Consider the following 57,671-nt stretch of genomic DNA (forward strand, 5'->3'; position numbering starts at 1 on the left):
CCCGTCGCCGAATCCCTGCGGCTTGCCCGGCTGCATGGCGACCTTGTCGAACTGCATCCGCGCGACGTTCTTGACCACCTCGTAGGCACCCTCGCTGACGCCGCCCGAGGTGATCACGACATCCGCACCCAGGGTCGCAGACCCTGTCAGCGCGGCTCGCAGGCCGTCGCCGTCGTCGCTCACCGACGTCGTCAGCACCACCTCGGCACCGTTCTCGCGGCACAGTCCCTGCAGCAGCGTGCTGTTCGACTCCGGGATCTGCCCGCGCTCCAGCGGCTCACCGGGCGGACGCAGCTCGTCGCCGGTGGAGATCACCGCCACGCGCGGCACGCGGGAGACCACGACCTCCTGCACACCGGCAGCGGCTGCGGCCGCCAGCTGCCTGCCTCCCAGCTCGGCTCCGGCGGGCAGGATCTCGTCGCCGGCATGGCACTCCTCGGCCTGCGGGCGGATGTGCGCGCCACGGGCGCGGGGAGCAGCGATCACCCGGATGCTGCCGAGCGAATCGGCCAGGCCCTCGGCGGTGTCCTCGAAGGGCACGATCGCGTCGGCGTCGCGCGGCACGGGAGCGCCGGTCATGATCCGCACCGCCTGTCCTGGCCCGAACGCCGGATCGGCCGGGCTGCCGGCCGGCATGTCGGCGACGACGTCAAGGGTCACGGGAGAGTCGGCGGACGCTTCCGCGACGTCGGCGAACCGCACGGCGAAGCCGTCCATCGCCGAGTTGTCGAACAGCGGCAGGTCCACGGCCGAACGCACCGGCTCGCGCAGGATGCGCCCGAGCGCTCCCTGAAGCGGCAGATGCACGGCATCCAGCGGGTGCACAGCGGCGAGGATGCGCTCACGATGCTCTTCGACGGTGATCATGCCGACTGCCTCCTGCTGTTGTATCCGTCCATCCCGCCGCGCAGCACCACGGCATCGACACCCGCCGTGCGCAGCGCCCGCGCCGCCCGGCGCGCGCGGCCACCCACCTGGCACACCACGACCACCTCACGGCCGGACAGTTCCCCCACCGCCGCATCGATGTCGCCGAGCAGCGCGGCCAGCGGCCGGTGCTGCGCCCCCGGCAGGGTGCCTGAGGCGATCTCATCGGCCTCGCGCACATCGATCACGACGGCGCCCTCGCCGGGATCGTCGACCTCGGGCGCGCTCGGCGGCGCGGGACGCGAAGGAGCGACACCGGATGCAGGGAGATCGGATGCCGTGACACCGGATGCTGGGCTCGTGCGCGCTGCGCGCAGCGGTGCCTCGCGCACCGTCCCCGCAAGCGCATCGATCATCGCGATCCGTCCCAGCAGCGGCTGACCGATCCCGGTGATCAGCTTGAGCGCCTCGGATGCCATCAGCGAACCCGCCTGCAGGCAGAGCGGACCGAACACGCCCACCGCCGAGCACGCCGGTGCCTCGCTGCCCGGTGGGTACAGGTCGTTCAGCTGCACGGCATCCGTTCCCTCGGGAGGTGCCGACCAGAACACCGTCACCAGTCCGGCGAACTCCTGCACCGTGCCCCACACCAGCGGAACGGCCAGCCGCTCGCAGGCCGCCGCGACGATCTCACGGCTCTCGAAGGAATCCGTGCCGTCGAGCACCAGGTCCACACCCGAGATCAGCTCGGCGGCGTTGTCGTGCGTGAGCCGGGTGCCCACGACCCGCACCTCGGTCTCGGACATCTCGGCGGCCACCCGTACGACGCTGTCGGTCTTGGGCCGCCCGACGTCCTGCAGACGGTGGATCACCTGCCGCTGCAGGTTCGACAGCTCGATGTCGTCGTCGTCGAACACGACGATCCGTCCGACCCCTGCGGATGCCAGCGCCAGCACCGCCGGCGAGCCCAGCCCGCCGGCACCGATGATGCCCACCGTCGCAGCCGCGATGCGCCGCTGGCCGTCGGGGCCGAGCCCCACCAGGCGCTGGTGTCGTGCCGTGCGCGCTGCTCCCTGCTGCTGAGCGCGTCAACGGGTTCGACCAGCGGGGGAGCGACATACCCAACAGGGTAGCCCTTGAGCCACACGGCAGGGCGTCCGCATGTGCGGAGAAAATCACCGCAGTGTTCCGCATCAGCGGTGATAGCCTGCCGTCATGTCCGCAAGCTACAAGATCGCGCAGGCCGCCGACCTGCTCGGCGTCAGCGACGACACCGTGCGGCGATGGGTCGATCAGGGCGTGCTGCCGGTCACCGATGCCAGCCCCGCCGAGATCCCCGGCGAGGCGCTCGCGCAGCACGCCATCGCCCTGGCGAGATCCGCCGACGACGCCACCGGGGTGCGCTCCAGCGCGCGCAACCGGTTCACCGGCCTGGTCACGAACGTGATCATGGACACCGTCGCCGCGCAGGTGGAGATCCAGGCGGGACCGCACCGGGTGGTGTCCCTGATGACCGCCGAGGCCGTGCGCGACCTGGGCCTGGAAGTCGGTTCGCTCGCGGTCGCCGTGGTCAAGGCCACCACCGTCATCGTCGAAGCGCCGACGCACTGACCGCCGCCCTCTCGCCATGCCTGCCACACCCATCTCTCGGATCAAGGAGCACCCATGCGTCGGACGATGACGATCGCGGCCGGCGGGGCTGCACTCGCCCTGCTGCTGAGCGGGTGCTCCGGTGCGCCGCAGGACGCCGCGCCGTCACCGGCACACACCGACACGCTCAGCGGAGACCTCGCGATCTCGGCAGCCGCATCGCTGAAGGGCGCGTTCGATGAGGCGATCGAGCAGTTCTCGTCTCAGCATCCCGCGGTGACGGTCACCGCCACCTACGACGGATCCAGCACCCTGGCCACCCAGATCAACGGCGGCGCTCGCGTGGACGTCTTCGCCTCGGCCGATGAGGCCAACATGACCAAGGTCACGAGCCCCGGCCTCGCCGTCGACCCGGTGCTGTTCGCCCACAACACCCTGGTGGTGGTGGTGCCGAAGGGGAACCCGGCCGGCATCGAGACGCTCGCCGATCTGGCCGATCCCGACGCGAAGGTCGTGCTGTGTGCACCCGAGGTGCCGTGCGGCGGCGCCTCGCAGAGACTGCTCGACGGGCAGGGCGTGAAGCTCACCCCGGTCAGCCAGGAACAGAACGTGACCGCCGTGCTCACCAAGGTGCGCAGCGACGAGGCCGACGCCGGCCTGGTGTACAAGACCGATGCCGCCACCACCGACGAGGTCGAGTCATTCACCCCCGACGGCGCCGACCAGGTGGTCAACTCGTACCCGATCGTGGTGCTCGAGGATGCGCCGAACCCCGACGCGGCGCAGGCCTTCGTCGACTTCATCACAGGAACCGCCGGGCAGCAGATCCTGGCGATGTTCGGATTCGACGGCCCGTGACCCGACGCGGCTACGCACCGAGAGTGCTGGCGGTCCCCGCCCTGGTGGGGATCGTCTTCCTCGTGCTGCCGCTGGCCGCACTGGTCGGCCGGGTGCAGTGGCCCACCCTCTGGCAGGACGTCACCTCGCCCGAGGCGCTGAACGCGCTGCGGCTGTCGCTGATCACCGGACTCGTCGCCACGTCCATCTGCTTGCTGATCGGCATCCCGCTCGCCCTGTTCATCGCCCGGGCAGCACCGCGCACCGCCGCTCTGCTGCGCGCGGTCGTCACCGTCCCCCTCGTGCTGCCGCCGATGGTCGGCGGTCTCTCGCTCCTGTTCCTGTTCGGCCGCTCCGGCTGGCTGGGCTGGACCGGCTGGCAGGTGCCGTTCACGACCGTCGCCGTCGTGCTCGCGCAGACCTTCGTGGCGCTCCCGTTCCTGGTGCTGGCATTGGAGGGCGCCATCCGCACCTCGGGCATCGACTACGAGCGCACCGCGGCAGGGCTGGGCGCGGGCTCGTGGACGATCCTGTGGCGGGTCACCCTTCCGCTCGCGGCTCCCGGCCTGCTCTCGGGGACCGTGCTGTGCTTCGCGCGCGCCGCCGGCGAGTTCGGCGCCACCGCGCTGTTCGCCGGCAACGCTCCCGGCGTCACGCAGACCATGCCACTGGCGATCTACACGGCATTCAACGGCGCGGGCGTCAGCCAGGGCAGCGCGATCGCCCTGTCGCTGATGCTGCTGGTCACCTCGGTCGCCGTGCTGCTGCTGGTGCGCGGCTGGCGGCCCGGCGGCGGCGTCGCGGTTCAGGAGGAGCTGCGATGAGCGGTGCGGTGCTGGACGCGCAGGTGCGGGTCGACCGCGGCGGCTTCGCGCTGGATGCGCGGCTGCGGGCGGCATCCGGAGAGATCGTCGCCGTGATGGGACCATCGGGGGCAGGCAAATCGACGCTGCTTGGCGCGATCGCGGGCTTCACGACCCTCACCGGCGGCACCGTGCGGCTGGATGACACGACGGTGCAGGATGCCGGATCCGTCGACGTGCCCGCACGCGAACGCGGCGTGATCCTGCTCGGGCAGCAGCCCCGGCTCTTCCCGCACCTGAGCGCGCGCGACAACATCGCCTTCGGCCCGCGGGCGCGTCGCGTCGCGAAGGCGAAGGCGCGGGCGGATGCGGACACCTGGCTCGAGCGCATCGGCCTGGCGGGGATGGGCGACCGTCACCCGGAGAGGCTGTCCGGCGGGCAGCAGCAGCGCGTCGCCCTCGCGCGGGCCCTGGCCACCTCACCCCGTGTGCTGCTGCTGGACGAGCCGCTGACCTCCCTCGACCCGGAGACCGCCGACGGCATCCGCTCCCTGCTGCGCGACGCGCTCGCCGAGACGAGGATCACCACCGTGCTCGCAACGCACGACGCGACCGACGCGATCGCCCTCGCCGGGCGGCTCCTCGTGCTCGAACACGGGCGCGTCACCGACGAAGGGAGCCCCGCCGCGGTGCTCGGAGCGCCCGCGACGTCGTTCATCGCCGCCGTCGCGCTGAACGCGTCCGCGAGCGGAGACCCGTGGGAGGCGAAGGTGGAGCGCGTGCAGACGGATGCCGACGGCATCCGCGTCCACGCACGCATCGCCGACGGCACTCCGATCGAACTGGGATTCCCGTCCGGGACGCCGATGGCGGCAGGCTCGACGATCAGCATCCGTCCGCCGGCATCCTGACTCCCTGCGTTCCGCACCGGAGCGGGGGCATCACCGGGGAGTACGGTGGCAGACAGACCGTGGAAGAGGCGAAGGCGCACACCCGGGAGGATGCCATGGGCAGGATCACCAGCCGCAAGAAGGTCGTTCACATCGCGGCGGCGGGTCATGCCGGGAGCCGGGCGGTGCGCCGGCTCGACTCCCTCGCCGTCGAGGAGCCCCTGGAGATCAGGGTCGCCGGCGAGCCGCTGACGGTCACCATGCGCACCCCGGGGCACGACGTCGAGCTGGCCGCCGGATTCCTGGTCTCGGAGGGCGTGATCATCCATCGTGAGCAGTTCGCCTCGGCGATCCACTGCGGCGGCCCCGGGACGGGAGGCGCCGCCGCGACCCCCGGCGCCTACGCGCTGGGCGCCTCGGCCGTCGACGGCGGCAACACCTACAACGTGCTCGATGTCACCCTGGCTCCGGGCACGCCGTTGCCCGACCCGGCCCGGGCCCGGCACTCGTACACCACCAGTGCATGCGGCGTGTGCGGTGCCGCCTCCATCGAGCAGGTGTCCACCACCTCCGCGTTCGATGTGTCCGAAGACCCGCTCGTCGTGGATGCTGACACCCTGGTGGCCCTGCCCGAACTGCTGCGCTCGCAGCAGAACGTGTTCGACAAGACCGGCGGGCTGCACGCCGCCGGGCTCTACGACGCGGCGACCGGTGAGCTGCTGGTCGTACGCGAGGACGTCGGGCGGCACAACGCCGTCGACAAAGTCGTCGGCTGGGCCGTGCTGAACGGGCGGCTGCCGCTGACCGGCACTGTGCTGCAGGTGTCGGGCCGGGCAAGCTTCGAGCTCGTGCAGAAGGCGGTGATGGCAGGCATCCCGATGCTCTCGGCCGTGTCGGCGCCGTCGTCGCTCGCGGTGGAGATGGCGGAGTCGACCGGCCTGACCCTGGCGGGCTTCGTGCGCGGCACCAGCATGAACGTCTACTCGCGCCCGGAGCGGGTGCGCGAGGGCGTGTTGACGCCGGCCTGAGTGCGATTCCGGGCGCCCTGGTTCACGCCTGAGCGACGTCTGGCGTCTGCGCGGACGTCCCCGCCCTGCGCGGCGGAAAACGGCTTCCTGATCTTCTCGGCACCGGCCCGACACCCTTGCGCGGATCGTATATGACTGGTAGGCCTGTGGTCAGAGACACAGGCGAAGGAGCGTGTGACGATGGCTGCCAAGGCCCCGATCGAGGACATCAGCGAAGACGCGCGGGAGATGGAAGTCAGTCCGCCTCGCGAGTGGGCGGCGGGGATTCCCGGCGTGACGCATTCGATGATCCCGGCGATGAAGGACATGGGGGTCGGGCGTGCACTGACGCTGCTGACCGACATGAACCAGAAGGACGGCTTCGACTGCATGAGCTGCGCCTGGGCCGACCCGGACCACCGCAAGACCTTCGAGTTCTGCGAGAACGGCGCCAAGGCCGTCACCTGGGAGGCCACTCCGGTCACCATCCCCACCTCGTTCTGGGCGCAGAACTCCCTCAGCGCGCTGATGGACAAGTCGGAGTACTGGCTGGGCATGCAGGGCCGGCTCGTCGAACCGGTGTACAAGCCCAAGGGCAAAGACCACTACCAGCCGATCTCGTGGGACGAGGCGTTCGCGCTGATCGCCGACCGACTCAAGGCGATGGACTCGCCCGACGAGGCGACGTTCTACACCAGCGGACGCACCGCCAACGAGACCGCGTTCATCTACCAGCTGCTGGCCCGGTCGCTGGGCACCAACAACCTGCCGGACTGCTCGAACATGTGCCACGAGTCCACCGGCAAGGCGATGGGGCAGGTGATCGGCATCGGCAAGAACACCATCGCCTACAAGGACTTCGCCAAGGCCGACCTCATCATCGTTATGGGCCAGAACCCGGGCACCAACCATCCGCGCATGCTCACCGCGTTGGAAGAGGCCAAGGACAACGGGGCCGAGATCGTCGCGATCAACACGCTGCACGAAGCAGGCCTGTCGCGGTACAAGAATCCGCAGCGGGTGCGCGGCATCCTCGGCCGCGGCACCGGCATCGCCGACCAGTACATGCTGATCCGCGCCGGCGGCGACGGCTGGCTGATGAAGGCCATCTCGCAGAAGGTGTTCCAGGCCGAGGACGCCGCCCCCGGCACCGTGCTCGACCACGCCTTCCTCAACGAGCACTGCTCGGGCCTGGAGGAGTTCCGCGAGCACGTCAAGGACCTCGACGCCGACATGGTGCTGCGTGCCACCGGACTCACCCAGGCCGAGATCGACGAGCTCGCCGACCGCTACCTGCGCGCGGACAAGGTCGTCATCACCTGGGCGATGGGGCTGACGCAGCACCGCGACGCCGTCAGCATCATCAAGGAGGTCATCAACCTGCTGCTGCTGCGCGGCAACATGGGCAAGCCGGGTGCCGGCGCCTCCCCGATCCGCGGACACAGCAACGTGCAGGGCGACCGGACGATGGGAATCTGGGAGCAGATGCCCGAGAAGTTCCTCGCCGCACTCGACAAGGAGTTCGGCATCACAGCGCCGCGCGCGCACGGCTACGACGTGGTCAAGTCGGTCGAGGCGATGGTCGCGGGCAAGACCAAGGTGTGGATCGCGATGGGCGGCAACATGGTCTCGGCCGTCTCCGATACGCACGCCGCCGAAGAGGGCTTCCGCAAGGTCGGCCTGAACGTGCAGATCTCCACCAAGCTCAACCGCAACCACCTCACCGTCGGCGACGAGGCGATCATCCTCCCCGTGCTCGGACGCACCGAGATCGACCTGCAGGAATCCGGCGAGCAGAGCCTCTCGGTGGAGGACTCAGTGTGCGCCATCCACGCCACCAAGGGCAAGGTCAAGCCGATCTCGCCGCTGCTGAAGTCGGAGGTCTCGGTGGTGGTGGGCATCGCCCGAGCGCTGTGGGGCGATGACAGCCCGATCGACTGGGCGGGGTTCGAACGCGACTACGACACGATCCGCGACCACATCGAGCACGTGATCCCCGGGTTCACCGACTTCAACAAGCGTCTGCGCGAGGAGCACGGCTTCGTGCTGCCGCACGGGCCGCGTGACTCGCGCACCTTCCCGACCGCCACGGGCAAGGCGATGATCACGGTCAACGATCTGGAGTACATCGAACGCCCCCAGGGCCGCCTGCTGCTGCAGTCGATGCGGGCGCACGACCAGTTCAACACCACGATCTACAGCCTCGACGACCGCTATCGCGGCATCCGGAAGAGCCGCCGCGTGATCTTCGTGAATCCCGACGACCTCGCCGAGCTCGGCATCGCCGACGGCGACCTGGTCGATGTGCACAGCGAGTTCGCCGACGGGATCGACCGCGTCGTGCACGCCTTCAAGGCCGTGGCGTTCCCCACCTCCCGCGGGTGCGCGGCGACGTACTTCCCCGAGGGCAACCCGCTGGTGCCGCTCGGCTTCACCGCGCTGGGCAGCAACACGCCCGCGTCGAAGTCGGTCGTCATCCGCCTCGAGCCGGTGTCGGCGCAGGGACGCGCCGATGCGGCGGGAGCACCGGGGGCGATGGCGACCGCCGGCCGCTGAGACCGCCGGGGCAAGGCACCGGGCGCCGATGCCCGGGACGCCCCGGGCGGGGCGTGAGCGTGTCCAGAAGTCAGTCTGTGAGAGAGGTGTACGAAGATGTCATCAGTCGCAACGAGCAGGAATACCGGGAAGAGCCCCACCGCAGGCCGATGGTGGATCGTGGTGGCAGCTCTGCTGCTGCAGTTCGCGATCGGCGCCGTCTACGCCTGGAGCGTGTTCGGCAAGGCGCTCTCCAACGAGGACGCGATGAACCTGTCGACATCCGAGGCATCGCTGACGTTCACCGTGACCATCGGCATGATCTTCATCGGCAGCTACATCGGCGGGAAGGTGCAGGACCGCACCGGTCCGCGGCCCGTGGCGCTGACGGGAGGAATCGTCTACGCGCTCGGATGTATCGTCGCCTCCTTCGCCCTCTCGCATGACTCCAGCCAGCTGTGGCTGCTGGTGCTCGGCTACGGCGTGATCAGCGGCTTCGGCCTCGGCTACGCCTACATCGTGCCGATCGCCATGCTGCAGAAGTGGTTCCCCGACAAGCGCGGACTGATCACCGGGCTGGCCGTGGCGGGCTTCGGCTTCGGCGCCGTGGTGACCGCTCCGGTCGCCCAGTGGCTGATCGCGATGACGCCGACCGAGCCGAACCGCGCTTTCCTGCCGCTGGGCATCGGCTATCTCGTCCTGGCGGTCGTGGGTGCGTCGTTCTTCCGCAACCCGCCGGCCGACTACGCCGTGCCCGGCTGGAAGCCCGCATCCACCGGACGCACGCAGGACGCCTACAAGCAGTTCACCGAGAAGGAGGCGCTGCGCAGCCCGCAGTGGTATCTGCTGACGGCGATCCTCACCCTGAACGTCACCGTCGGCATCGCCCTGATCGCCCAGGCGGCGGCCAGCGCAAAGGACATCGCCGGCTACAGCGTGGCGGGCGCGGCGGCCCTGGTCGGGGTCCTTGCGCTGTTCAACGGCGGAGGCCGCATCTTCTGGGCCTGGGTGTCGGGCTTCACCGGTCGCATGTGGGCGTTCGCGCTCATGCTCGGCCTGCAGGGGATCTGCCTGCTGATCGTCCCGCATGCCAGCAACGCGGTGCTGTTCTTCATCCTCGCCGCGGTGATCTACCTCTGCTACGGCGGCGGCTTCGGCACCATGCCGGCCACGGCGGGCGACTTCTTCGGCGTCAAGCACGCCGGCGCCATCTACGGGCTGATGATCATCGGCTGGAGCCTCGGTGGCATCATCGGACCGCCGATCATCGCCGCCCTCATCGGCGACGGCGAGGTGAAGAACTACACGCTGGGATACACGGTGATCGGCATCATCGCCCTGGTGTCGCTGATCTTCCCGCTGATCACGAAGATGCCCAAGCCCAAGACGAGTGTGGCCGAGGCAGCGACGGTGGAGAGCGCCGCAGTGGACTGAACAGCAGGAGCGGTGCCGGCCCGGCCGTGCAGAGCGGCCGGCCCGGCGCATGCACGGCCCGGTGTGGCGTATGCACGGCCCCGGTGGGGCGTCCGACGACTACGGTGGTGAACATGACAGTGCAGCTGGGGTCTCGGTTGCGTGACACCCGAGGGCGGATGCTGCGCGACCTGCGCATCTCGGTCACCGACCGGTGCAACTTCCGGTGCGTGTACTGCATGCCCAAGGAGATCTTCGGCCGCGACTACGACTTCATGCCGCACGCCATGCTGCTCAGCTTCGAGGAGATCGTGCGCGTGGCACGTGCGGGGATCGCGCACGGCGTGCACAAGCTGCGCCTGACCGGTGGCGAGCCGCTGCTGCGCAGGGAGATCGAGACGCTGGTGGCCATGCTCGCCGAGCTGCGCACCCCGGAGGGGCAGCCGTTGGACATCGCGCTGACGACGAACGGCTCGGCCCTCGCGCACAAGGCGCGGGCGCTGCGGGATGCCGGGCTGAACCGCGTCACCGTGTCGCTGGACTCCTCGACGAGGCCACCTTCCGCGCGATGAACGACATCGACTTCCCCTGCAGCGGGTGCTCGACGGCATCCGCGTCGCCCAGGACGTCGGGTTCGACGCCATCAAGATCAACACCGTCGTCAAGCGCGGAGTGAACGATGACGACGTGCTCGCCATCGCCGAGCACTTCCGCGGCACGCCGGTGACCGTGCGCTTCATCGAGTTCATGGACGTCGGAACCACCAACGGCTGGAACCTCGACCAGGTGGTGCCCTCCGCCGAGATCATCGAGCGCATCTCGGCCGTGCATCCGCTGGAGCCGCTGCGTCCCGCGTACCGCGGTGAGACCGCGAACCGCTGGCGATACGTTGACGGCGCGGGCGAAGTCGGTGCGATCTCCAGCGTGACCGAGCCGTTCTGCGGTTCGTGCACGCGGGCACGCATCTCGGCCGACGGCAAGCTGTTCACCTGCCTGTTCGCCTCGCGCGGGCACGATCTGCGCGCGCTGCTGCGCGACGGATGCACGGATGCCGAGCTCGAAGCCGCCCTGGCAGGCATCTGGAACGCGCGCGACGACCGCTACTCGGAGCTGCGCACCGCCGACACGCCCACCGAGCGCATCGAGATGTCGTACATCGGCGGCTGATCGACCCGAGAGGCAATACTCCGGCCGACGGCCGCTCCGACCGGGGTTCGCCGGGGCTAGGCTGACAGCGTGGCTCGCAGCATCTACATCACCTCGGCCGAAGGCCACAGCGGTAAGTCGACGATCGCACTCGGCGTGCTGGACGCGCTGATGCGCGTCTCGCCGAAGGTGGGGGTGTTCCGGCCCATCGTCCGCTCCGCCCAGGAGCGCGACATCGTGCTGGATCTGCTGCTCGCGCACGACGGCGTGCCCCTGGACTACGACGCCTGCGTCGGCGTCACCTACGACGACGTGCGCGACGACCCCGACCGGGCGCTGGGCACCATCGTGTCGCGCTTCAAGGCCGTCGAGGCGCAGTGCGATGCGGTCGTCGTGGTGGGCAGCGACTACACCGATGTGGCCAGCCCCGCCGAGCTCGGCTACAACGCCCGCATCGCCGCGAACCTCGGCGTGCCCGTGCTGCTGGTGCTCTCGGGACGGGACCAGCAGAACCACGCCGAGCAGCTCGGCACCACCACCGCCCGCACCCCCGGCCAGATCGACCAGATCGCCGCGCTGGCGCTGAGCGAACTGCGCGCCGAGCGGTCGGAGCTGTTCGCGACGATCGTGAACCGCGCCGACCCCGATGCCCTCGACGCCATCATCGACGGGCTCGACGACGGACGCACCCCGGTGTGGGCGATCCCCGAGGAGCGCTCGCTGGTCGCGCCGTCCATGCGCGGCATCCGCGCCGCCCTCGACGGGAGGCTCGTGCGCGGTGCCGAGGAGCTGCTCGAGCGCGAGGCGTACAGTGTGGTGATCGCCGGCATGTCCATGGCCAACGTGCTTCCGCGCCTGGTCGAGGGCGCTGTCGTCGTGATCGCCGCCGACCGCACCGAGACGCTGCTGGCGACGCTTCTTGCCGCGGCATCCGGAACCTTCCCCGATATCGCCGGCATCGTGCTCAACGGCCCGTTCGAGCTGCCCGAGACCATCCTGCAGCTCATCGACGGACTCGAGCTGGCCGTGCCGATCATCGCCACCGACCTGGGCACCTACGACACGGCCGTGCGCATCATGCACACCCGCGGGCGGGTGACCGCCGAGTCCGGTCAGCGCCACCAGACCGCGCTCGCCCTGTTCCAGACCCACGTCGACATCACCGAGCTGACGATCGAGATGGGGCTCGCGCAGTCGTCGGTGGTCACGCCGCTGATGTTCGAGTACGGCCTGATCGAACGCGCGCGCAGCCAGCGTCAGCACATCGTGCTGCCCGAGGGGAGGACGACCGCATCCTGCGCGCGGCAGCCATCCTGCTCGCCCGCGGCGTCGCCGACCTCACCCTGCTCGGAGACGAGACCGAGGTGCGCGCCCGCGCCACGGCCCTGGGCCTGGAGATCGGTGAGGCGCAGGTGCTCAGCCCCACCGACCCGCAGCTGGTCGAACGCTTCGCCGCCGAGTACGCGCGGCTGCGCGCCCACAAGGGCATCACGCTGCAGCAGGCGGCGGATGCCGTGACCGATGTGTCGTACTTCGGCACCATGATGGTGCATCTGGGGCTGGCCGACGGCATGGTCTCCGGTGCCACGCACACCACGGCGCACACCATCCGTCCCTCGTTCGAGATCATCAAGACCCGGCCGGGCGTGAACGTGGTCTCCAGCGTATTCCTGATGGCGCTCCGCGACCGCGTGCTCGTCTACGGCGACTGTGCGGTGATCCCCGATCCCACCAGCATCCAGCTCGCCGACATCGCCATCTCCTCGGCAGCGACGGCCCGCCAGTTCGGCATCGAGCCGCGGGTCGCGATGCTCTCCTACTCCACGGGGAGTCCGGCTCGGGCGCGGATGTCGACAAGGTGCGCGAGGCGACGGCCCTGGTGCGCGAGCGCGAGCCCGCGCTGCTGGTGGAGGGCCCCATCCAGTACGACGCGGCGGCGGATGCCGCGGTGGCGGCGGCCAAGCTGCCCGGCTCGCAGGTCGCTGGGCGCGCCACCGTGTTCGTGTTCCCCGACCTGAACACCGGCAACAACACCTACAAGGCCGTGCAGCGCTCCGCCGGCGCCGTCGCCATCGGCCCGGTGCTGCAGGGGCTGAACAAGCCGATCAACGACCTCTCCCGCGGCGCGCTGGTCGACGACATCGTCAACACCGTCGCGATCACCGCGATCCAGGCGCAGGGGGCGCACGAGTGACGCCTGCCACGCCCGTCTGTTTGTGCGAAACGCGGGTCGAAGGGCCCTGATCGCATGCATTTGGCACAAATAGAAGGGCTTTCGAGATGAGCGTCGTCCTCGTCATCAACAGCGGATCGTCTTCGCTGAAGTACAGCCTGCTCGACGTGGAGCGCGAGGTGGAGCTGGGCAGCGGGCTCATCGAGCGGATCGGCCAGGACTCGGGCATCGTCGGCCACACGGTGCGCACCCTCACCAAGCCGGGAGAGCCGGCGCCGACCGTGCTGCAGCTGCAGCACTCCGACGAGCGCCCGATCGCCGACCACGACGAGGCCTTCTCGGTCATGCTGGCGCAGTTCGCCGTGTACGGCCCGAGCCTCGAAGAGCACCCGCCGGTCGCCATCGGCCACCGCGTCGTGCACGGCGGCGCCCGGTTCTTCGCACCGACCGTGATCACCGCATCCGTCGAAGACGACATCGAAGACCTCATCGTGCTGGCGCCGCTGCACAACCCGGCCAACCTCGCCGGCATCCGCGCCGCCCGCGCGGCCTTCAGCGAGGTGCCGCATGTCGCCGTCTTCGACACGGCGTTTCACCAGACCCTGGAGCCCGCCGCGTACAGCTATGCGATCGATGCCGAGCTGGCACGCGAGCACCGCATCCGCCGCTACGGATTCCACGGCACCAGCCACAAGTACGTCTCCGAACAGGCCGCGGCCTTCCTCGGGCGCGACCTCGGCGAGCTGCGGCAGATCGTGCTGCACCTGGGTAACGGCGCCTCGATGACGGCCGTCCGCGGCGGCAGCTCCGTGGAGACCTCGATGGGCTTCACGCCGCTGGAGGGGCTCGTGATGGGCACCCGCTCGGGCGACATCGACCCGGCGGTGCTGTTCCAGCTCGCCCGCACCGCCGACCTCAGCACCGAGCAGCTCGACACGCTGCTCAACAAGCGCAGCGGACTGCTCGGGATGGCCGGGCGCAGCGACATGCGCGACATCCTCGCCGGACGGGCCGCGGGGGAGGATGCCGCGACACTGGCCTACGACGTCTACATCCACCGGCTGCGCGCCTACCTCGGCGCGTACATCGCGCAGCTGGGCGGGGTGGACGTGATCTCGTTCACCGCCGGCGTCGGCGAGAACGCCGCCGAAGTGCGCGCCGACTCCCTGGCCACGCTCGGGTTCATGGGGGTGCGGGTGGATGCCGAGCGCAACGCCGCGCGCGGCCACGGCATCCGTCGCATCTCCGCCGACGGTGCGGCCGTGGAGGTGCTCGTGGTCCCGACCGATGAAGAGCTGGAGATCGCGCGTCAGACGCTCGGCGCGATCTGATCGGCGGATGCCGTCGATTCCCCTCGGAACGACCGCTCATCTTCATTAGGCTGAATTCAGGCTGAATTCTGCCCGCTCTTCCCTGGAGGTCCTGTGACCGATCCGCTTCCCGACCTGCATCGCGCCGCCGGCGTGCTGTTCGACCTCGACGGCGTGCTCACACCCACCGCCGAGGTGCACATGCGCGCCTGGCAGAAGGTCTTCGACGAGGTGCTCGCGCACTGGGGCGTGACAGAGCCGTACACCGACGCCGACTACTTCGCCCACGTCGACGGCAAGAAGCGCTACGACGGCGTGGCCGGCCTGCTGCGCAGCCGCAACATCGAGATCCCCTGGGGAGAGGTCTCCGACCCGCCCGAGAGCCAGACGATCTGCGGGATCGGCAACCGTAAGAACGCCGTGTTCGCCGCCACCCTGCGCAGCGAGGGCATCACCGCCTATCCGGGTTCGCTGGCGCTGCTGCACAGCCTGCGTGAGGCGTCCGTGCCGCTGGGGGTGGTGTCGAGCTCCAAGAACGCCGAGGAGGTGCTGGCCGGCGCCGGCATCCGCGATTTCTTCCGCGTGGTCGTCGACGGCGTCGTCGCCGAACGGGAGCACCTTGTCTCCAAACCCGCGCCCGACATGTTCGCCGAAGGCGCACGGATGCTGGGAATCGAGCCCTCCGAGGCAGTGGCCGTGGAGGACGCCGTGGCAGGTGTCGGCTCCGCGGCATCCGCCGGCTACGCCACCGTCGTCGGCGTCGACCGCGGTGCCGGCCCCGACGCGCTGCGGGAGGCCGGCGCAACCTGTATCGTCGATGATCTTGCGCAGCTGCTGCCCGGCGGCGCGCACTGAAACAGGCCCCTTCTCATTCCCTCGGGAGAACGCATGCGCCGTACTGAGCGACGACAGGAGACGAAGTGATCGATCGCGAACGCTACCCCGTCGACCCGTGGCGGCTGGTCGAGACCCGCTACGACGAGGAGGGGGTCTCGGAGACCTTCTTCTCGGTGGGCAACGGCTACCTCGGGCTGCGCGGCAACCACATCGAGGGGCGCGGAGCGCACGAGCACGGCACGTTCATCAACGGGCTGCACGAGACCTGGCCGATCCGCCACGCCGAGCAGGCGTACGGCTTCGCCGAGGTGGGGCAGACGATCGTCAATGCTCCGGATGCCAAGGTCATGCGCGTCTACATCGATGACGAGCCGCTGTCGTTCGACGAGACCGAGATCCACGAGTACTCGCGGGTGCTCGACCTGCGCACCGGAGTGCTGGAGCGCACGGTGGTGTGGGTGACCCCGTCGGGCAAGAAGGTGCGCATGCACGATGAGCGCATCGTCAGCTTCGACGAGCGTCATCTGGCGGTGCTGCGGCTCGAGCTGGTCGTCGAGAACGCCGACGCGCCGGTGACCATCAGCTGCCAGCTGCTGAACCGACAGGACGGGGCGGGCATCTACGCCGGCGACCCGATGGCCACCGCCTCCGAGAACAAGACCGGATTCGACCCCCGCAAGGCGGAGCGGATCACCGAGCGCGTGCTGCAGCCGGTGGAGTACTGGCAGGACGGGCTGCGCTCGGCGCTGTCGTACCGGGTGACGGATTCCGGCATGACCGTGGCGGTCGTGGCGGATCACATCGTCGAGACCGAGAACGACTACAGCTCCCGCACCCTCATCGAGCCCGACATCGCCAAGAACGTGTTCCGCGTGCAGGCGAAGGCGGGGGTGCCGATCAGGATCAGCAAGATCGTCAGCTACCACAGCTCGCGGGGCGTGCCGCCGCGTGAGCTGGTGGATCGCTGTCGCCGTTCACTCGACCGTGTGGGCGTGGAGGGTGTGGATGCGCTGTTCCGCGCGCAGGCCGAGTGGCTGCGCGCGTTCTGGGAGCGCTCCGACGTGCGCATCGCCGGGCACGACGATCTGCAGCAGGCCACGCGCTGGTGCCTGTTCCAGCTGGCGCAGGCCGCCTCGCGAGCCGATGGCACGGGCGTGCCCGCGAAGGGCCTGACCGGCTCGGGGTACAGCGGGCACTACTTCTGGGACACCGAGATCTACGTGCTGCCGTTCTTGACCTACACCTCGCCGCAGTGGGCGAAGAACGCTCTGCGCGCACGGGTGCTGATGCTGCCGGCGGCACGCCGTCGTGCCGCGCAGTTGAACGAGGCCGGTGCGCTGTTCCCGTGGCGCACGATCAACGGCGAAGAGGCTTCTGCGTACTACGCAGCGGGCACAGCGCAGTATCACATCAACGCCGACATCAGCTTTGCGCTGGGCAAGTACGTGCGTGCCACCGGGGACGTGGAGTTCCTGCGGCGCGAGGGCGCCGACATCGCCGTGGAGACGGCGCGGCTGTGGGCCACGCTGGGCTTCTGGCGCGGGACCAACGGCACGAGCAGCTTCCACATCCACGGGGTGACCGGCCCCGACGAGTACACCACGGTCGTCAACGACAACCTGTTCACGAACGTGATGGCGCGCTACAACCTGCGCTTCGCCGCGCGGATCGTGGGGGAGATGGCCGAGCAGGATCCGGCTGCGTACCGCGCCCTGGTGGAGCGCACCGGGCTGGATGCCGGTGAGCGGGATGCCTGGGAGCGGGCCGCCGAGGCGATCCACATCCCCTACAGCGACTCGCTCGGCATCCATCCGCAGGATTCGTTCTTCCTGGAGCGCGAGGTGTGGGATCTCGAGGGCACTCCCGCCGACAAGCGTCCGCTGCTGCTGCACTACCACCCGCTGGTGATCTACCGGTTCCAGGTGCTCAAGCAGGCCGACGTGGTGCTGGCGCTGTTCCTGCAGGGCAACCACTTCACCGCCGAGGAGAAGCTCGACGACTTCGACTACTACGATCCGCTGACCACGGGGGATTCGACCCTCTCGGCGGTCGTGCAGTCGATCATGGCGGCCGAGGTGGGGTATCAGGACCTCGCCCGCGAGTACTTCGAGCAGGCGCTGTTCGTCGACCTCGGCGATCTGCATCACAATGCCGCGGACGGCGTGCACGTGGCATCCGCCGGCGGCGTGTGGACGACGCTGGTATGCGGCTTCGGCGGCATGCGCGACCACGACGGGCTGCTGAGCTTCGACCCGCGCCTGCCGGTGGACTGGCCGGAGCTGTCGTACCCGCTGCAGTGGCACGGCACCGATCTGCGGATCAGCGTCACCTCCGATCTGCTGCGCGTCGAGGCGCGCTCGGGCGACCCGGTGGACTTCAGTGTGCGCGGGGTCGAGTACCGGGTGGCGGTGGGGGAGCCCGCCGTCGTGGCACTGGCGGATCAGGGTCCGCGCCGGCCCGGCCGGCCGACGCTGCGTCAGTTCGAGGACGCCCGTCGTGACGACGGCACGCTGATGTCGCCGACAGTGCCCGTGACGACGACGTCGATCCCGATCCTGGGCGTGTTCGAGGACTGACCCCGCCGTCGCCTCCTCCCTTCTCTTCACTGCCGAGACCCCTCCTGATCGTCGAGACCCCTCCTGAATCGCGCGGTCGGTGAGGGGTCTCGGCGGTGGTGAGGGGTCTCGGCGTGGAGAGGATCGCGGGGTGGGGGAGCAGGACGGAACCGATGTCGGTCGCACGCCGTAGGCTGGACGGGTGACGACAGCCCTCTACCGCCGCTACCGGCCCGAGACCTTCGCGGAGATGATCGGCCAGTCCCAGGTGACGGATCCGCTCATGACCGCGCTGCGCGGTGACCGCGTCGGCCACGCCTACCTGTTCTCCGGCCCGCGCGGGTGCGGCAAGACCACCTCGGCGCGCATTCTCGCGCGCTGCCTGAACTGCGCAGAGGGCCCCACCGACACTCCGTGCGGGGTGTGCCCGAGCTGCGTGGAGCTGTCCCGTGACGGCGGCGGATCGCTGGATGTCGTCGAGATCGACGCGGCCAGCCACAACGGCGTCGACGATGCCCGTGATCTGCGCGAGCGCGCCACGTTCGCGCCCAGCCGCGACCGGTACAAGATCTTCATCCTCGATGAGGCGCACATGGTCACGCCGCAGGGCTTCAACGCCCTGCTCAAGCTGGTCGAGGAGCCGCCGGCGCATGTGAAGTTCGTCTTCGCCACCACCGAGCCCGAGAAGGTGCTCGGCACCATCCGCTCGCGCACGCACCACTATCCGTTCCGCCTGGTGCCGCCCGCGGCCATGATCGAGTACGTCGAGAAGCTGTGCACCGAAGAGGGTGTGCAGGTCGAGCAGGGCGTGCTGGGGCTGGTCGTGCGCGCCGGTGGCGGCTCGCCCCGCGACACCCTCTCGCTGCTGGATCAGCTGATCGCGGGCTCGGAGGAAGGCAGCGTCACCTACGAGCGCGCCGTCGCACTGCTCGGCTACACGCATGCCGCGCTGCTGGACGAAATCGTCGAGGCGCTCGCCGCCGGAGATGCGGCGACGGCCTTCCCCGCAGTGGATCGGGTGGTGCAGTCCGGCCAGGATCCGCGCCGTTTCGTCGACGACCTGCTCGAGCGGCTGCGCGATTTGATCGTCATCGCCGCGGTCGGCGACGGCGCCTCGGCCGTGCTGCGCGGACTCCCCGCCGATGAGATGGAACGGATGCTGGCGCAAGCGGCGAGCTTCGGATCCACACGCCTCTCCCGCACGGCCGACCTGGTCAGCAGGGCGCTCGACGACATGACCGGCGCCACGTCGCCGCGGCTTCACCTGGAGCTGATGGTCGCCCGCGTGCTGGCGGGAGCGCCGACGGATGCCGAGCACAGCGGCGGTCCGGCGGCTGCGCCGCGCAGTGCTGGTGCTGGTGCTGGTTCCGCGCCGGCTTCCCGGCCCGCTGCTGATGCTTCTGCACCCGCGGCTTCTGTGGCGCCCGTCGCTTCTGCTCCTGCACCTGCTGCGCCCGTCGCTGAACCATCCGCTCCGGCGGCTGCTCCGACACCCGCTCAGGCTGCTGCTCCCGCTCCCGCTCCGGCTGCCGGGCCCGCTTCGGCTGCCGCGCCCGCTCCGGCTGCCGCGAGCGATTCGGCTTCTACCGCGGCGGCCGGTGACGGTGCCCGGCCCGCCGCTGCCGAGGAGCCGCCTGCTCAGGCGCCCGAGCCCGCGGCGACCGCACCGGCGCCCGCCGGACCGGTCACGTTCGATCGCATCGCTGCGGCATGGCCTGCGGTGCTCACCCGGCTGGAGCCGGTCAGTCGAGCCTCCTGGCTGGTGGCGACCGGCACCCAGCCGCTCGCATATGACGTCGACGACGCCGTGCTCACGCTGGGATTCGCCAGCCCCGCCGATGTGAAGAAGTTCAAGGGCACCACACCCGGGCAGGGGCCGTCTGACCATCTGCGGGCGGCGATCGAGCAGGAGCTCGGAGTGACGGTGAAGTACCGCCCGGCGCCCCTGCCGCCTTCCGGCGGAGGCTCTGCGCGGCCCACCGGGCCCGGCCCTTCCGCACCGTCCGGCGGATCGGCCCCGAGCGGGTCGCAGTCCGGTGGATCGACGCCCGCCCGTCCGAGCCCGAATCGACCGTCGACGGACCCCGCCGATGACGCACCGGCCGCAGGCTGGGCGAACCCGATGAGCGGACCGGAGCAGCTGAACGCCGGTCGCACGCCGCCGACATCCGCATCCGTCCCAGCACCGGCATCCGCATCTGCCCCTGTTGCGCGTGCCTCGACAGCAGCCGTCACCGAGTGGGCGGTCGCTCCCATTCCGTCGTCGCCCTCCGAGCCCGCATCCGGTGCCGGCGCGATGTCGGCCACTGTGCAGCAGCAGTTCCCGGTCGACGAGGAGCCCGCCGAGGTCGAGGCCTCGGCATCCGCTCCGCAGCCGCCGGTGGATGGCATGGTCGACGCGTCGCCGGCCAGTGACAGCCTGCCGGATGACGAGCATCCGCCGTTCGATGACGAGCCGCCCTACGACCCGGAGTACGACGAGCCGCGCGGGAGCGCCGGCCCGTCGGGTGCTGCTCCTGTCGCGAACAGCTCCTCGAACGTCGATCCCGCCGTCGCACGACCCTCCGCATCCGCCGCTGCATCCGCCGCACCGCAGCGCACCGCACCGGTCGTCTCCGTGCGCACCGCCGCACCCGCGGGAGTGGAGCGCCGCGGCGAGGCCGTGATCCGCCAGGTGCTCGGCGCGAAGTTCCTGCGCGAAGAGCCCTTCGAGCCCCCGACGAGGTTCAACTGATGTACGACGGCATCGTCCAAGAGCTGATCGACGAGTTCGGCCGGCTTCCCGGCATCGGCCCGAAGTCCGCGCAGCGCATCACCTTCCACATCCTGCAGACTCCGTCGTTCGACGTCGCCCGCCTCGCCGAGCTGCTCACCGACGTGCGCGCCCGCGTGAAGTTCTGCGAGATCTGCGGCAACGTGTCGGAGCAGGACCGCTGCACCATCTGCCGCGACCCGCGCCGCAATCCCGAGCTGATCTGCGTCGTGGAGGACGCCAAGGACGTCTCCGCCATCGAGCGCACCCGCGAGTTCCGCGGCCTGTACCACGTGCTCGGCGGCTCCATCAGCCCCATCGCCGGCGTCGGGCCCGACGACCTGCGCATCGCACAGTTGATGTCCCGCCTCGCCGACGGCACCGTGCAGGAGGTCATCCTCGCCACCAACCCCAACCTGGAGGGCGAGGCGACCGCCAGCTACCTCAGCCGGCTGCTGACCAGCATGGACATCGCGGTCTCGCGCCTGGCATCCGGACTGCCGGTCGGCGGCGACCTGGAGTACGCCGACGAGGTGACGCTGGGGCGGGCCTTCGAGGGCCGTCGCCGCCTGTGAACGCTCAGCAGGCAGGATTCACGAAGAAGGGCTGGATCCTGTTCGCCGTCATGGCGTTCGTCTGGGGCATCACCTACCTGTTCATCAAAGAGGCCGTCGCCACCTTCGGCCCGCCCGCGGTCGTCTCCGGACGCACGCTGCTGGGCGGGCTGGTGCTGCTGCCGTTCGCGCTCCGCTCGGGTGCGCTGAATGCCGCGTGGAAGCACTGGCCGTGGGTGCTTGCGTTCGGCCTGGTCGAGATGGGCGGACCGTTCCTACTGCTCAGTCACGCCGAGACCCAGCTGCCGTCGGGGCTCACCGGGCTTCTGGTGGCGACCGTCCCGCTGTTCGCAGTGATCATCGCCCTGCTGCGCGGCGATCGCTCGGCCCTCGCCCCCGTGCGACTGGGCGGTCTGCTCGTCGGCTTCGCCGGTGTGACGATCGTGGTCGCAGGTCCCGGGCTGTTCCCGCATGAGCCGGGCAGCGTGATCGCGATCGGGGAGATCCTGCTCACCGCCGTGATGTACGCGATCGCGCCGTTCATCATCGCCCACAAACTGGCCGATGTGCCCTCGATCGGCACGATCACCCTCGCCCTGTTCGCTATCGGGCTGGGCTACCTGCCGGCCGCACTGCTCACACCGCACGAGCCGCCGACGCTGCGTTCGGCGGGATCGCTCGTGCTGCTCGGCGTGGTCTGCACCGCCCTCGCCTTCGTCGCCTTCTTCGCGCTGATCCGCGAGGTGGGGCCGGTGCGCGCACCACTGTTCACCTACATCAACCCGATCGTCGCGATCGTGCTGGGCACCGTGCTGGTCGACGAGCCGCTCACCCCCGGCCTGCTGATCGGCTTCCCGGTCATCCTGATCGGATGCTGGTTCGCCGCCACCGGCGGCCGGCTCAAGCCCCGCGCGCTTCAGCTCTGAGCATCCGCCCCATCGCGCTCCCGGCCCGCTCTCGCTTCCGCGCTCCCCGGCCTGCTTTTCTCACATGCGCTGCAACTTTCGGCATCCGCGCCATCGATCGGTGCAGCGGATGCAGGAAAGTGGCGCGGATGTCGACGCCGCGCGGGCGACCTGCAGCCCGCATCCGGTCACATGCACCAGACGGCATGAGCGCGATCCGTACAATGTTCCTGGGCGGCACCGCCCACCGTCCCCGGGAGTGAACGTGGCCCTGATCGTGCAGAAGTACGGCGGATCGTCCGTCGCCGACGCTGAGAGCATCAAGCGCGTCGCCAAGCGCATCGTCGACACCCGTCGTGCCGGGCACGATGTCGTGGTCGCTGTGAGCGCGATGGGCGACACCACCGACGAGCTGCTGGATCTCGCGCACGAGGTCGCGCCGCTGCCGGCACCGCGTGAGCTGGACATGCTGCTCTCCAGCGGCGAGCGCATCTCGATGGCCCTGCTGGCGATGACCATCCACTCGATGGGCTTCGAGGCGCGCTCGTTCACCGGCAGCCAGGCCGGCATGATCACCGACTCGCACCACGGCAAGGCGCGCATCGTCGACGTCACCCCCGTGCGGCTGCGCGAAGCGCTCGACGAGGGCGCGATCGTGATCGTCGCCGGCTTCCAGGGGTTCAACCGTGACACCCGCGACATCACCACGCTCGGCCGTGGCGGCTCCGACACCACCGCGGTCGCACTGGCCGCCGCGCTGAACGCCGATGTGTGCGAGATCTACAGCGACGTCGACGGCATCTACACGGCCGACCCGCGGGTCATCCCGCTGGCGCGCAAGCTCGACCACGTCTCCAGCGAGGAGATGCTCGAGCTCGCCGCCAACGGCGCCAAGGTGCTCTACATCCGAGCCGTCGAGTACGCCCGCCGCCAGGGTGTGCTCATCCACGCGCGATCGACGTTCTCGTCGGCCGAGGGCACCTACGTTCTGGGCGAGGGCATGAAGAACCCTCGCGAATCCGAGGAGAAGCCATGGAAGAACCCATCGTCGCGGGCGTCGCCACCGACCTCAGCCAGGCGAAGATCACCGTCGTCGGCGTGCCGGACGTGCCGGGCAAGGCTGCCGAGATCTTCAAGATCGTCTCGAAGTCCGGCGCCAACGTCGACATGATCGTGCAGAACGTGTCGGCCGCCTCGACCGGCCGCACCGACATCTCCTTCACCCTGTCCAAGGCTGACGCGCCGGTGACGATCAAGGCACTCGCCGCCGAGAAGTCGGAGGTCGGGTTCGAGAATCTGCTGCACGACGACCAGATCGGCAAGCTGTCGGTCGTGGGTGCCGGCATGCGCACGCACTCCGGGGTCTCTGAGATCCTCTTCGACGCGCTCAGCAAGGGCGGCATCAACATCGAGATGATCTCCACCTCCGAGATCCGCATCTCGGTGGTGCTGCGCGGATCCGATCTGGCCGAGGCCGCCCGAACCGTGCACAGCGCCTACGGCCTGGACAGCGAGATCGAAGCCGTCGTCCACGCCGGCACCGGGCGCTGATCCACAGCATCCGTCCGCCGCGTCGACATCCGTGGGCCGGGAGCAGGAAAGCATCAGGCCAAGGCTGGATAGGATCGACGGATGACCGGGACGGATGCCGCGCAGATCCGACAGGTGGAGCCCGCCGACCGGGCGGCCTGGATGGCACTGTTCCGCGGGTATCGCGACTTCTACGAGCTGCCCCACGACGAAGCGGTCGTCGAGACCGTCTGGGGCTGGCTGATGGATCCCGCGCACGAGCTGAACGGACTGGTCGCCGTTCGCGACGACGCCCCGATCGGCATCGCGCACTGGCGCCGCTTTGCCCGCCCTTCGCGGGGCGCGACGGGAATCTTCCTCGACGATCTGTTCGTCGCGCCGCGCGTCCGCGGCGGGGGAACAGGCCGCGCCCTTCTGGCGCATCTGCATCGCGTCGCACAGGAAGAGGGGCTGATCGAGGTGCGCTGGATCACCTCGTACTCCAACGCCGATGCGCAACGCCTGTACGACCAGGTTGCGATCCGCGCGCCGTTCCACACCTACGTCGACCTGGTCTGATCCGCATCCGTCCCGATGGTCACGGCGGATCCGCGCTCCATCCCGACCGGGTAGACTCGCCGCAACCCTGACATCGGCGCCGGGCGCAGCATCCGCATCCCGGGGCTGAGTCCGGCGCACCGCTTTCACGCCAAGGACCTGCTCATGACCCGTATCTCCGACTCAGGATTCTCGATCGCCATCGTCGGCGCGACCGGACAGGTCGGCACCGTGATGCGCGAGATCCTCGCCGAGCGCTCGTTCCCGATCCGTGAGCTGCGGCTGTTCGCCTCCGCACGCTCCGCGGGCAGGAGCATCGACTTCGCCGGCACCCCGGTCGTCGTCGAGGACGTGGAGACCGCGGATGCCGCCGGCATCGAGATCGCCCTGTTCTCCGCCGGTGCCACCGCCAGCCGCGCCTACGCCGAGAAGTTCGCCGCAGCCGGCGCCGTGGTGGTCGACAACTCCAGCGCGTGGCGGATGGATCCCGAGGTTCCGCTGGTGGTCAGCGAGGTCAACCCGGATGCCATGGACGAGCGACCCAAGGGCATCATCGCCAACCCGAACTGCACCACGATGGCTGCGATGCCCGTGCTCAAGGCGCTGCACGCCGAGGCGGGCCTGGAGCGGCTGATCGTCAGCACCTACCAGGCCGTGTCCGGCTCCGGTCTGTCCGGCGCCCAGGAGCTGCTCGGCCAGGTGGAGGGCGTGCTCGCGCAGGGCGACACGCTGCGCCTCGTGCACGACGGCTCGGCGGTCGACTTCCCTGCGCCGAACAACTACGTCGCTCCCATCGCGTTCGACGTCATCCCGTTCGCCGGCAACCTCGTCGACGACGGCGACAACGAGACCGACGAAGAGAAGAAGCTCCGCAACGAGAGCCGCAAGATCCTCGGCCTGCCTGACCTGCGCGTCGCCGGCACATGCGTGCGCGTGCCGGTGTTCACCGGTCACTCGCTGTCGATCCATGCCGAGTTCGCGAACGACATCACGCCCGAGAGGGCGTACGAGGTGCTGGCATCCGCTCCCGGCGTCGCCGTCGAGGAGGTGCCCACGCCACTGCAGGCGGCGGGCAAGGACCCGAGCTTCGTCGGCCGGATCCGTGTCGACCAGTCCGCTCCGGAGGGCAAGGGGCTGGTGCTGTTCATCAGCAACGACAACCTGCGCAAGGGCGCGGCGCTGAACGCCGTGCAGATCGCTGAGGAGCTCACGCGGCGCCTCACACCCGCATCCGTCTGACGCTACAGCCCGTCTGCTTGTGCCGAATGCGGGTCCGTGGCGTCGGCAAGCCCGCATATGACACAAATAGAGGGGCTCTGCGGGGCGGGGAGCGGGGCGGAGAAGGCGACGGATGCCGACGGCTAGACTTGTCGGGTGACTGAAACCGTCGATGTCGTTCTGATCGGTGGGGGCATCATGTCCGCCACTCTGGGTACCCTGCTGCACGAGTTGCAGCCGGACTGGAAGATCGTCGCCTATGAGCGACTGAGCGATGTCGCACAGGAGAGCTCCAACCCCTGGAACAACGCCGGCACCGGACACTCGGCGCTGTGCGAGCTGAACTACATGCCGCAGGCCGCGGACGGCTCGATGGACCCCGCCAAGGCGGTCTCGATCAATGAGCAGTTCCAGCAGAGTCGTCAGTTCTGGTCGACTCTCATCGACCGCGGTGTGCTCGACGCACCCTCGACGTTCATCAACTCCACCCCGCACATGACCTTCGTGCGCGGCGAGAAGGACGTCGCCTTCCTCAAGGCCCGCTACGAGGTGCTCAAGAAGGAGCCGCTGTTCGAGAGCATCGAGTACAGCGAGGACTCCCGCGTCATCAACCAGTGGGCGCCGCTGCTGATGCAGAAGCGCCGCAAGGGCGAGCCGTTCGCGGCGACCCGGGTGACGGCCGGGACGGATGTCGACTTCGGTGCCCTCACCCATCAGCTCTTTGCGCACCTCGCGGATTCCGGTGTGCAGGTGCACACCGACCACGAGGTGCGCTCGCTCAAGCGCCAGAAGGACGGCACCTGGCGGGTCAAGTACCGCCAGACCATCGGCCGCACGCCGGGCGAGGTCAACGCCCGCTTCGTGTTCGTCGGCGCCGGCGGGTGGGCGCTCAAGCTGCTGCAGCGCAGCGGCATCCCCGAGATCAAGGGCTACGGAGTCTTCCCGATCGGCGGCCAGTTCCTCAAGACCAGCAACCCCGCCGTCGTTGCCCAGCACAAGGCGAAGGTGTACTCCCAGGCATCCGTCGGCGCCCCGCCGATGTCGGTGCCGCACCTCGACGCGCGCGTCGTCGACGGCGAGCACTCGCTGCTGTTCGGGCCGTTCGCGACCTTCAGCCCGAAGTTCCTGAAGAACGGCTCGATGCTCGACATCGTCACCCAGGTGCGCACGCACAACCTGTGGCCCATGCTGCGGGTCGCCTTCGCGAACCCCGACCTGATCACCTATCTACTGGGCGAGCTGGTCAAGACCCACGCCAAGAAGGTCGACAGCCTGCGCACCTTCATGCCCACCGCGAAGGACGAGGACTGGACGCTGATCCAGGCCGGCCAGCGCGCGCAGGTGATGAAGAAGGATCCGAAGAAGGGCGGCATCCTGCAGTTCGGCACCGAGGTCATCGCCTCGGAGGACGGCTCGATCTCCGGTCTCCTCGGCGCCTCCCCGGGGGCCTCGACCGCGGTGCCGATCATGCTGGGACTGCTCCAGCGCTGCTTCCCCGAGCAGTACACGGGCTGGGAGCCGACGCTGCGCGAGCTGATCCCGACACTGGGGGAGACCCTCAACGACAAGCCCGAGGCCGCCGTCGAGACGATGCAGGAGACTGCATCCGTTCTCGCCCTCTCGGCCTGACGGGGCCACCGTGGCGAAGCTGTACTTCCGCTACGGCGCGATGAACTCCGGCAAGTCGACGGCGCTGCTGCAGGCTGCATACAACTACGAGGAGCGCGGGCAGCGGGTGCTGCTGGCCAAGCCCGAGATCGACACCAAGGGCGCTTCGCAGGTGGAGAGCCGGCTCGGCATGACCCGGGAGGTCGACTTTCTGATCGGCCCGCAGGACGACGCCCGCGCCCTGTTCGCCAGGCACCGCGAGCGGGTGCGCAGCGAGGGCGACGAGGAGCTGCTGCCCACCGAGCCGGTCGACGTGGCCTGCCTGCTGATCGACGAGGCGCAGTTCCTCACGTCCGCGCAGATCGACGACCTGTTCCGCATCGCGGTGATCGACGGCATCCCGGTGATGGCCTACGGCATCCGCAACGACTTCCGCACCCACGCCTTCCCCGGATCGGCGCGGCTGCTGGCGATCGCGCACACGCTGGAGGAGCTGAAGACCATCTGCCGGTGCGGGCGCAAGGCCGTGTTCAACGGGCGCCTGGTCGACGGGCGCTTCGTCTTCGACGGCGACCAGGTGGCGATCGACGGCGCCGCGGTGACGTACGAGTCGCTGTGTGGCAACTGCTACCTGGAGGAGTCCGGCGGCGTTCTCGCATAGCTCGCCTTGCGTGGTCTGACCACACAGCGTACGCTGTGGTCAGACCACAGGAGGACGGATGCCGGAGATCACCGCTACGCAGCGTGCCTGGCGCACCGTGCTCGCCCGCATCGAGAGCGACTTGCTCGACGGCGTGCTCGGGCCGGGCGACCGGCTGCCCTCCGAGCGCGACCTCGCCGCAGACCTCGGGGTGGGCCGCTCCAGCGTACGCGAGGCGCTGCGCGTGCTCGAGGTGATGGGACTGATCCGCACCGCGACGGGCTCGGGGCCGCAGGCCGGCGCGATCGTCGTCGCCGCACCCTCCGGCGGCATGTCCACCCTGCTGCGGCTGCAGGTGGCCGCACAGGGCTTCCTGCTGACGGATGTCGTGCAGACCCGGCTGGTGCTCGAGGACTCGGTCGCCGCCCGGCTGTCCGCCGACCCGCAGCGCGATCTGACCGGCATCCGCGGCGTCCTCACCGCGATGGACGCCGACGACCTCACCGCCCCCGAGTTCCTTGCCCTCGACGCCGAGCTGCACTACGCGCTGGCCGAGGCCTCCGGCAACACCGTGATCGCCGCGATGATGGCGGGCCTGCGCACCTCGATCGAGTCCTACGTGCTAGAGGGATCGGCGCGCATCGACGACTGGGATGCCATGGCATCCCGCCTGCGCGCCGAGCACCACGCGATCGTCGACGCGATCGATGAAGGCAGGACAGATGCCGCACGCGCGCTCGTCCACGACCACATCACCGGCTACTACACCGCCGCCGGGCTCGTCCCCGGCGAGCACTGAGAGAAACCTGGAGAGGAACACCATGGTCCAGCGTCAGCTGCCCAACCCCGCCGAGCTGCTCGAGCTGATGAAGTTCAAGAAGCCCGAACTCGACGGCCGCAAGCGCCGTCTCGACGCGGCGCTCACGATCTACGATCTGCGCACGATCGCCAAGCGCCGCACGCCCAAGGCCGCCTTCGACTACACCGACGGCGCCGCCGAGGGCGAGCTGTCGCTGGCCCGGGCCCGGCAGGCCTTCGAGGATGTGGAGTTCCACCCCGGCATCCTCACCCCCGCACCGACCGTCGACACCAGCGTCGAGATCCTCGGCGGGCCGAGTGCGCTGCCGTTCGGCATCGCGCCCACCGGCTTCACCCGGCTGATGCAGACCGAGGGCGAGACGGCGGGAGCCGGAGCGGCTGCCGAGGCCGGCATCCCGTTCACCCTCTCGACCCTCGGCACCACCTCGATCGAGGGGGTGAAGGCCGCGAACCCGCACGGGCGCAACTGGTTCCAGCTGTATGTCATGCGTGACCGCGAGATCTCCTACGAGCTCACCCGCCGCGCCGCCGCAGCCGGCTTCGACACGCTGCACTTCACCGTCGACACACCGGTGGCCGGTGCCCGTCTGCGCGACAAGCGCAACGGCTTCTCGATCCCGCCGCAGCTCACCCTCGGCACGATCATCAATGCGATCCCGCGGCCGTGGTGGTGGTTCGACTTCCTCACCACCCCCAAGCTCGAATTCGCCTCGCTCTCGAGCACAGGCGGCACCGTCGGCGAGCTGCTGGATGCTGCCATGGATCCCACCATCAGCTACGACGACCTGGCCGTGATCCGCGACCTGTGGCCCGGCAAGATCGTCATCAAGGGCGTGCAGAACGTCGAGGACTCGGTGCGCCTGAAGGATGCCGGCGTCGACGGCATCGTGCTCTCCAACCACGGTGGTCGTCAGCTCGATCGGGCGCCGATCCCGTTCCACCTGCTGCCGCACGTGCGCAAGGCGGTCGGCGATGACTTCACCGTCATGATCGACACCGGCATCATGAACGGCGCCGACATCGTGGCATCCGTCGCCCTCGGCGCCGACTTCACCCTCATCGGCCGCGCATACCTGTACGGGCTGATGGCAGGCGGACGGCAGGGCGTCGACCGCACCATCGCGATTCTGCGCACCGAGATCGAACGCACCATGCGACTGCTCGGCGTCGCCTCGCTCGCCGAGCTGGAGCCGGGGCACGTCACGCAGCTGCAGCGCCTGATGCCGGTGGCGACGGATGCCGCGGAGTCGGTCGTCCGCTGACGCTGCGCGCTCGTCGGGTCAGAGCGCCGGGTAGGGTGCCGGGACAGGGCGCTGGGTCAGAGCGCCGGGTCGGGCTCCGGCAGGGTCAGCAGCAGCGCGTCGAGCTTGCCGGCGGTGTCCTCCCAGCCGTCCACGGCGATCGAGGGCACGCCTATCGCGAACACAGGGTAGTCGTTGCCGCCCTCGTCCAGGCGGTCGCCGTAGAACAGCATGTCGGTCAACGCGATGCCGGCGTGCTCCGCAAGCTGCTGCATGCCGTAGGCCTTGTCGATGCCCGCACGGGTGATGTCGATGCTCGTGGACCCGCCGGAGCGGACCTCCAGGCCGGGCAGCCGTGCAGCCACCGCGTCGCGCAGCAGAGCGCGCTTCGCGCCGGTGGGGTCCCAGGCCCTCTTCGCATCGCCGGGGGCGCGCTGGCCGAGCGCCGAGAAGGTGATCTGCGAACCACGGTCCTCGAGGATGTCTCCCCAGGGGTCGCTCTCCCACAGCCCGAGGCGCTCGGCCTCTTCGCGCAACGCGGTGAGGGCGGCGGTCTTCTCGTCGTCGGAGAGATCGTGCGCGTAGACGGCCGTGAACTCGGTGCCGTCGTGCCGCAGGTAGCGGGTGCCGCAGGTGGGCAGCAGGTGCAGACGGGACAGATCGGATGCCGGAGTGCCGGCCAGCCGCGCGATGACCTGGGTGCGGAACTGCTCCTCGTTGCCGCCGGAGATGATGGCGACGTCGACACGGCGCAGCAGGGCGCGCAGCAGCTCGGCGATGCGGTCGTCGATCTGACTCTTGGAGGGCGCGAGGGTGTCGTCGAGGTCGAAGGCGACCAGGCGGGGTGCAGGCATAGTGGTTCCAGGGTATCGGAGGTGGGTGGGGGAGGGGTCCTCGCCGCGGAGCGGCGTCGCGGGGAGAAGAGGGTCCTCGCCGCTGAGCGGCATCGGGGTGGGAGCTCGCCGCTTCGCGGCGTCGCGGCGTGGCTGGGGCAGCTCACCGCTTCGCGGCGCGCTGCTCTCTTGGCTTGGGGCGGGGTGCGTCCCCACCGCGCCCTCCACGCGCCGCTCGTCGCGGAGGCACGTCACGTCGAGCGGGAGGGCGGCGCGCGGAGCCTCCTGCGCGGCGGGGCCCCTCTGGCGTCCCGGACGGAAAAGCCGAAGGTCCCCGCCCTCCGGGCGGGGGACCTTCGGCTTTGAGTCGGGGTGACAGGATTTGAACCTGCGGCCTCTTCGTCCCGAACGAAGCGCGCTACCAAGCTGCGCCACACCCCGTATTTGCAACCGTTCAAGTCTACATGGCGGATGCAGGTCTGCCGAATCGTGACGGCCGCACGCAGCGGACGGAGAACAGTCTCAGGCGGTCCGCGCGGTCAGCGTCAGCAGCGTCGCCTCAGGACGGCAGGCGAAACGCACCGGAGCGTAGATCGAGTGGCCGCAGCCGGCGCTCACGTTCAGCGGCACGGTGCGGCCGCCGTGCGTCCAGGTGCTCAGACCCTTGGCCTGCTTCAGCGGGATGTCGCAGTTCGCGACCAGGGCCCCGTAGCCCGGGATGCAGACCTGACCGCCGTGCGTGTGGCCCGCGAACACGGCATCCGCTCCGAGATCGATGAACCCGTTCAGCACGCGCTGGTACGGCGCGTGCGTCACCCCCAGCACCGATGCGCCCTCGGGTCGCATGCCCAGTGCATCCAGTGCCTCCGGCAGCACCTCCAGCTCGTCCCAGTCCCGATGCGCGTCATCGACGCCGAGGACGTCGATCGTGTTCCCGGCGACGGTCAGGCGCACGGCGCCGTTGTTCACCCCGTGCCAGCCGAGCTCGTCGGTGAAGTAGGCATCCATGGCATCCGTGTCGAGCATCTCGGGTTTGGCGACCCTCTTCGACGGCCCCGCGAAGTACTTCAGCGGATTGCGCGGCGACGGCGCCTGCGTGTCATTCGACCCGTGCACGAACACGCCGGGGATCCCGGCGAGGGGAGCGAAAGAACGACGGATGCCCGTGAGCCCGTCCCGATGGCCCAGGTTGTCGCCCGTGTTGACGATCAGATCGGGCTCGAACCGGGCGAGAGACTCCAGCCAGCGCTGCTTGCGATGCTGCCAGGGAGCCATGTGCGCGTCGGAGAGATGCAGCACCCGGATCGGATGACTGCCCGGTTCCAGCGCCGGGGCGGTCACCTCGCGAACGGTGAACAGGTACCGCTCGATGCCGATGCCCCAGACAGCGGCCGCGACACCCGCGGCCCCCACCGCGCCGAGCGCGATGAGGGCCGGGTGTGCGGGTCCCCGTGAGGTCACTCCTCGTCCTCGCAGGTCACGGTGATCGTGGTGCCGGGCGGCGCCTTCGTATTGGCGCCGGGGTTCTGTGCGGTCACCTGCGAGCCGCCATGGCAGCCATCGCCGCTCACGCCGAATCCGGCATCCGAGAGCGTCTTCTTCGCATGGCTGTACTTCGCGCCCGTGACGTCGGGCACATCGGACGCGGGAGGGTTGCCCGTGCTGGGTATCAGCGTGACCGTGGTACCGCTGGGCACGCTGCCTGCCCCGGGAGTCTGCTCCGCCACGAGACCCTCACCGACGGTGCTGTCGACGGGGGTGCCGACCTGCACGGAGAAGCCGGCATTCTGCACGATGTCCTTTGCCTCATCGATCGACCTGCCGACGACGTTCGGCAGCTCCTTCATGACTCTTCGCGTGAGGTTGCGATCCGGCGCGGGGAAGCGTGTGCCGGGGTAGAACTGATCTGCTGCCCGCTGCAGTGCCTTCGAGACGGTGTAGCGGACGGTGTTCAAAGGGCGACCGTTGTGATACTGATACTTGAGCTCGTAATTCTCGCCCTCGACCTTCCCGGCGTAGACGAAGGTCGCTGCCTTGGTGCTGGACATCGCCATCGCGCTTCCCCAAGACTGGTGAGTTCCGGTCTTGCCGATCAGTGGCGTGCCGTCATAGGGGTTGGCGGGACCACCGGTGCCGCCGTTCATGACGCCCTGCAGGGCGTAGGCGGCAGTCGCAGCGACCTCGGGCGAGAGCACCTGAGTGCACGACCCCTCCGGCAGGGTCATCTCCGTGCCGTCCGCGCCGACCACCTTGTCGATCGCGCGCGGGGTGCAGTAGATGCCCTTGTTCGCGACGGTCGCGTAGGCGCCGGCCATCTGGATCGGCGCGATGTACTTCGAGCCCAGAACAGACGCGTAGGGGTCGTTCGGGGCCGGGTCTGTGGGATTCACCTCGGTGGTCGCCGCCATATTCCCGTAGTGGACGCCCATAGACGTTGCGGTCTTGTTGATCTCACACAGGTCGAGCTCCTGTGCCATGGCCAGGAAGCCGGTGTTCAGCGAGGTACGGGTGAAGTCCATCACATTGGACACCCGTCCGTTGCCCGAGAAGTTCTTGACCAGGTCTTTGTTGGTGAACGGCTGACCACACTTGGTGAAGTCCTTGAACACGCGAGTGCGGGCGTCGAGCACCTCATTGACCGAGTGGCCCTGCTTGAGCCACTCGATGAGGGTGAAGATCTTGTACGTCGAACCGCCCGGGAATCCGATGGACTCGCCGTGATCCTTGTCGGCCGCATAGACCAGGCTGGTCTCGCCCTTCGCCTTGTCAGCGTCGGCGGTCTCCTTGAACTTCGTGTTCTGCACCATCGCGATGATGCGTCCGGTGTCGGCCTCGATCGTCACCCCGGTGGCGCCGAAGCTCTTGCCTTCGAGGTAGACGGGAGCGTAGTACTCCATGGCTTCGTTGCCCGGGCGCTGCACGCGCATGTCAAGTGAGGTGTACACCTTCATCCCGCCGCGGCGGAGCTTGTCACGGCGCTCACTGTCCGTCTCGCCGAACGCCTTGTCGCTCTCAATGATCGACTTGACGTACTGGCAGAAGTACGCCTGGTCGCCGGCTGCCTGGCATCCCTGAGTGGAGGGATGAATGCTCGGCGTGATGGGAAGCGCGGTGGCCTCCTCATGCTGCTGCTCGGTGATCTTGCCGTCGGCGAGCATGCGGTCGAGCACGTAGTTGCGGCGGAGCTTGGCATCCGCGTAGCCGTCCTCTTCGCTGTTGCGCACCTTGCCGGTCTTGTCGGTCCAGGTGCCGCCCTTCCTGTCGATGCGGAACCGGTTCGGGTTCTGCACGATTCCGGCCAGAGTGGCGGCCTGGTCGAGGGTGAGGTTCTTCGCGGTGGTGCCGAAGTAGTAGTTCGCGGCGGCCTCGATGCCGTAGGTCTGACCGCCGAAGTTCGCGATGTTCAGGTAGCCGAGCAGGATGTCGTTCTTCGAGAAGTCCTTCTCGATCTGGATCGCGTAGCGCATCTCCTTCAGCTTGCGCTCGATGCCGTCGGCGCCCTTGGCCTCCGTGGCCTCCGTCCAGCACGCCGCGAGTGCCTCGGTGTCGGTTGCCGGTACCTCCTGCTCGCACTGCTGGATCAGCACGTTCTTGACGAACTGCTGGCTGATCGTGGATGCACCGCGCGATGAGGTGCGGCGCAGGTTGTCGTACACGGCCTTGACCGTCGCACCGAGGTTCACGCCGCCGTGCTCGTAGAAGTTCTTGTCCTCACTGGACAGCAGCGCGTCGTACAGCAGCGGCGAGACCTGATCGAAGGTCACCGGCACGCGGTTCTGGTCGTAGAACTTCGCCAGCTGGAACCACTTGCCGTCCTCCGCCGTCCCGTAGAACACCGTGGGCTCCATCGGAGTTCCCGGGTTCAGGCTGTCGGGAAGGTTCTCGAAGATCGAGAGCGCCTGGGATCCCGAGACACCGGCGATGGCGATGGCGGGGGTGACGGCGGCCGTGGCCAGCACACCGGCGACGGCACTCAGGCCGACCAGGCCCAGCAGCCCGCCGAGCACACCCTTCACCGTGCGATTCTTTTGAGGCATACGCTTGATGCTAGGGGATTTCCCTGAATAGAAGCCTCGACGTGCAGCTGTGCCGTGCGCGTCGACGACACGCAGGAGTGCCATGACCACGTGGGAGTATCTGACCACACCGCTGCTGATCCACAACACCGCCGCGATCCTCAACAACTGGGGAAAGCAGGGCTGGGAGCTCGTGCAGGTCGTGCCGGGCCCCGAGGGCGGTCTGGTCGCCTACTTCAAGCGTCCCGTCACCCAGGAGGGCACGGCGAACGCCGGCCTCGCCGCCGCCGCAGAAGCGGCCCGTCAGTTCGAAGGGAAGAACAAGTGAGCATCGCCACCCGTCTTGAGGAGCTCGGCATCGAGCTCCCGGCTGTCGCAGCCCCCGTGGCCGCCTACGTCCCTGCCGTCGTGCACGATGGCATCGTCTACACCTCCGGGCAGCTTCCGTTCGTCGACGGCGCGCTGCCGGCCACGGGCAAGGTGGGCGCCGAGGTCGACCCGGATGCCGCCAAGGGCTACGCCCGCACTTGCGCGCTGAACGCGCTCGCCGCCGCCGCCGACGCCGCGGGCGGCGTGGACCGGATCGCCGGTGTGCTGCGGGTCGGCGGCTTCGTGGCATCCGACCCCGCTTTCACCGGCCAGCCCGGCGTCGTCAACGGCGCCAGCGAGGTGCTCGGCGAGATCTTCGGCGATGCGGGAAAGCACGCGCGCGCCGCCGTCGGCGTTGCGGTGCTGCCGCTGGACACCCCCGTCGAGGTCGAGGTGGCGTTCCTGCTCGCCTGACACGCACGGAACAACATGTTGACCTGACCGGCGCTGGATGGTTCTCTAAGAGCATCCGTCGAGCAGAGGGGCCGATGATGAACCGCGGGAACGCTGTCAAGACAGGGGGTGCGGGCCTCATCTTCGTGATGCTCGCGGCCAGCCTGACCGGATGCTTCGGCAATCCGATCGAGAAGATCAAGGAGGAGGCGGCGAAGAAGGTCGCCGAGAAGGTCATCGAAGACGGCACAGGGGGCGACGTGGACGTCGAACTGGGCGGGTCACTGCCCGACGGCTTTCCCGAGGCGGTTCCGCTGATCGACGCGAAGATCAAGACGGCCGTGCGCGCCGGGCAGAGCAGTGAGGGCACCGCCTGGCTGGTGGTATTCGAGACGAACGACCCTCAATCGGCATTCGACCAGTCGCTCCAGTTGCTGACGGATGCCGGGTTCGTCGAGACCATGTCGCTGGATGACGAGCAGACGCTGATGCACAGCCTGGAGAAAGAACCCTACGGCGTCACGGTCTTCGGGTACCTCGATGACGCCTCGATATCGGTCCACGTGCAGGACGCCTCCACACCGAAATCCTGAGCGGAGTGAGCCTTTCACGTCGTCTCGCGGGCGCCCACTCGGCACAAGCGACAGGCTCAGGGACCCAGGATGGTGGGTCGCTGAGCCCGTCGAAGCGTCGCCCTACTTCACCTGGCTGGTGATCGTGCTCATCACGAGCGTGTCGGCCAGCGTCGTGGTGTCGCCGACCTCGCGCCCTTCGGCCACGTCCCGCAGCAGGCGGCGCATGATCTTGCCCGAGCGGGTCTTGGGCAGCTCGCCCACGATGTACACGTCGCGCGGACGTGCGATCGGCCCGATCTGCTCGCCGACCCAGGCGCGCAGCGCGCCGCCAGCCCTTCGGGCGAGTGCTCGTCGAGGTAGCTCTGCTTGATGATGACGAACGCCACCACGGCCTGACCGGTCGTCTCGTCCGAGGCGCCGACCACAGCGGCCTCGGCGGTGGCCTCGTGCGCCACCAGCGAAGACTCGATCTCGGTCGTCGACAGCCGGTGTCCCGAGACGTTCATCACGTCGTCGACGCGTCCCAGCAGCCACAGGTCGCCGTCCTCGTCCAGACGTGCGCCATCGCCGGCGAAGTAGTAGCCCTTGTCGGCGAACTTCTCCCAGTAGGTCTCCTTGAACCGCTCCGGGTCGCCCCAGATGCCGCGCAGCATCGCCGGCCACGGCTCGGTGATCACCAGCAGCCCGCCCTTGCCGTTGCCGACCTCGTTGCCGTCGTCGTCGGTCACGTCGACCGAGACGCCGGGTACGGGCACCTGCGCCGAGCCGGGCTTGGCGGCCGTGATGCCGGGGAGCGGCGAGACCATGATCGCACCCGTCTCGGTCTGCCACCAGGTGTCGACGATCGGCGTCTTGTCGGCGCCGATCACCTCCCGGTACCACATCCACGCCTCGGGGTTGATCGGCTCACCCACCGAGCCGAGCAGGCGCAGGCTGGACAGGTCGAACTTCTGCGGCTCCTGCCGACCGATCTTCATGAAGGAGCGGATCGCGGTGGGCGCGGTGTAGAAGATCGTCACGCCGTACTTCTCGATCAGCTCCCACCAGCGACCCGGATGCGGGGTGTCGGGCGTGCCCTCGTACATCAGCTGCGTGGCGCCGTTGGCGAGCGGACCGTACGTGACGTAGGAGTGTCCGGTGACCCAGCCGATGTCGGCCGTGCACCAGAACACGTCGGTCTCGGGATGCAGATCGAAGACGTACTTGTGCGTGTAAGCGGCCTGGGTCAGGTAGCCGCCGCTGGTGTGCAGGATTCCCTTGGGCTTACCCGTCGTCCCGGAGGTGTAGAGGATGAACAGCGGGTTCTCCGCGGGGAACGCCTGCGCCTCGTGCTCGGCGGACGCAGCCGGGACGACGTCGTGCCACCACAGGTCGCGCCCCTCCACCCAGTCGACGTCGTTGCCGCCGCGCTTGACGACGAGCACGTGCTCGACGGTCTGCTGCTCGCCCTCGCCGTGACGATCGGCGAGAGACTGGTCGACGGCGGGCTTGAGCGCCGACACCTTGCCCTTGCGGTAACCGCCGTCGGCGGTGATGACGACCTTCGCGCCGGCGTCGTCGATGCGCGAGCGCAGGCTGTCGGCGCTGAAACCACCGAACACGACGGAGTGGATGGCGCCCAGGCGTGCGACGGCCAGCATGGAGATGACGGCCTCGGGGATCATCGGCAGGTAGATCGCGACGCGGTCGCCGTGGCCGATGCCCAGGTCTGCGAGCACGTTGGCGGTGCGCTTGACCTCGTCGGTCAGCTCGGCGTAGGTGATGCGGCGGGAATCGCCTGGCTCGCCCTCCCAGTGGATGGCGACCCGGTCGCCGAGACCGGCCTCTACATGCCGGTCCAGGCAGTTGTAGGCGACGTTCAGCTCGCCGTCGCCGAACCACTTCGCGAACGGCGGATTCGACCAGTCGAGCACCTGACCGAAGGGCTTGCTCCAGGTGAGCAGGTCGCGCGCCTGTTCGCCCCAGAAGCCTTCGCGGTCGGAGCGCGCCCGCTCGTACAGTGCCGGGTCGTCGATCGACTGAGCGGCGAACTCGTCGGACGGCGGGAACTTCCGCGACTCGTCGAGGAGATGGTCGATCTGGCTGCTCATGGCTCTTCGCTCCTTTGCGCGGTCTGGTCGGACGTGACGGAGCACGCCCGGGGGACACCGAGAATCTAGTCGGGCTCGCTGAGCGAGCCTACTGTCGAAAGTGGGTAGTGGCGCGTCGTTTGCATGCACCATCGTGCCTGCTTACACTGATGCTCGGCCGAATCCTATTCCGGCTTCTGCGCGCCCGATACCCCCCCGAACGGGGCGCGCCCGGGCGGTACCTCATTCCCCCGTGAGGTGCCGCCCGTCGGCATTCCCGGCGGCGATCACGGATGCGGGCACTCGCCCTGCACACCGGCGCGATATGCCCACTTGTGCACAGGGACTGGGATTCTGCTCCTTCCAGGGGAGCGGCCCGGCCTACCGTCGTGGCATGTCCGATCCGTTCGTGCTCCGTCCCCGCGCCGTGGCGACCCGTGTCGCCGGTGCGCCACCCGCACCTCAGGTCGACCCCGCCTTCGGCACCCTCGCCGAGCATGTGCGCGACCCGAAGGTGACCGACATCTTCGTCAACGGAACGAGTGGACTGTTCGTCGATCGCGGCGAGGGCGCCGAGCGCGTCGCGCAGTGGCAGGCGTCCGAGCGCGAGGTGCGCGATCTCGCCGTGGCGCTGGTCGGTGCAGGCGGAAGGCACCTGGACGACCAATCACCGTGCGTCGACGTGCGGCTGGACGGCGGCATCCGCGTGCATGCGGTGCTCGCGCCGGTGTCGACGGCAGGCACCGCGCTGTCGATCCGCGTTCCGCGAGTTCTCGGTGCCGACCTGGACGCGCTCGCCGCGTCCGGCACCTTCTCGCCGGCGCAGCGCACCTGGCTGGGGCGCCTCGTGGCCGAGCGGGCGAACCTCCTCATCACCGGCGGCACCGGAACCGGGAAGACCACGCTGCTCGCGGCGCTGCTGTCGGAGGTGCCGCCGGGTGAGCGCATCGTCACGATCGAGGATGTCGCAGAGCTGCGCCCTCGGCATCCGCATCACGTCTCGCTCGAGGCGCGTCAGCCGAACCTGGAGGGCGCCGGTCGCATCACCCTGGCCATGCTGGTGCGCGAATCGCTGCGGATGCGGCCGGATCGACTGATCGTGGGGGAGTGCCGCGGCGAGGAGGTGCGCGAGCTGCTGACCGCGCTGAACACCGGTCACGACGGCGGAGCCGGCACACTGCACGCCAGCGGGCTGGCCGACGTGCCGGCCCGTCTCGAGGCTCTCGGCGCGCTCGCCGGGATGGATGCGGTGGCGCTCGCCCGGCAGGTGGTGAGCGCGTTCACCATCGTGCTGCATCTGGAGCGCGGGCAGGACGGCCGGCGCCGGGTCGCCCGTGCGGGCAGGTTCGCCCTCGAGGGTGAGCGGCTGAGCATCGTCGAGGTGAAGACATGGTGACGCGATTGCTTCTGCGACGACGACAGGAGACGGATGCCGGCGACACGGCCTCCGCAGCGGCCGCCGCGGTGCGCACCCTGGCGGTGCTGCTGCAGGCGGGTGCCCGGCCCCTGACCGCCTGGCGTCATCTCGCCGACACCGGCGACGCCGTGGCGGTGCGCGTGGCGGACCGGTGCGCGGCAGGTGCGGAGCTGGCCGGAGCGATCGAGGCCGAAGGCGGCACCTGGCGCGACGTCGCCGCCGCGTGGGAGATCGCCACGATCGTCGGCGCTCCGTTGGCCGAGGTGCTGCGCTCGCTGGCCGAATCGCTGCAGGATGCCGCGTCCGCCGCCGATGACGTGCGCATCGCGCTCGCCGAGCCCACCGGAACGGCGCGCCTGCTGCTGTGGCTGCCGTTCGCCGGCCTGCTGCTGGGGTTCGCACTCGGCTTCGACACGATCGGCGTGCTCACGACGAACCCACTCGGGATCGTCTGCGTCGGGGCAGGGATCGGACTGGTGCTGCTGGCCAGGCTGTGGACCGCCCACCTGGTGCGGCGGGCCGGGACGCCACCGGGCACACCGGGAATGCACGCCGAGCTGGTCGCGGTGGCGCTCTCCGGCGGCGTGGGGATCCCCCGGGCGCTGCGGCTGGTCGAGCACAGTCCCGCCGATCTCGGCGACGAGCGCGCGGCGACGGATGCCGTGCTCGAGCTCTCCCGCACCGCCGGCGTGCCCGCCGGAGCCCTGCTGCGCGCCTCGTCGGCTCAGCGGCGGCAGGAAGCTCGCGTACAGGGGCGCATCCGCGCGGCGCGGCTGTCCACGTCGCTGCTGCTGCCGCTGGGCGCGTGCACGCTGCCCGCCTTCCTGCTGCTGGGGGTGGCCCCGCTCATGCTCAGCGTGCTCGGCTCCACCGTGCTGCCGATCTGACCACCACGACTCCCGGGCGAGACACGCTCCGGGACAGAGAAAACACAGAGGAAAGAGAGAAGGAACGATGACGAACAACGATCTGCCCGAGCTGACCAGGAGCCGCGCCGCGCGCCTGTTCGCCGACGAATCCGGAGCCGCGACCGCTGAGTACGCGATCACGACGATGGCGGCCGTCGCCTTCGCAGGGCTGCTGGTGGTGATCATGCGCAGCGACGAGGTGCGCGGCATCCTCACCGACCTCGTGCGGCGGGCGCTGACGGTGTCGTGATGGCCACAGCCTGCCGAGAGCGGTCGCACCGCCGAAGCGGCAGCCGCCGTGGCCGGCTCGGCGGCGAACGGGGATCCGTCGCCGCCGAGCTCGCGATCGCCCTGCCTGCCGTGCTGCTCGCACTGCTGCTGGGCGTCGGGGCGCTGCACGCCGCCGCGACCCAGGTGGCGCTGCAGGATGCTGCAGCCGACGCTGCGCGACTGCTCGGCCGAGGGGAGAGCGCCAGCCGTGCGGCCGACGTGGTGCGAATCGTGGCGGGGGCGGAGATGGCGCAGCACGACTCCGGCGACCTGGTCTGCGTCACGGCATCCGCTCATGCACGGATCGGACGGATCATCAGCATCCCGCTCCGCGCCCGCAGCTGCGCGCTGAGCGGAGGCCTGTGATGGCGGGGACAGCGCTCGCCGCCGGTATCCTGACCGTCGCAGCGACGTTATCGGCCGGACTCGCTGCAGTGGGCGGGGCCGCGGTCACCGCGCAGCGTGCCGCAGGAGCGGCGGATGCCGCCTCTCTTGCCGCCGCGGACGCGGCATCCGGCGCGATCGTCACCGACGAGGATCCGTGCGCGCTCGCAGGCAGAGTCGCGCTCGCCGCCGGCGCGACCCTGACCGCATGCACGACCGACGGTCTCACGGCGACCGTGCAGGTCAGTTCCGCGTACGCTGGTCTGGTCGCGGTCTCCCGCGCCCGAGCAGGGCAACCCGAGGATGACGGCGACGATCCTCACTTCCGCCTCCGGCCATGGCCGCCGTGTCGCTGCGACGCTGTGTCCGCTGCAGGAGAGCGGTGTGTATGGTGTGCTTCGGAGAAAGGACGCACTCTTGGCACAAGGCAAGAAGCTCGTCATCGTCGAGTCCCCGACGAAGATGCGATCTATACAGGGGTACCTCGGCGACGACTACGAAGTGCTCAGCTCCGTCGGTCACATCCGCGACCTGGCAGACAAGAAGGACATCCCCGCCGCCGACAAGCAGGCGTACGGGAAGTACTCGATCGACGTCGAAAACGACTTCGACCCGTACTACGTCGTCTCCGATCGCAAGACGAAGACGGTCGCCGAACTCAAGCGCGCGCTGAAGAACGCCGACGAGCTCCTGCTCGCCACTGATGAGGACCGCGAGGGCGAGGCGATCGCCTGGCACCTGCTGGAGACCCTCAAGCCGAAGGTGCCCGTCAAGCGGATGGTCTTCCACGAGATCACCAAGGACGCGATCCAGGCCGCCGTCAATCGCACCCGCGAACTCGACCTGGCGCTCGTCGACGCACAGGAGACTCGCCGCATCCTTGATCGGCTGTACGGCTGGGACATCTCACCGGTGCTCTGGTACAAGGTCAAGTCCGGCCTGTCGGCCGGGCGCGTGCAGTCCGCCGCGACCCGCATGATCGTCGACCGTGAGCGGGAGCGGATGGCGTTCACCTCCGCCGAGTACTGGGATGTCGAGGCGCAGGCCGCTACCGCAGGGCAGGGCTTCGGCGTGCGCCTGGTGCGCATCGACGGCGGTCAGCTCGCCCGCGGCACCGACTTCGACGACACCGGAAAGCTGAAGAAGGCCGTCGTCGTGCTCAGCGAGGCGGATGCCGCGGCCATCGCCGCCGCCGTCGACGCAGCAGGCAGCGCCACGGTCAGCAAGGTCGAGGCCAAGCCCGGTACGCGCAGCCCCTACGCCCCATTCACCACCTCCACCATGCAGCAGGAGGCCGGCCGCAAACTCTCGATGAGTGCGAAGCAGGCGATGAGCGTCGCCCAGCGCCTGTACGAGAAGGGGTACATCACCTATATGCGCACCGACTCGGTCGCGCTGAGCACGCAAGCCGTCCAGGCCGCGCGCAGCCAGGCCGTCGCCCTGTACGGCGACGCGGCCGTGCCGCTGAAGCCTCGGGTGTACAAGTCCAAGAGCAAGAACGCGCAGGAGGCTCACGAGGCCATCCGCCCGTCGGGCGAGAAGTTCCGCACGCCGGCATCCGTCGCATCGGGCCTCGACCGCGAGGAGCAGCGGCTCTACGACCTGATCTGGAAGCGCACCGTTGCCAGTCAGATGTCGGATGCCAAGTATGAGACGACCACGGTCACCCTCGAGGCGCAGGCCAACGACAAGCGGCTCGAGTTCACGGCATCCGGCACCGTCTACACGTTCAAGGGGTTCCTGGAGGCGTACGAAGAGGGCCGCGACGAGAAGCGCAACGCGCAGGACTCCGCCGAGAACCAGTCGCTGCCGGCCGTCGCCGTGGGCGATGAGCTGGGGATGTCGGATGCCGAGGCCAAGGGCCACCGCACCACGCCGAAGCCCCGCTACACCGAGGCGTCGCTGGTGAAGGCGCTCGAAGAGCACGGCATCGGGCGTCCGTCGACGTTCGCGAGCATCATCGGCACGGTGATCGACCGCGGCTATGCGAGCAAGCGCGGCCAGGCGCTGGTGCCCACCTGGTTGGCCTTCAGCGTGGTGCGTCTGCTCGAGCAGCATTTCGCCGAGCTGATCGACTATGACTTCACCGCCGCGCTCGAAGACGACCTCGACGCGATCGCCCGCGGCGAGCAGAACCGCAACGAGTGGCTGCGTTCCTTCTACTTCGGCTCCGACGCGCACGTCGGCCTGCGCCAGGTGGTCGACAACCTCGGCGAGATCGATGCGCGCGCGCTGAACTCCACGCGCATCACCGATACGGTCACGCTGCGGTTCGGCAAGTACGGTCCGTACCTCGAGGTGATCGACCCGGCCAAGCCCGATGAGCGCGGGCGGATCGTCAACGTCCCCGACGATCTCGCCCCCGATGAGCTGACCGCCGAGAAGGCGCAGGAGCTCGTCGACGCCCCGGTCGCCGGGGACCGCGTGCTCGGAGAGAACCCCGAGAACGGCCGCATCATCGTCGTCAAGGACGGCCGCTACGGCCCCTACGTGCAGGAGAACCTGCCCGAAGAGGATCCGGTCGTCGACGAGAAGACCGGCGAGGTGGCCGCCGCGCCGAAGAAGAAGACCGCGAAGAAGGACGCGCCCAAGCCGCGCACCGGTTCGCTGTTCCGCTCGATGTCGGTGGAGACCATCGACATCGAGACCGCGCTGCGCCTGCTCAGCCTGCCGCGCGTCGTGGGCACCGACCCCGAGTCCGGCGATGAGATCACCGCGCAGAACGGCCGCTACGGCCCCTACCTGAAGAAGGGCGCCGATTCGCGCTCGCTGGAGAGCGAGCAGCAGATCTTCGACATCACGCTCGACGAGGCGCTGGCGATCTACGCGCAGCCGAAGTACGGTGCGGGATCTCGCCGGGCCGCCAGCGCGCTCGCCGAGTTCGACGCCGATCCGGTCAGCGGCAAGGCGATCCGCGTGCGCGACGGCCGGTTCGGTCCCTACGTGACCGACGGCGAGACCAACGTGACGATCCCGCGTGGTCAGAAGCCCGAGGACATCACCTTCGAGATCGCCGTGCAGATGCTCGCCGACAAGCGCGCCAAGGGGCCGGCTCCCAAACGGGGGCGAAGAAGGCCCCGGCGAAGAAGCCCCGGCGAAGAAGGCTGCCGCCAAGAAGGCTCCTGCCAAGAAGGCTCCGGCCAAGAAGGCTGCCGCTAAGACCGCGGTGAAGTCCTCTGCCAACACCGACGAGGAGAAGGCGGCCGCCCGCTCCGCCGCAGCGAAGAAGGCCGCCGCGACCCGTGCCGCCAACGCCGCGAAGCGGCGTGGGGAGCCTGCCGACGTGAAGGCCGGCTCGTGACCTCGGGGATCTGGATCACGCTGGAGGGCGGTGACGGCTCGGGAAAGAGCACTCAGGCCGGTCTGCTGGCCGAATGGCTCGAAGGTCGGGGCCGCACGACGCTGCGCACCCGCGAGCCCGGCGGCTCGGAGGTCGGCGTGCTGATCCGCGACATCGTGCTGCACCACCGCGGCGACATCGCGCCCCGTGCCGAGGCGCTGCTGTACGCGGCAGACCGCGCTCACCATGTCGCCACGGTCGTGCGCCCGGCGCTGGAGCGCGGCGACGTCGTCATCCAGGATCGCTACCTGGACTCCTCCGTCGCCTACCAGGGCGCAGGTCGCGTGCTGGATCCCGACGAGGTGCGCAACCTCTCGCTGTGGGCCGCCGAGGACGCGCTGCCCGATGTCACGGTGCTGCTGGACATCGACCCCTCCGACGCCCGCCGACGACTGGACGCCGCCGACAAGCCCTTCGATCGGCTGGAGGCCGAGCGCGAGGAGTTCCACGCCCGCGTGCGCGAGGCCTATCTGCAGCTGGCGCACGCCGAGCCGGGACGTTTCCTGGTGGTGGACGCCACGGCTGACCCCGACGACATCGCCGCGCTGATCCGCGCCCGGATCTCGGTTCTGCTCTGAGGGTCGATGTCGGCTCCCCGGTTAGGCTGGACGGCATGACCGCATCCCCCACACCTCCCTCCCCTGGAGCGAGGTGTGGGGGCAGGATGCCGCGGTCTCGACGCTTCAGCAGGCGGCATCCGATCCGACCGCGCTCTCGCACGCCTGGCTGATCACCGGGCCTCCCGGATCCGGCCGCTCCACGCTCGCCTACGCCTTCGCCGCCGCCCTGATCGCCGAGCACCCCGACGACGAGAACACGATGCGCCAGGTGCTCGCCGGCACGCATCCCGATCTCACCGCGCTGCGTACCGACAAGGTCATCATCACGATCAAAGAGGCGCGCGCGCTGGTCGAACGGTCGTATTTCGCCCCCTCTGCCGGCCGCTACCGCGTGATCGTCGTGGAAGACGCCGATCGCATGGTCGAGCGCACCTCCAACGTGCTGCTGAAGGCGCTCGAGGAGCCGCCCGAGCAGACCGTCTGGGTGCTGTGCGCCCCCAGCGAGGCCGACCTGCTGCCCACCATCCGCTCCCGCTCGCGCGCCCTGCGCCTGCGCGAGCCCGACGTCGCGGACGTCGCCCGGCTGATCTCCCTGCGCACCGGCGTCGACGAGGCGGTCGCCGAGCAGTCCGCCCGGCATGCGCAGCGCCACATCGGCATGGCGCAGCGCCTCGCGACGGACGACGGTGCGCGGCGGCGCCGCGACGAGACCCTGCGTGCGGTGCTGGGCGTGCGGGGCGTCGGCACCGCCGTCGAGGTCGCGGGGCACATCATCCAGGCCGCCACCGAGGACGCCAAGGCGCTGACGGCCGAGCGCGACGCCGCCGAGCGGACCGCGCTGCTGCGCACCGTCGGTGTGGCCGAGGGGCAGGCCGTGCCCCCGGCGGTCCGCTCGCAGATCTCGGCGCTCGAGGACGATCAGCGCAAACGTGCGACGCGCAGTCTGCGCGACGGCATCGACCGGGTGTTCACCGATCTGCAGTCCCTGTACCGCGACGTGGTGATGCTGCAGTTCGGCCGTGGCGACGAGTTGATCAACACCGAACTCCGCGCCGAGCTCACCGCGCTGGCCGACGCCTGGCCGGTCGAACGCACCCTCCTCGCTCTCGACGCGATCAGCGACACGCGTGAGTCGCTGGAGCGCAACGTCTCACCGCTGCTCGCCACCGAGAGCCTCCTGGTGACCATCTCCAGCGGAAGGACCCCGTGACCCCTCGATCCCGCCGCACCCTGCGCCGCATCCTGAGCCTCATGGCAGGCATGGTCGTCGCATCCGTCGCCCTCTCCGGTTGCCTGTACGCGCAGATCCCCGAATCGGCGCCCGCCGTCACCCGCACCCCCGACACGAGCGGCGTCTCAGGCGACCTGCTGCCGTACTACGCGCAGAAGCTCGACTGGACGGCGTGCGGTGCCGGATTCGACTGCACCGACGTCACCGCGCCGCTGGACTGGGAGAACCCGGATGCCGGTGACATCTCCCTCGCGATCGTGCGGCACAGCGCCGGAGCCGCCGCGCAGGGCTCGCTGCTGGTCAACCCGGGCGGTCCCGGCGCGAGCGGCTACGACTTCGTCGCCGACAGCCTCGGCTATGCGGTCGGCGTCGACCTGATCGAGAAGTTCGACGTGATCGGGTTCGACCCGCGCGGCGTCGGCCGGTCCACCGCGGTGTCCTGCCTCGACCCGAAGGCCATGGACGACTACCTCTACGGCGTCATCGATGAACCCCGCAACACCCCCGAGTGGGAGGCGGCGCTCACCGCACGCGACAAGACCTTCGCCGAGGCATGCGATGCGAACAGCCAGGGCATCCTGCCGTACATCACCACCGTGAACTCCGCGCGCGACATGGATCTCATCCGTGGCGTGCTGGGGGACGAGACGCTGAACTACCTCGGCTACTCCTACGGCACCTTCCTCGGCGCCACCTACGCCAAGCTGTACCCCGAGCGCGCCCAGCGCCTGGTGCTGGACGGCGCACTGGACCCGTCGGTCTCCGGCACCCAGGTCGGCACCACCCAGGCCATCGGGTTCGAGTCGGCGCTGCGCGCCTACCTCTCCGACTGCCTCACCACGAAGGAGTGCCCCTTCAACGGCACGCTCGACGAGGCGCTCAGCGACTTCCGGGCACTGCTGAGCGCGGTGTCTCGCTCGCCGCTGCGCAACGGCGATGGACGGATGCTGAGCGTCGACACCATGGTCACCGGCGTGATCACCGCGATGTACAGCCAGCAGAGCTGGGGGTATCTGACCAAGGGGCTCACCGCAGCTCTGCAGGGGGACCCGTCGGTGATGTTCGCGCTCGCCGATTCGTACAACTCCCGCAACCCCGACGGCAGCTACGCCGACAACACCGCCGAGGCGTTCATGGCGTACAACTGCATGGACTATCCGGTGGAGGACGACCAGGCCACCGAGGATGCGGCGATGAAGGTGCTCGAGGCCAAGGCGCCCACGTTCGCGCCGTACTGGCAGGGCCCCGACCCGTGCGAGGTGTGGCCGTACCCGCCGGTGGGCGTGCGCGAGCCGATCACGGCATCCGGTTCGGGCCCGATCGTCGTCGTCGGCACCACGAACGACCCGGCGACCCCCTACGAGTGGTCGGTGTCGCTCGCAAAGCAGCTGCAGAACGGCGTGCTGGTGACCCGGGTGGGCGAGGGGCACACCGGCTACAACAAGGGCAACAGCTGCGTCGACCAGGCTGTGGAGGGCTATCTGATCGACGGGATGGTGCCCGAGGACGGGCTGCGCTGCGAGTGAGAAGGCCGTCCGTGCGTTTCGCGGTGGTCGGGTCGTCGTAGTAGGATCATTGCTTGTGCCGCAGTCCGCTGCGCACGCCACCTTAGCTCAGTGGTAGAGCATCCCACTCGTAATGGGAAGGCCGTCAGTTCGATCCTGACAGGTGGCTCCGATACCGATCGCCACGTACTCTCGAGACATGAGCAGAGCACTTCTCATCGTCGACGTGCAGAACGATTTCACTGAGGGCGGCGCACTCGCCGTGACAGGCGGGGATGCGGTCGCATCCGGCGTCAGCGACTTTCTCGCCGCGCATGCCGGCGACTACGCGGTGATCATCGCCTCGCGCGACTGGCACGACGCCGACGGCGACAACGGCGGGCATTTCGCGGCCAAGCCGGATTTTGTCGACTCCTGGCCAGTGCACTGCGTGGCCGACACCGATGGCGCCGCCTACGACCCGCTGCTGGTGACGGATGCCATCACGCACCACGTGCGCAAGGGGCAGGGCGTGCCCGCCTACTCGATGTTCGAGGGCAGGGCTGACGACGGGACCACCGTCGCCGGCATCCTGACCGCGCACGGCGTGACGGATGCCGATATCGTCGGCATCGCGACCGACCACTGCGTGCGCGCCTCGGCGCTGGATGCCATCGCGCACGGCGTGCATGTGCGGGTATTCACCGACCTGGTCGCCGGCGTCGGCGAGCAGTCCAGCGAGGCCGCGCTGGCCGAGCTGGCGCACGCCGGAGCCGAGCTCGCAGCGAGTGCCGCGTGAGCGGACGCTGCGCGCTGCTGCTGCGTGCAGTGAACGTCTCAGGGCGCAACCGCGTGCCGATGGCCGAACTGCGGGCGCTGCTGACCGCCGAGCTCGACCTGGGCAAGGTCACCACCTACATCGCCAGCGGCAACGTGATCTGCGACGCGTCGGACGATCTGGTCGCAGTGTGTGCCCGGGTGCGGCGGATGATCCACGACGCCTTCGACGTGGACACCCCGGTCATCGCCCGCACGCATGACGAGTTGGCCGCCGCGCTCGCCGCGAACCCCTTGCGGATGCCGCCGCCGAGAAGATGCTGCACATCATGTTGCTGGAGGGCACCCCGAACAGCGACGCAGAGCAGGTGCTGGATGAGCGCCTGCAGCCGGGCGAGCGGATCGCGCTGCGCGGCCGGGAGCTCTGGATCGATTACGGGCAGGGTGGGGCCGGCGGCACGAAGCTGACCAGAGCGGTGTTCGATCGGGCACTCGGGGTGGCCGGAACCGCCCGCAATCTGCTCACGCTGCGTAGGCTCGTCGAGCTCACTGCCTGAGCTGCTCGGACGGCATCGTGGCCGGGCCAGCTCTGGCCTGAGCTGCAGGGTGTTCGACCGCGAATCGGGACGCCGCGGCTCGCGTACCCTGAGGGGGTGTCTCCGTCTCACCCCGCGACGATCGCCGCCGCAGTCGAGCACGAGCTGGTGATCCGCAAATCGCGCTTCATCGCGCATGTTGCGCCGGTCTCCTCGCCGGAGCAGGCCGACGAGACGATCGCCGCGGTCAGGAAGCACCGTTGGGACGCGCGGCACAACTGCAGCGCGCAGATCACCGGGCTCGACGGGGATCGCGCTCGCTCCTCCGACGACGGGGAGCCCTCCGGCACCGCGGGCGTCCCGATGCTCGAGGTGCTGCGCCGGCGTGAGCTGACCGACGTGGTCGCCGTCGTCACCCGCTACTTCGGTGGTATCAAGCTGGGGGCAGGGGGACTGGTGCGGGCATACTCCTCCGCGGTCTCGGAGGCTCTCGATCGGGCCCGCCTGGTCGATCGCCGCGTGCTCGCGCAGGCGACGATAGCCGTGCCACATGCCGACGCGGGCCGATTCGACAACGTGCTGCGCGACTGGACGCAGCGGCACAGCGCCATGCTCGGCGAGCCGCATTACGCCGACCATGCACTCTTCGAGGTGTGGACCGCCGCCGAGGATCTGGATGCGCTGCGCGCCGAGATCGCATCGGTCTCGGCGGGAGCTGTGTCGGCATCCGTCACCGGTGCGGAGCGCGTGGTGGACGTGCCCCGCCCGCTCTGAGTCAGCCCGGCAGCGCCGCGAGCACGGCATCCGACAGGGGCGGCCACGCCTCGACCGCCCACGGACCGAAGTCCCGATCCGTCAGCGCGACGCAGGCGACGCCGGCGTGCGGATCGACCCAGAGGAACGTGCCGCTCTGACCGAAGTGCCCGAACGTTCCGGGCGAGTTCGCGGCGGAGGTCCAGTGCGGGCTCTTCTCCGCCCGCAGTTCGAACCCCAGCCCCCAGTCGTTGGGCCGCTGAATGCCGTAACCGGGCAGCACGCCGTCGAGCCCGGGGAAGACGACCGAGGTGGCCTCCGCAAGCGTCTGATCTGCGACGAGAGTCGGGTGCTGCAGCTCAGCCGCGAAGCGCGCGAGATCTCCCACGGTGGAGACCCCTGCGGCGGCGGCCGAGCCCTGAAGCTGCGAAGAGGTCATGCCGAGGGGCTGGAGCACCGCCTCATCGAGGTACTCGGCGAACGGGATGCCGGAGTGCGCGGTGACCGCTTCGGCGAGCACCTCAAAGCCCCGGTTGGAGTAGATGCGGCGGGTGCCGGGCGCTGCGCGCACCCGGTCCTCGGTGGTGTCCAGCCCCGAGGCATGAGCGAGCAGGTGGCGCACGGTCGAGCCCTCCGGGCCGGCCGGGGTGTTCAGATCGAACACCCCTCCTCGACGGCGACGAGAGTCGCGTACGCCGTGAGCGGCTTGGTCACCGAGGCGAGCCGGAAGGAGCGATCGAGGTCGCCGTGGGTGGCGAGCACGGTGCCGTCACGTGAGATGACAGCGGCTGCGGCATGGTCGACCGGCCAGTCGTCGACGGCGGCGAGGGCGGTATCCAGAGTCGTCATGAGTCCTCCCGTGATCGTGCGGCGAGGCAGAGGCCCCGTGACGGTGTGTGCGGCGTTCGCATCCTCCCACACCTGCCGCGGTCGTGCCCGAGGCGGGTGCGGCCGTGGCCGCCGGGCATGGGTGGTTTAGACTTCTCTGAGGTGCCGTGCCGCGTCTTGCGGCGGCATCTGCCCCCGTAGCTCAGAGGCAGAGCAACCGGCTTTTAACCGGTGGGTCGGGATGTCGGAATTCCCCGGGGGCACATCAGGCCGCGTACCCTGGACGGATGCCCGAGCAGTTCCACCGCCCCGTCCGGCGTCCGCCCTCAGCCTTCGACAACCTCGTCGGCGCCGCGGATCCGGCCGAGCAGTCGCGGGTCGCGCATGCCACGGCATCCGCTCTGCTCGAGCGTGCACGCAGCGACGTCTCGGGCGCGACGACCGAGCGTCTGGTCGCGTTCGCCGCCGAGCACGGCATCGACGAGATCGCCGAGCTGTGGTCGCAGGCTCCTGCGCGCTCGCTGCCGGGCGCGCTGTGGCGGCTGTACCTGCTGCAGGTCGCGATCCGCCGCGATTCCGCGACCGCGGCACTGCTGTACGAGCGCGGTCGGGTGGAGCTGCGATCGGCGGATGCCGTGATCGCCGGCGCCCCGACTCCAGCCGGGCCCGAGGAGCTGGCCGCGCTGGTCGACACGATCCTGCGCGGGGTGTTCCAGGGCGATTTCGCCGTGGCGCTCGAGCGTGCGGCTGCGTACTGTCGGCTGCAGGCCTCCGGCGCCACGCACACCGCCGACGACTACGAGCCGACCGAGCCGGATCGCGCCAGTCACCTCACCCGTCGTGCTCTGCGCCTGAGCGGCTACGCCGATGATCTCTCCGCGTCCGCGGCAGCCTGGCGCCGCGGCGCCCTGGTCTGACAGCATCCGCCCCGCCTCTGCCCCGCCCCCTGCCCCTGGTGACGTCCCGCTGCGTCCCGCCCCGTCCCGCCCCGTCCCGCCCGTCCCGTCCCGGCCCATCCCCGAGACTTCCTTTCCAGCATGAGACCTGGCGCACTGTGCGCCTTCTCGTGCTGGAAAGGAAGTCTCACGGGAGGGAAGGGAAGTCTCGTGCTGGAAGGGAAGTCTCGCCGAAGAGGGCGCGTGGGTAGGAGAGGGCGCGTGGGCAGGAGAGTGCGCGTGAACGGGGCGCGTGGACGGGGGAGTCTGCGCAGAGCATCAGGGCCGCAGACAGAGAAAGACCGGGCCGCAAGAACGCCTCTCGGCGGAAGGCCGCTCGAAGCGGCAGAATTTGGAGCCCGGGGTTATGCGGCCCGGCCGATCCATTGTAACGTCCTCGCGGCGGAGGTATTCCCGACCGTCCTAAGCTGGGCGCATGGCCCAGCGCTTCGCCCTGATGATCACTCCCGTCGACGCGGCCGACACCCGGAAGGACTTCTCGGACACTTTCGTCGAGATGGACGTCAGCGCCCCCGCGCTCAGCGTGGGGGAGTTCAGCACCCAGCGCGGCGACGGGGTGTTCGAGTCGATCGGCGTGATCGACGGGCACGCCAACGAAGTCGAGGCGCATGTGCAGCGGCTGGCGCATTCCGCGCGGATCTGTGACCTGCCGGCTCCCCATCTGGAGCAGTGGCGCCAGGCGGTCGCGGTCGCTGCGGCGCGCATTCCGCAGGGTGAGGCGGTCGTCAAGCTGATCCTCAGCCGTGGCGTCGAGCACGGTCCGGCGCCGACGGCGTGGGTGACCGCCTCGCCCGCCCCTGACTTCTCGGCCGTCCGCCGTGAGGGCGTGCGCGTGGTGACACTCGACCGCGGCTACGACCTGGGTGCGGGGGAGCGCGCGCCGTGGCTGCTGTTGGGCGCGAAGACCCTGTCGTATGCGGTGAACATGGCGGCCCTGCGCGAAGCGCGCCGTCGTGGCGCCGACGACGCCGTGTTCGTCACCCGCGACGGCTTCGTGCTCGAGGCGCCCACGGCCTCACTGATCGTCCGCCGCGGCGATGAGTTCATCACCACTGCGCCGTCCGCCGGCATCCTGCACGGCACCACCCAGCTGAGCGTCTACGAGTATCTGGAATCGCGCGGGTTCCGCACGGAGTACGCCACGCTGTCGGTGTCGGACCTGGCGACGGCGGATGCCGCGTGGCTGGTCTCCAGCATCCGTCTGGCCGTTGCGATCACCGCCGTGGACGGTGCGCTGCTGGCATCCGACCCTGCCCTGACCGCCGAGCTGAACACCTTCCTGCGCTCGCCGCGCTGAGCGCGCGACGTCCCGGTGTGACGGATCACTGATGCAGGTCGCGTCGCCCGGTGTGTCGCGCGGTCGACACGCCGCAGTGCGGCCGCCGCATCAGTGATTCGCGACACGGATGCACGGATGCCCGCTCAGGCCAGGTGCCGGCCCGCAGCCACCACTGCGAGGATGGCCTCTTCCACCACATCCCAGTGGTGGACGATCATCGCGTAGTCGAAGCGCAGCGTCACGTAGCCTCGCGCGGCCGCGCGGGCGTCCCGCTGCAGGTCCTTGTGCCGCAGCGACCCCGTACGTCCGTCGGACGCACGATCATCATGGTTCTGCATACCGTCGGCTTCGATGATCAGGCGGTCGCCGACCAGGAGATCGACCTCGCCGACGCCGGCGATGCGCACCTGCGTGCGTGCCTCGATGCCCAGCCTGTGCAGGCGCAGCCGCACCAGCGACTCCAGCCCGCTATCCGCATCGGCGCGAGCGAACGACAGCAGCCCGCGCATTCCACCCGGCAGGCGGGTGGACAGCCAGCGCAGGTCGCCGAGCGTCACCAGGGACCGCCGCAGTCCCGACTCCAGTGCGGCGAAGAAGGTCTCCTCGCCGGCGCACACCGCGATCTGCAGCAGGATGTTCCGCAGCGGCGGGAGTGCGCCGAATGCGGTGACACCGTCATCCCAGTGCAGCCGCACTTCGCATTCGGTCCGCTCGCAGTCGTGACGGTTGCCGGCGTGACCGCACCAGACGTGCAGGGCGTCCACCTCGTCGAGCAGCCACAGGCCCCGCATCCGCCCCGCTGTGACGCAGCCGACGGTACCGCCGTGCTGCGCGGCGTGCACCAAGGCCGGGTGGGCATCCGGTCGTGCATACACACCACGGCGCACCTGGACGATCTCCCCTGCTGCACGGGCTCGTGCGATCTCCCGCGCAGTCACGCCGCGGCGGCGCAGGGCGGCGGTGCGGACGACCGGACCGAGCTCAGCCAGTGCGGAGGTCGCCGTCGGGGATGCCATGCTTCGAGCATCCCGGAGCGTCGCGACGCCGAGAGGGCCGCAGCCCGGCATCCGTGGACAACTCGCCTGAATCCGAAGATGTGCAGGGAGAGAGCGCGCGTACCGGATCACTGACGCTGACGAAAAGCCTCGGCGTGTCGCACGCGAACACGCCGAGGAACCCGATGGCCGTCAGTGATCCATCACACGACCCACGGCCCAGACCACGGCCCAGGCCCCGATCACCCGAAGCGGCCGGAGACGTAGTCCTCGGTGGCCTGCACCGACGGGGTGGTGAAGATCGTGGCGGTGTCGTCGTACTCGATCAGCTTGCCGGGCTTTCCGGTGCCGGCGATGTTGAAGAACGCCGTCCTGTCGCTGACCCGGCTGGCCTGCTGCATGTTGTGCGTGACGATCACGACGGTGTACTCGTTCTTCAGCTCGCCGATGAGCTCCTCGATCGCGTAGGTCGAGATGGGATCCAGGGCCGAGCACGGCTCGTCCATCAGGATCACCTCGGGCGAGACGGCGATCGCCCGGGCGATGCACAGGCGCTGCTGCTGACCGCCGGAGAGCCCCGAGCCTGGTTTGTCGAGGCGGTCTTTGACCTCGTTCCACAGGTTCGCACTGGTCAGCGACTTCTCGACCAGGGCGTCTTCGTCGGCGCGAGACATGCGCGTGTTGTTCAGTTTGACCCCGGCCAGCACGTTGTCCTTGATCGACATCGTCGGGAACGGGTTGGGTCGCTGGAAGACCATGCCCACCTGGCGACGGACCAGCACGGGGTCGACGCCGGGCCCGTACAGGTCTTTGCCGTCCAGCAGCACCTCGCCCTCGACGCGGGCCCCGGGGATCACCTCGTGCATGCGGTTCAGCGTGCGCAGGAAGGTGGACTTGCCGCAACCGGACGGGCCGATGAACGCCGTGACGCTGCGCGGCTGGATGTCGAGCGAGACACCCTCGACGGCGCGGAAATCGCCGTAGTAGACGTTCAGGTCGTTGACTTCGATGCTCTTTGACAAGGCGTTCCTTCGGGCTTCTTCGGACTTCTTCGGGACGGCGCTCAGCGGATCTTGGCGGGAGCGAAGTATTTGGCGACGAGCCTGGCGACGAGGTTCAGCACCATCACGATCAGGATCAGCACGAGCGCGGCGGCCCAGGCGCGGTTCACGTACGCCTCGGCGGGGATGCCCTGATTCATGTACTGCGTGTACACGAACACCGGCAGCGACATCATCCGGCCGTCGGTCAGGCTGTAGTTCATGGATGCCGTGAATCCGGCGGTCACCAGCAGCGGCGCGGTCTCGCCGATCACACGTGCGATCGACAGCGTCACACCGGTGACGATGCCCGCCATCGAGGTGGGCAGCACGACTTTGAGGATCGTCAGCCATTTCGGCACGCCGAGTGCGAACGAGGCTTCGCGAAGCTCGTTGGGCACCAGGCGCAGCATCTCCTCGCTGGAGCGGACGACGACGGGGATCATCAGCACCGCCAGCGACAGCGCGCCCATCAGGCCGATGCGGATGCCGGGGCCGATCAGCAGCGCGAACAGGGCGTAGATGAACAGACCGGCGACGATCGAGGGGATGCCGGTCATCACGTCGACGAGGAAGGTGATGCCGCGGGCGAGTCTGCCGCGACCGTACTCGACCAGATAGATCGAGGTGAGCAGGCCGATCGGGATGGAGATCACCGCGGCGGCGAGCGTGATGAGCACCGTGCCCATGATGGCGTGCAGGGCGCCGCCGCCCTCGCCGACCACGTTGCGCATCGAGTGGGAGAAGAACTCCGCGCTCAGTCCTGCCACGCCGTTCTGCAGCGCGGTGTACGCCACCGATGCGAGGGGGATCATCGCGATGCCGAAGGCCGTCGACACCAGCGCTGTGACCACGCGGTCGGTGGCCTTGCGCCGGCCCTCCACGAGGGTGGAGGTCACGCCGATGAGCACGAGATACAGCAGGATGCCGACGACCAGCGTGCCTACGACGCTGAAGCCGCCGCCGCCCGCGGCGATCACGCCGAAGACGGCGGCGGCGATCGCCAGGGATGCCGCCAGCAGGGCCCACGGCGACCACGACGGCAGACGGCCGTTGGTGATGCGCACCGCCGGTGCGAGCTGCACCGCTGCCGGGGCGGCGGACGGGGCGTTCTCGATGATGGTCATGTCAGTTCGCTCCCGAGAATTCCTTGCGGCGGTTCACGATCCAGCGCGCGACGGCGTTGACCGCAAACGTGACCACGAAGAGGATGAGGCCGGTGGCGATCAGCACGTTGATGTTCAGTCCGTACGCCTCGGGGAAGGTCTGCGCGATGTTCGCGGGGATGGTGTTGGGGTTCTGCGCGGTGAGCAGACGCCAGGTGATCCCGCCGGAGGCGGAGAGCACCATGGCGACGGCCATCGTCTCGCCGAGCGCGCGACCCAGCCCCAGCATCGAGGCCGACACGATCCCGCCGCGGGCGAACGGCAGCACCGCCATGCGGATCATCTCCCAGCGGGTGGCGCCCAGCGCCAGGGCGGCTTCCTCGTGCAGAGTGGGCGTCTGCAGGAAGATCTCGCGGCAGATCGCGGTGATGATGGGCAGCACCATCACGGCCAGCACGATCGCGGCCGTGAGGATGTTCCGCCCGGATGGGTTCCCGTCGAACAGCGGGATCCAGTTCAGGTGCTGGGTCATCCAGGTGTAGATCGGGAGGGCCGCCGGAGCGAGCACGGCGATGCCCCAGATTCCGAACACCACCGAGGGCACGGCTGCCAGCAGATCGACGATGTAACCGAGGCCCTGGGCGAGCCGCCGGGGAGCGTAGTGCGAGATGAACAGCGCGACTGCGATCGACAGCGGAATGGCGATGAGCAGTGCGAGGGCCGCCGCCCACACGGTTCCGAAGGCGAGCGGCCCGACGTACTCCCAGAAGTCGGTCTTCAGGATCGTGGCGTCGTCGCCGGTGGCGGTCATTCCGGGGATCGACTGGATGACGAGGAACACCGCGACGGCGGCGAGCGTCACCAGGATCATCGTGCCCGCCGACAGGGCGGCGCCCGAGAACCAGCGATCTCCGGGGCGCTGCGTGGCCGCCGCCTTCGCAGGTGCGGCCGTCGGGGTGGCGGTGGCTGTCATCTCGGGGTGCCCCTCGTCGTGGTCGGGTGGTGTGCGATGAGCGGGCGGGTGGTCGACATGAGGATGCCGACCACCCGCCGCTCGGATCAGTCGGTGACGATCAGGTCGACGGCGGCCTGCGCCTTGGCGCGGATCTCATCCGAGATCGGGGCGCTGCCGGCCGCCTCGGCCGCCGCCTGCTGCCCGTCGGCGCTGATCGCCTCGCTGAAGAAGCCCTTCACCAGAGTGGCCTGGGCCGGGTCGGCGTACTGCTCGCATCCGATCAGATAGCTGATCAGGACGATCGGGTAGACCCCGGCCTCGGAGCTGGTGCGGTCCAGGTCGACGGCCAGGTCACCCGCGCCTTCGCGCTCCTCGAGCGGCGAGTGATCGACGATCGCCGCGGCGGCCTCGGGGGAGTAGGGGACGAAGGAGTCGCCCACCTTCACCGAGACGGTACCCAGCTCGCCGGCCCGGGATGCATCCGCATAGCCGATCGTGCCCTGACCGCCTTCGACGGCCTGGACGACACCAGACGTGCCCTGCGCCGCCTCGCCGGAGGGGAGCGGCCACTCCTCGACGGAGCCGTGCGTCCAGACGTCCCCGGCCGCTGCGGCCAGATAGTCGGTGAAGTTCCCGGTCGTGCCGGACTTGTCCGAGCGGTGCACCGGGTTGATCGCGAGATCGGGGAGGGTGACGCCGTCGTTGGTCGCGGCGATCTTCGGGTCGTTCCAGTTGGTGATGGTGCCCGCGAAGATACCGGCCAGCGTGTCGGCATCCAGGTTGAGCTCGTCGATGCCGTCGAGGTGGAAGATGACGGCGATCGGCGAGAT

At 69.4% G+C, this 57,671-nt stretch carries 51 protein-coding genes, 3 tRNA genes and 4 pseudogenes (2 of these 58 cut by a window edge); 43 read left to right on the plus strand and 15 right to left on the minus strand.

Features of this window, described 5'->3' with window-relative positions:
* Positions 1–867 carry the 5' portion of a molybdopterin molybdotransferase MoeA gene (locus tag QUE33_RS00335; RefSeq protein WP_286301257.1) on the minus strand. It extends 330 nt beyond the left edge of the window, so 867 of the gene's 1,197 nt are visible here — the first part of the coding sequence; the start codon lies at positions 865–867; its stop codon lies beyond the left edge, outside the window.
* Positions 864–1,907: a ThiF family adenylyltransferase gene (locus QUE33_RS00340; RefSeq protein WP_286301258.1), complete on the minus strand. Its 1,044-nt coding sequence runs from the start codon at positions 1,905–1,907 to the stop codon at positions 864–866. Before QUE33_RS00340 ends, QUE33_RS00335 begins: the two co-directional genes overlap by 4 nt.
* A 175-nt stretch (positions 1,908–2,082) precedes the next feature.
* Between QUE33_RS00340 and QUE33_RS00345 the strand changes: the two genes are divergently transcribed.
* From QUE33_RS00345 to QUE33_RS00455, 23 genes and pseudogenes are all read left to right on the plus strand, one after another.
* Positions 2,083–2,478: a TOBE domain-containing protein gene (locus QUE33_RS00345; protein ID WP_286301259.1), complete on the plus strand. Its 396-nt coding sequence runs from the start codon at positions 2,083–2,085 to the stop codon at positions 2,476–2,478.
* Positions 2,479–2,532: 54 nt separating this feature from the next.
* Complete coding sequence (modA, locus tag QUE33_RS00350) at positions 2,533–3,315, plus strand: molybdate ABC transporter substrate-binding protein (protein ID WP_286301260.1); 783 nt, start codon at positions 2,533–2,535, stop codon at positions 3,313–3,315.
* A complete protein-coding gene (modB, locus tag QUE33_RS00355; protein ID WP_286302961.1) occupies positions 3,300–4,118 on the plus strand; it encodes a molybdate ABC transporter permease subunit in 819 nt (272 codons plus the stop codon). The genes modA and modB overlap by 16 nt, the downstream gene beginning before the upstream one ends.
* A complete protein-coding gene (locus tag QUE33_RS00360) occupies positions 4,115–5,008 on the plus strand; it encodes an ABC transporter ATP-binding protein (RefSeq protein ID WP_286301261.1) in 894 nt (297 codons plus the stop codon). Before modB ends, QUE33_RS00360 begins: the two co-directional genes overlap by 4 nt.
* Before the next feature lie 95 nt (positions 5,009–5,103).
* Positions 5,104–6,015, plus strand: a complete 912-nt coding sequence (fdhD, locus tag QUE33_RS00365; RefSeq protein WP_286301262.1) for a formate dehydrogenase accessory sulfurtransferase FdhD — start codon at positions 5,104–5,106, stop codon at positions 6,013–6,015.
* A gap of 180 nt (positions 6,016–6,195) precedes the next feature.
* Positions 6,196–8,550 carry an FdhF/YdeP family oxidoreductase gene (locus QUE33_RS00370; RefSeq protein ID WP_286301263.1) on the plus strand — a complete coding sequence of 785 codons (2,355 nt, stop codon included), beginning with the start codon at positions 6,196–6,198 and terminating at the stop codon, positions 8,548–8,550.
* A gap of 96 nt (positions 8,551–8,646) precedes the next feature.
* Positions 8,647–9,963, plus strand: a complete 1,317-nt coding sequence (locus tag QUE33_RS00375; protein WP_286301264.1) for an L-lactate MFS transporter — start codon at positions 8,647–8,649, stop codon at positions 9,961–9,963.
* A gap of 113 nt (positions 9,964–10,076) precedes the next feature.
* Positions 10,077–10,514, plus strand: a complete 438-nt coding sequence (locus QUE33_RS00380) for a radical SAM protein (protein WP_286301265.1) — start codon at positions 10,077–10,079, stop codon at positions 10,512–10,514.
* 25 nt (positions 10,515–10,539) lie between these two features.
* A complete protein-coding gene (locus QUE33_RS00385; RefSeq protein ID WP_286301266.1) occupies positions 10,540–11,109 on the plus strand; it encodes a GTP 3',8-cyclase MoaA in 570 nt (189 codons plus the stop codon).
* A gap of 69 nt (positions 11,110–11,178) precedes the next feature.
* Positions 11,179–13,282: pseudogene (gene pta, locus QUE33_RS00390) on the plus strand (phosphate acetyltransferase).
* Positions 13,283–13,368: 86 nt separating this feature from the next.
* On the plus strand, positions 13,369–14,592 hold the full coding sequence (locus QUE33_RS00395; RefSeq protein WP_286301267.1) for an acetate/propionate family kinase: 1,224 nt from the start codon (positions 13,369–13,371) through the stop codon (positions 14,590–14,592).
* A 93-nt stretch (positions 14,593–14,685) separates the two neighbouring features.
* Positions 14,686–15,426: an HAD family hydrolase gene (locus tag QUE33_RS00400; protein WP_286301268.1), complete on the plus strand. Its 741-nt coding sequence runs from the start codon at positions 14,686–14,688 to the stop codon at positions 15,424–15,426.
* 65 nt (positions 15,427–15,491) lie between these two features.
* Positions 15,492–17,984, plus strand: a complete 2,493-nt coding sequence (locus tag QUE33_RS00405; protein WP_286301269.1) for a glycoside hydrolase family 65 protein — start codon at positions 15,492–15,494, stop codon at positions 17,982–17,984.
* Positions 17,985–18,165: 181 nt separating this feature from the next.
* Positions 18,166–20,697 carry a DNA polymerase III subunit gamma and tau gene (locus QUE33_RS00410; protein WP_286301270.1) on the plus strand — a complete coding sequence of 844 codons (2,532 nt, stop codon included), beginning with the start codon at positions 18,166–18,168 and terminating at the stop codon, positions 20,695–20,697.
* Positions 20,697–21,290 carry a recombination mediator RecR gene (gene recR / locus QUE33_RS00415; RefSeq protein ID WP_286301271.1) on the plus strand — a complete coding sequence of 198 codons (594 nt, stop codon included), beginning with the start codon at positions 20,697–20,699 and terminating at the stop codon, positions 21,288–21,290. The genes QUE33_RS00410 and recR overlap by 1 nt, the downstream gene beginning before the upstream one ends.
* Positions 21,287–22,195, plus strand: a complete 909-nt coding sequence (locus tag QUE33_RS00420) for a DMT family transporter (RefSeq protein WP_286301272.1) — start codon at positions 21,287–21,289, stop codon at positions 22,193–22,195. The genes recR and QUE33_RS00420 overlap by 4 nt, the downstream gene beginning before the upstream one ends.
* Positions 22,196–22,439: 244 nt before the next feature.
* A pseudogene (locus QUE33_RS00425) lies at positions 22,440–23,725 on the plus strand (aspartate kinase).
* A gap of 81 nt (positions 23,726–23,806) precedes the next feature.
* Positions 23,807–24,262 (plus strand): GNAT family N-acetyltransferase, encoded by a 456-nt coding sequence (locus QUE33_RS00430; protein WP_286301273.1) that lies wholly within the window; start codon positions 23,807–23,809, stop codon positions 24,260–24,262.
* Positions 24,263–24,406: 144 nt separating this feature from the next.
* Positions 24,407–25,480: an aspartate-semialdehyde dehydrogenase gene (locus tag QUE33_RS00435; protein ID WP_286301274.1), complete on the plus strand. Its 1,074-nt coding sequence runs from the start codon at positions 24,407–24,409 to the stop codon at positions 25,478–25,480.
* A 177-nt stretch (positions 25,481–25,657) separates the two neighbouring features.
* On the plus strand, positions 25,658–27,088 hold the full coding sequence (mqo, locus tag QUE33_RS00440; RefSeq protein ID WP_286302962.1) for a malate dehydrogenase (quinone): 1,431 nt from the start codon (positions 25,658–25,660) through the stop codon (positions 27,086–27,088).
* Positions 27,089–27,098: 10 nt separating this feature from the next.
* Positions 27,099–27,728: a thymidine kinase gene (locus QUE33_RS00445; protein WP_286301275.1), complete on the plus strand. Its 630-nt coding sequence runs from the start codon at positions 27,099–27,101 to the stop codon at positions 27,726–27,728.
* Positions 27,729–27,786: 58 nt separating this feature from the next.
* A complete protein-coding gene (locus QUE33_RS00450; RefSeq protein WP_286301276.1) occupies positions 27,787–28,506 on the plus strand; it encodes a FadR/GntR family transcriptional regulator in 720 nt (239 codons plus the stop codon).
* Between the two features lie 22 nt (positions 28,507–28,528).
* Positions 28,529–29,788 (plus strand): alpha-hydroxy acid oxidase, encoded by a 1,260-nt coding sequence (locus QUE33_RS00455; protein WP_286301277.1) that lies wholly within the window; start codon positions 28,529–28,531, stop codon positions 29,786–29,788.
* A 56-nt stretch (positions 29,789–29,844) separates the two neighbouring features.
* On the opposite strand, the gene QUE33_RS00460 is transcribed toward QUE33_RS00455, so the two are convergent.
* The 4 genes from QUE33_RS00460 to QUE33_RS00475 form a co-directional block, all read right to left on the minus strand.
* Positions 29,845–30,621 (minus strand): HAD-IIB family hydrolase, encoded by a 777-nt coding sequence (locus tag QUE33_RS00460; RefSeq protein WP_286301278.1) that lies wholly within the window; start codon positions 30,619–30,621, stop codon positions 29,845–29,847.
* A gap of 346 nt (positions 30,622–30,967) precedes the next feature.
* Positions 30,968–31,041, minus strand: a tRNA-Pro gene (locus QUE33_RS00465).
* An 81-nt stretch (positions 31,042–31,122) separates the two neighbouring features.
* A complete protein-coding gene (locus QUE33_RS00470) occupies positions 31,123–32,061 on the minus strand; it encodes a metallophosphoesterase (protein WP_286301279.1) in 939 nt (312 codons plus the stop codon).
* On the minus strand, positions 32,058–34,637 hold the full coding sequence (locus QUE33_RS00475) for a transglycosylase domain-containing protein (RefSeq protein ID WP_286301280.1): 2,580 nt from the start codon (positions 34,635–34,637) through the stop codon (positions 32,058–32,060). The genes QUE33_RS00470 and QUE33_RS00475 overlap by 4 nt, the downstream gene beginning before the upstream one ends.
* 82 nt (positions 34,638–34,719) lie before the next feature.
* Here QUE33_RS00475 and sp36 point away from each other — a divergent pair, with 82 nt between their 5' ends.
* The 3 genes from sp36 (at position 34,720) to QUE33_RS00490 (ending at position 35,971) form a co-directional block, all read left to right on the plus strand.
* Entirely contained in the window at positions 34,720–34,944 is a 225-nt protein-coding gene (gene sp36, locus QUE33_RS00480; protein WP_286301281.1) for a Sp36 family protein, read from the plus strand.
* Positions 34,941–35,399, plus strand: a complete 459-nt coding sequence (locus QUE33_RS00485) for a RidA family protein (protein ID WP_286301282.1) — start codon at positions 34,941–34,943, stop codon at positions 35,397–35,399. Before sp36 ends, QUE33_RS00485 begins: the two co-directional genes overlap by 4 nt.
* Positions 35,400–35,473: 74 nt before the next feature.
* Complete coding sequence (locus QUE33_RS00490) at positions 35,474–35,971, plus strand: hypothetical protein (RefSeq protein ID WP_286301283.1); 498 nt, start codon at positions 35,474–35,476, stop codon at positions 35,969–35,971.
* 102 nt (positions 35,972–36,073) lie between these two features.
* Here QUE33_RS00490 and acs read toward each other — a convergent pair.
* Positions 36,074–38,043: pseudogene (acs, locus tag QUE33_RS00500) on the minus strand (acetate--CoA ligase).
* A gap of 373 nt (positions 38,044–38,416) precedes the next feature.
* Here acs and QUE33_RS00505 point away from each other — a divergent pair.
* The 4 genes from QUE33_RS00505 (at position 38,417) to QUE33_RS00520 (ending at position 40,983) form a co-directional block, all read left to right on the plus strand.
* Positions 38,417–39,418, plus strand: a complete 1,002-nt coding sequence (locus QUE33_RS00505) for a TadA family conjugal transfer-associated ATPase (protein WP_286301284.1) — start codon at positions 38,417–38,419, stop codon at positions 39,416–39,418.
* A complete protein-coding gene (locus QUE33_RS00510) occupies positions 39,412–40,326 on the plus strand; it encodes a type II secretion system F family protein (protein WP_286301285.1) in 915 nt (304 codons plus the stop codon). Before QUE33_RS00505 ends, QUE33_RS00510 begins: the two co-directional genes overlap by 7 nt.
* A 67-nt stretch (positions 40,327–40,393) precedes the next feature.
* The gene (locus QUE33_RS00515; protein WP_286301286.1) at positions 40,394–40,597 is read left to right on the plus strand and encodes a DUF4244 domain-containing protein; all 204 of its coding nucleotides are present in this window, start codon (positions 40,394–40,396) and stop codon (positions 40,595–40,597) included.
* A complete protein-coding gene (locus tag QUE33_RS00520) occupies positions 40,597–40,983 on the plus strand; it encodes a TadE family type IV pilus minor pilin (protein ID WP_286302964.1) in 387 nt (128 codons plus the stop codon). The genes QUE33_RS00515 and QUE33_RS00520 overlap by 1 nt, the downstream gene beginning before the upstream one ends.
* 47 nt (positions 40,984–41,030) lie before the next feature.
* Here QUE33_RS00520 and QUE33_RS00525 read toward each other — a convergent pair whose 3' ends face one another.
* On the minus strand, positions 41,031–41,324 hold the full coding sequence (locus QUE33_RS00525) for a hypothetical protein (protein ID WP_286301287.1): 294 nt from the start codon (positions 41,322–41,324) through the stop codon (positions 41,031–41,033).
* Between the two features lie 94 nt (positions 41,325–41,418).
* Between QUE33_RS00525 and topA the strand changes: the two genes are divergently transcribed.
* From topA to QUE33_RS00575, 10 genes and pseudogenes are all read left to right on the plus strand, one after another.
* Complete coding sequence (gene topA, locus QUE33_RS00530) at positions 41,419–44,160, plus strand: type I DNA topoisomerase (protein WP_350226480.1); 2,742 nt, start codon at positions 41,419–41,421, stop codon at positions 44,158–44,160.
* A gap of 7 nt (positions 44,161–44,167) precedes the next feature.
* A complete protein-coding gene (locus tag QUE33_RS00535; RefSeq protein WP_286301288.1) occupies positions 44,168–44,302 on the plus strand; it encodes a hypothetical protein in 135 nt (44 codons plus the stop codon).
* Positions 44,299–44,919 (plus strand): dTMP kinase, encoded by a 621-nt coding sequence (tmk, locus tag QUE33_RS00540; RefSeq protein WP_286301289.1) that lies wholly within the window; start codon positions 44,299–44,301, stop codon positions 44,917–44,919. Before QUE33_RS00535 ends, tmk begins: the two co-directional genes overlap by 4 nt.
* Positions 44,920–44,992: 73 nt before the next feature.
* Positions 44,993–46,111 carry a DNA polymerase III subunit delta' gene (locus QUE33_RS00545; RefSeq protein ID WP_286301290.1) on the plus strand — a complete coding sequence of 373 codons (1,119 nt, stop codon included), beginning with the start codon at positions 44,993–44,995 and terminating at the stop codon, positions 46,109–46,111.
* 41 nt (positions 46,112–46,152) lie between these two features.
* Positions 46,153–47,658, plus strand: coding sequence for an alpha/beta hydrolase (locus QUE33_RS00550; RefSeq protein ID WP_286302965.1), 1,506 nt, complete (start codon positions 46,153–46,155; stop codon positions 47,656–47,658).
* 76 nt (positions 47,659–47,734) lie between these two features.
* Positions 47,735–47,806: transfer RNA gene (locus tag QUE33_RS00555), tRNA-Thr, on the plus strand.
* A 30-nt stretch (positions 47,807–47,836) separates the two neighbouring features.
* Positions 47,837–48,415, plus strand: coding sequence for an isochorismatase family protein (locus tag QUE33_RS00560; protein WP_286301291.1), 579 nt, complete (start codon positions 47,837–47,839; stop codon positions 48,413–48,415).
* A 59-nt stretch (positions 48,416–48,474) separates the two neighbouring features.
* A pseudogene (locus QUE33_RS15915) lies at positions 48,475–48,693 on the plus strand (DUF1697 domain-containing protein); the annotation flags it as partial.
* 17 nt (positions 48,694–48,710) lie between these two features.
* Complete coding sequence (locus QUE33_RS00570; protein WP_286301294.1) at positions 48,711–48,950, plus strand: hypothetical protein; 240 nt, start codon at positions 48,711–48,713, stop codon at positions 48,948–48,950.
* A gap of 96 nt (positions 48,951–49,046) precedes the next feature.
* On the plus strand, positions 49,047–49,703 hold the full coding sequence (locus QUE33_RS00575; protein WP_286301295.1) for an IMPACT family protein: 657 nt from the start codon (positions 49,047–49,049) through the stop codon (positions 49,701–49,703).
* A gap of 1 nt (position 49,704) precedes the next feature.
* Here the strand turns inward: QUE33_RS00575 and QUE33_RS00580 are convergent, their stop codons facing one another.
* Positions 49,705–50,346, minus strand: coding sequence for a serine hydrolase domain-containing protein (locus QUE33_RS00580; RefSeq protein ID WP_286301297.1), 642 nt, complete (start codon positions 50,344–50,346; stop codon positions 49,705–49,707).
* Positions 50,334–50,531 carry a serine hydrolase gene (locus QUE33_RS00585; protein WP_286301298.1) on the minus strand — a complete coding sequence of 66 codons (198 nt, stop codon included), beginning with the start codon at positions 50,529–50,531 and terminating at the stop codon, positions 50,334–50,336. Before QUE33_RS00585 ends, QUE33_RS00580 begins: the two co-directional genes overlap by 13 nt.
* 170 nt (positions 50,532–50,701) lie before the next feature.
* On the opposite strand from QUE33_RS00585, the gene QUE33_RS00590 reads away from it, so the two are divergent.
* The 3 genes from QUE33_RS00590 (at position 50,702) to QUE33_RS00600 (ending at position 52,763) form a co-directional block, all read left to right on the plus strand.
* Positions 50,702–50,773: transfer RNA gene (locus tag QUE33_RS00590), tRNA-Lys, on the plus strand.
* Positions 50,774–50,797: 24 nt separating this feature from the next.
* Positions 50,798–51,427, plus strand: a complete 630-nt coding sequence (locus tag QUE33_RS00595; protein WP_286301300.1) for a DNA-directed RNA polymerase subunit beta — start codon at positions 50,798–50,800, stop codon at positions 51,425–51,427.
* 454 nt (positions 51,428–51,881) lie between these two features.
* Complete coding sequence (locus QUE33_RS00600; RefSeq protein ID WP_286301302.1) at positions 51,882–52,763, plus strand: aminodeoxychorismate lyase; 882 nt, start codon at positions 51,882–51,884, stop codon at positions 52,761–52,763.
* 125 nt (positions 52,764–52,888) lie between these two features.
* Here the strand turns inward: QUE33_RS00600 and QUE33_RS00605 are convergent, their stop codons facing one another.
* The 5 genes from QUE33_RS00605 to QUE33_RS00625 form a co-directional block, all read right to left on the minus strand.
* Positions 52,889–53,761 (minus strand): endonuclease domain-containing protein, encoded by an 873-nt coding sequence (locus QUE33_RS00605; RefSeq protein WP_286301304.1) that lies wholly within the window; start codon positions 53,759–53,761, stop codon positions 52,889–52,891.
* A 221-nt stretch (positions 53,762–53,982) separates the two neighbouring features.
* Positions 53,983–54,762, minus strand: a complete 780-nt coding sequence (pstB, locus tag QUE33_RS00610; protein WP_286301306.1) for a phosphate ABC transporter ATP-binding protein PstB — start codon at positions 54,760–54,762, stop codon at positions 53,983–53,985.
* A 41-nt stretch (positions 54,763–54,803) separates the two neighbouring features.
* Entirely contained in the window at positions 54,804–55,907 is a 1,104-nt protein-coding gene (pstA, locus tag QUE33_RS00615) for a phosphate ABC transporter permease PstA (RefSeq protein ID WP_286301308.1), read from the minus strand.
* A gap of 1 nt (position 55,908) precedes the next feature.
* Positions 55,909–56,859 carry a phosphate ABC transporter permease subunit PstC gene (gene pstC / locus QUE33_RS00620; RefSeq protein WP_286301309.1) on the minus strand — a complete coding sequence of 317 codons (951 nt, stop codon included), beginning with the start codon at positions 56,857–56,859 and terminating at the stop codon, positions 55,909–55,911.
* 86 nt (positions 56,860–56,945) lie between these two features.
* On the minus strand, positions 56,946–57,671 hold the 3' portion of the coding sequence (locus QUE33_RS00625; RefSeq protein ID WP_286301311.1) for a phosphate ABC transporter substrate-binding protein PstS. The gene runs 384 nt beyond the window's last position; only the last 726 of its 1,110 coding nucleotides appear in the window; the start codon falls outside the window, past its right edge — the gene reads right to left on this strand; the stop codon is at positions 56,946–56,948.

The organism is Microbacterium suwonense (genome assembly GCF_030296555.1).
Taxonomy (GTDB): Bacteria; Actinomycetota; Actinomycetes; order Actinomycetales; family Microbacteriaceae; genus Microbacterium; species Microbacterium suwonense.

Coding starts and splice junctions, on each gene's coding strand:
- QUE33_RS00345 (WP_286301259.1), top strand. CDS start 2,083: ATGTCCGCAAGCTACAAGATCGCGCAGGCCGCCGACCTGCTCGGCGTC.
- modA (WP_286301260.1), top strand. CDS start 2,533: ATGCGTCGGACGATGACGATCGCGGCCGGCGGGGCTGCACTCGCCCTG.
- QUE33_RS00360 (WP_286301261.1), top strand. CDS start 4,115: ATGAGCGGTGCGGTGCTGGACGCGCAGGTGCGGGTCGACCGCGGCGGC.
- fdhD (WP_286301262.1), top strand. CDS start 5,104: ATGGGCAGGATCACCAGCCGCAAGAAGGTCGTTCACATCGCGGCGGCG.
- QUE33_RS00370 (WP_286301263.1), top strand. CDS start 6,196: ATGGCTGCCAAGGCCCCGATCGAGGACATCAGCGAAGACGCGCGGGAG.
- QUE33_RS00375 (WP_286301264.1), top strand. CDS start 8,647: ATGTCATCAGTCGCAACGAGCAGGAATACCGGGAAGAGCCCCACCGCA.
- QUE33_RS00380 (WP_286301265.1), top strand. CDS start 10,077: ATGACAGTGCAGCTGGGGTCTCGGTTGCGTGACACCCGAGGGCGGATG.
- QUE33_RS00395 (WP_286301267.1), top strand. CDS start 13,369: ATGAGCGTCGTCCTCGTCATCAACAGCGGATCGTCTTCGCTGAAGTAC.
- recR (WP_286301271.1), top strand. CDS start 20,697: ATGTACGACGGCATCGTCCAAGAGCTGATCGACGAGTTCGGCCGGCTT.
- QUE33_RS00430 (WP_286301273.1), top strand. CDS start 23,807: ATGACCGGGACGGATGCCGCGCAGATCCGACAGGTGGAGCCCGCCGAC.
- QUE33_RS00435 (WP_286301274.1), top strand. CDS start 24,407: ATGACCCGTATCTCCGACTCAGGATTCTCGATCGCCATCGTCGGCGCG.
- mqo (WP_286302962.1), top strand. CDS start 25,658: ATGTCCGCCACTCTGGGTACCCTGCTGCACGAGTTGCAGCCGGACTGG.
- QUE33_RS00450 (WP_286301276.1), top strand. CDS start 27,787: ATGCCGGAGATCACCGCTACGCAGCGTGCCTGGCGCACCGTGCTCGCC.
- QUE33_RS00455 (WP_286301277.1), top strand. CDS start 28,529: ATGGTCCAGCGTCAGCTGCCCAACCCCGCCGAGCTGCTCGAGCTGATG.
- QUE33_RS00460 (WP_286301278.1), bottom strand. CDS start 30,621: ATGCCTGCACCCCGCCTGGTCGCCTTCGACCTCGACGACACCCTCGCG.
- QUE33_RS00475 (WP_286301280.1), bottom strand. CDS start 34,637: ATGCCTCAAAAGAATCGCACGGTGAAGGGTGTGCTCGGCGGGCTGCTG.
- sp36 (WP_286301281.1), top strand. CDS start 34,720: ATGACCACGTGGGAGTATCTGACCACACCGCTGCTGATCCACAACACC.
- QUE33_RS00490 (WP_286301283.1), top strand. CDS start 35,474: ATGATGAACCGCGGGAACGCTGTCAAGACAGGGGGTGCGGGCCTCATC.
- QUE33_RS00505 (WP_286301284.1), top strand. CDS start 38,417: ATGTCCGATCCGTTCGTGCTCCGTCCCCGCGCCGTGGCGACCCGTGTC.
- QUE33_RS00510 (WP_286301285.1), top strand. CDS start 39,412: ATGGTGACGCGATTGCTTCTGCGACGACGACAGGAGACGGATGCCGGC.
- QUE33_RS00515 (WP_286301286.1), top strand. CDS start 40,394: ATGACGAACAACGATCTGCCCGAGCTGACCAGGAGCCGCGCCGCGCGC.
- QUE33_RS00520 (WP_286302964.1), top strand. CDS start 40,597: ATGGCCACAGCCTGCCGAGAGCGGTCGCACCGCCGAAGCGGCAGCCGC.
- QUE33_RS00550 (WP_286302965.1), top strand. CDS start 46,153: ATGGCAGGCATGGTCGTCGCATCCGTCGCCCTCTCCGGTTGCCTGTAC.
- QUE33_RS00560 (WP_286301291.1), top strand. CDS start 47,837: ATGAGCAGAGCACTTCTCATCGTCGACGTGCAGAACGATTTCACTGAG.
- QUE33_RS00570 (WP_286301294.1), top strand. CDS start 48,711: ATGCTGCACATCATGTTGCTGGAGGGCACCCCGAACAGCGACGCAGAG.
- QUE33_RS00585 (WP_286301298.1), bottom strand. CDS start 50,531: ATGACGACTCTGGATACCGCCCTCGCCGCCGTCGACGACTGGCCGGTC.
- QUE33_RS00595 (WP_286301300.1), top strand. CDS start 50,798: ATGCCCGAGCAGTTCCACCGCCCCGTCCGGCGTCCGCCCTCAGCCTTC.
- QUE33_RS00600 (WP_286301302.1), top strand. CDS start 51,882: ATGGCCCAGCGCTTCGCCCTGATGATCACTCCCGTCGACGCGGCCGAC.
- QUE33_RS00605 (WP_286301304.1), bottom strand. CDS start 53,761: ATGGCATCCCCGACGGCGACCTCCGCACTGGCTGAGCTCGGTCCGGTC.
- pstA (WP_286301308.1), bottom strand. CDS start 55,907: ATGACCATCATCGAGAACGCCCCGTCCGCCGCCCCGGCAGCGGTGCAG.
- pstC (WP_286301309.1), bottom strand. CDS start 56,859: ATGACAGCCACCGCCACCCCGACGGCCGCACCTGCGAAGGCGGCGGCC.